Genomic DNA, 42163 nt, shown 5'->3' on the forward strand with positions numbered 1-42163 from the left:
CCATGCCGCGGGCAAATTCTCTGCTACGGTGAGGGTTAGCCAGTGACACACAGAAACCTGCGTCATATAAGTCAGTGGCCAGCCGCTCGTGATAAACACCGGTTGCTTCCATAACCAAATGAACGTCCTGCGGACCGCAGTGCTGGAGCCTGAGCCAGCGAATTATGTTATCTGTTGCGCTCCGATCATTCCGGATATTGCGCGTTTTGATGCGACCTTTGATACCGTCATAAAGCATGCACAGATCAAGCGTGCTTTTGCTTACGTCTACACCCACTGGAAACATAGTTTCGCTCCTCTCACATAAACCGTCACGCCTGTTTGCCTTGTACATACGGAGTCGAGCTCCCGGTAACCGTTCAACCTGATGTGCTGGCGTGAAAGGTGAAGCGGAGGGCCTGATGCTGCTAAACAACGTTCAGTCTGTTAATGACCTTAAGGACAAGGGCGGGCTCGCTCTGCTTCAGTGGTGGTAGCTAATCACCACATAATCTTAGATACAAGGGCAAGGGATGGGAGCGGTGAAACCTATCAAAACGGAACCGGCTTCGCCGTGCTACCGGCGCCATGCAGCTCTTGTGCAATATGTGGCTGCTTCTGGCGCCTCTATGCCGCTAAAGCGGCATTCAGGGGCAGGCTGCGCACTGCTCGCCCGCCTCAAGGAAATAACGTCAGGAAAATTTACTCACAGCTCAGCCTTTTCTGTAGCGATCTCTGGCATTGTGGCGGTCTCCTGCTGCCAGTCGTGCTGCATATTCTGACTGCAGTAATCGCAGTAATTCTGGGATAAGAGCAGGCGTCACAGGCCACGGAAGGCTAAAATCTACGTCAAGAAGCTGATAAAGGAAGGATAAATGGCATTTCAGAACCCGGCGCAGAACTATGAGGAAAAGCGGCTCAACCTTGGTGATATGGTCAGCCTTTCCACACACTCAATCTACCTGATGCGCAGCGCCAGCGATTATCCGGAAGTTGGGGTTGATCGAATATCACATATGATTAGCGTATTTATTGACCATGCCCCTGACACCTTCAGTCTTACAAGTCCGGCAATGTAATATGATTTGGGTGATTCTTATTGCACAAATTCTTTCTGGAGTAATTGCCCGCATCGTATGACTTGTACCGGATACGACTTCAACCTTCCCAAAAATAGTGCAAAAAGCTTACTTATTAAAAGCAACTCGTCCGTAAAACGTTATATGGAGGAAGTGCCTATGACAAGTGATGAAAAGACGATAATTGAGAGATATATACAGAAACTGAATGTAGCCATAAAAAAGGATCCATAATGCATTAGTTATCTTCTTATTGAAAAACCTTATTAACAATCAAGTCAAAGTAGAATTAAACCTCTAAATAAATAATAAAAAATCATTAACACTGTCTTTCATACTACTGGTCAGATAGAAAAAGAAGGCCCGCCACAGTCAGACGGGCCGGCTGAACTCAGCCAGAAAGTTTTAACAACCATATGATTAATGAGGGTAAATCACACAACATCCGGGACACAATTGAAAGCTCATGAGAACCAAAGGCACTCCTGTATAACAGGGTGATGAAAGCTATTGTCCCTGCTGCAGCATTTTGCGATGCATATCAATAATGCTCTGGTGTGCCGGAGAATTTGCATTGTTCATAGTTTCATGTGCAATAATTGCCTGCTCATGTTCATTCACAGACGTGGACTTAGACATTGACATGCAATTCATACTGGCACATTCACCGTTTTTTTCCGGCACCTGATTCGCCCATGCCGATGTAACAGTCAGCATGGTTACGGCTGTAACAAGGATAAATTTTTTCATTTAAGACTCCTTCGCATTCAATAATAAAAACCAGCTTTTAGCCAGGTGGTGTATCACTGCTTCAGTGGTTTCTATCGTAGAGTAAAAATGAAAGCGCAGGTTAAATATGACAGAAATGTAATTTAAATCAGCTTCTTTCAACATGACAGGATTGTAATCATCTGCTCAGCCTGGCTGTGATAGTTTGCAGTTATTCATATAAACATTCTTTCACAGACAGTACTGGCACATCAGAATCAGGATGTTTTTCTGACTGAAGTACCTATTTCGGAGCACAGTCATGCCGCTAAATAGTTCACGCCGCGACTTTATAAAAGGGATTACAGTTGCCGGGATTGTCGGAGGAGTTGGCCTGCGATCCTTTGATGCGTTTTCAGCAGTGAGTCTGATGAGCGCACGCACCATGACCGGAACTGAATTTGATTTATTTATCGCAGAAACTCCGCTCAATATCACGGGTAACCCCCGTTATGCCAAAACAATTAATGCCGGTTTACCGGGCCCGCTGCTGCGCTGGAAAGAAGGAGATACCGTTACGCTGCGCGTCAGAAACCGACTCGATGAACCTACCTCCATACACTGGCACGGCATTATCCTGCCTGCCAACATGGATGGCGTCCCGGGTCTCAGCTTCCACGGCATAGAGCCGGATAACACCTACGTCTACTCCTTCCGTGTAAAGCAAAATGGAACCTACTGGTATCACAGTCATTCCGGTCTGCAGGAGCAGGAAGGTGTGTACGGACCAATCATTATTGATGCTGCAGATCCGGAACCGTTTACATATGACCGGGAGCATGTGGTCATGCTGACGGACTGGTCTGATGAAAATGCGTCTGCCATTCTCGCAAAGCTTAAAAAACAGTCTGATTATTACAACTTTGCCAAACCTACCGCACGTGAGTTCTTCAGGGATGCCCGGGAAAAAGGCCTCAGCAATACGCTGGCGGACCGCAAGATGTGGGCTGAAATGAAAATGAACCCGACCGACCTCGCCGACGTCAGTGGAGCTACGTACACCTACCTGATGAACGGTCAGGGGCCAGCAAAAAACTGGACTGGTCTTTTCCGTAAGGGTGAAAAAATTCGCCTGCGCTTTATTAACGGCTCTGCCATGACTTACTTCGACGTGCGGATCCCCGGCCTGAAGATGACCGTGGTTGCCGCTGATGGTCAGTATGTCAACCCTGTCGCCGTAGATGAATTCCGCATTGCTGTTGCTGAAACTTATGATGTCATCGTTGAACCGGCTCAGGATGCCTATACCATTTTCGCACAGTCGATGGACCGAAGCGGTTATGCACGGGGGACGCTCGCCTCACGTGAGGGGCTTTCAGCCCCCGTCCCCTCTGTCGACGCCCGGCCCTGGCTGACCATGGATGATATGGGCATGGGAGGCATGGATCATGGAAGCATGGGCGCAATGGATCACAGCAGCATGGCTGATGCAGGGCAGATGCAGGGCATGGATGGCGGTGAAATGCAGGGCATGGATGGCAACAGCATGCCTGCCGCTGCAGCCGGCAGCATGGCGGGCATGGATCACAGCAGTATGGCTGGAATGAGTGACATGCAAAAGCATCCGGCTTCTGAAACCGGTAATCCTCTGGTCGATATGCAGGCCATGATGCCCACTCCTAAACTCAGCGATCCGGGTATCGGGCTGCGTAATAACGGACGTAAGGTCCTGACATATGCCGATCTGAAAAGCACGTTCGAAGACCCGGACGGGCGAGAGCCGTCACGTACCATCGAACTTCACCTCACCGGGCACATGGAAAAATTTGCCTGGTCTTTTAACGGCATAAAATTTTCTGATTCAGAGCCCGTCACACTCCGGTACGGCGAGCGAGTCCGTATCGTACTCGTTAATGACACCATGATGACTCACCCGATTCATCTTCATGGCATGTGGAGCGATCTGGAAGATGAGGAGGGTAATTTCCTTGTCCGTAAGCACACCATTGATATGCCACCGGGAACCCGCCGCAGTTATCGGGTTACCGCTGATGCGCTGGGCCGCTGGGCTTATCACTGTCACCTGCTGTTTCATATGGAAACCGGCATGTTCCGCGAAGTCCGGGTAATTGAGTGAGGTACTTCTGATGTCAGTTTCTGAACGCATTAACAAGAAAAAAATCATTTCCTGCCCTGCAGCCAGCCTGCTGATTTTATCAGCATTTTCTGGCAGTTATATATCCACAGCACGGGCCGCAGATTCTGCATCGATGCCCAGTATGCAGGGGCACGACATGAAAGGCATGGACCATTCAAAAATGAGTGGCATGGATCATTCTGGTATGGAAAACATGACCGGGATGGATCACTCCGGAATGGGAAACATGGCGGGTATGGAAAGTATGTCCGGAATGGATGGCATGGAGTCTATGCAGCCAGCCGCCCCGACTGAGAGCCGCACACCGATTCCGGCATTGACCGATGCCGATCGGCGGGCAGCATTTCCGGATGTACACGGGCATAAAGTGCACGACAGCAGCATTAACTGGTATGTGCTGGCCGACCAGCTGGAGTGGCAAAAAAACAATGATTCCGGCGGGTTCAGCTGGGATGTCAGCGGCTGGGTTGGTGGCGATATAGATCGCCTCTGGTTACGCAGTGAAGGTGAAACCAGCAAAGGAAAAACGGAAAGCGCCGAAGTTCAGGCTCTCTGGGGACACGCAGTCTCACCGTGGTGGGACGTCGTCGCCGGTGCGCGTCAGGATTTCAGGCCCGGCCGGCAGCAGACCTGGCTTGCTGCCGGTTTTCAGGGGATGCCGCTTTATAACCTGGAAACCGAGCTGACCGCGTTTGCCGGTGAAAGGGGTCGGACGGCTTTGCGTTTTGAGACTGAATATGACGTGTTGCTGACCAACAGGCTGATCCTGCAGCCATCACTGGAGGCGAATGTCTTCAGCAAAGATGATAAAGACCGGGAGATCGGAAAAGGGCTGTCTAATACCGAACTCTCGCTGCGGCTTCGTTATGAAGTGAGGCGTGAATTTGCGCCCTATATCGGAGTTTCATGGAATCAGCTGTACGGCAATACCGCCGACATGGCCGCCCGCGAGGGAGAAAAGGATAACGAAGTACGTTTCCTGCTCGGAGCCCGCGTGTGGTTCTGAAGTAGTTAATCTTAATAAACAACAAGACAGGTATGACTATGAAATATTCTTTTGCTACTTACGCCATCGCTGTTGCTGCTTCTTTTGCCGCATTCACTGCACAGGCACACCCGGAGCTGGCCTCCTCTGTTCCTGCAGACAAGTCGCAGGTATCCGCTCCTGCGAAAGTTGAACTGCACTTTACAGAAAACCTGGTTACGAAATTTTCAGGTGCCCGCCTGGTCATGACGGCAATGCCGGGCATGTCCTCTCATTCACCCATGCCTGTAGCCGCGAAAGTAGCAGCAGGCAGCGATCCAAAAACGATGGTGATTACACCAGCTAAGCCTCTTGGCGCCGGTACCTATAAAGTGGAATGGCGCGCTGTCTCTTCCGATACGCATCCGCGCACCGGTAACTACAGTTTTGATGTGAAGTAATATCATGAACGATCAGACCTTTATTGTTATCCGTTTTTTTCTTTATCTGGACCTGATGGTTTTATTTGGTCTGCCCTTATTTGAACTGTATGCCGTCAGGGGAAAACTTAAAAAATCGGTGTCACTTTTCAGCGTCTGGTCGTTCTACTTCCTGTTGATTTCGGCAGGCATTGTTTTATCGCTGGCTAATATGCTGCTTGTCGCTAAGGCAATGAGCGGCATGACTGATGTCGGCGAAATTACGCTTCACATTATGGAGATGGTAATCGGGGAAACAGCCGTCGGCCTGAGCTGGGTTATACGCCTGATTGCGCTGTTAATCGCTTTTATGGGGCTGGGGTTACGTCTGCGCAATGCCCGCATATCCCATTATGTACTGACTCTGTCAGGAGGCGTTGCACTGTCTACGCTTGCCTGGGGTGGCCATGCTGCAATGAATGACGGGCCTGATTACTGGCTTCACCTTTTGAGTGATATAGTTCATTTGTCGGCAGCGGGAGCATGGGTTGGAGCCCTGGCGGCATTCAGTATCCTGCTGTGCCTGAAAAAAGTTGAAAATGCCGGTCACGCTCGTCAGCTTTCTGATGCGCTGACAGGATTTGGCAGAACAGGGTCTGTGATTGTTGTCAGCATCGTTCTGACCGCCGGGATTAATTTTTTCTATATTGTTGACGATCCCTTCCGGACGCTGCCGGGCAGTCATTACGGGTTACTATTGCTTACCAAAACCGCACTTTTCTTTGTGATGCTGTTGCTGGCGGCCGCTAACCGCTTCAGGCTGGCTCCCAGACTGGAAACCGCCCTGAGTCAGGGCAGGTATAAGACAGGAATTGCACTGATGCGCAGAAGTATTATCACAGAGTTCAGTGTATCCATCCTGATCCTCGCAACCGTAGCATGGCTTGGCACCCTGTCGCCCGGCTCGGGTATGGAGTAATCATTAAGCTGAAACGGGATATGTCGCCATGAGCTCAATTCTTATCGTTGAGGACGAACTTAAAACAGGAACTTACCTCAGACAAGGCCTCCAGGAGGCGGGCTACAACGTGACCCTGGTCAATGACGGCCTGCAGGGGCTTGAGCACATACTGAAGCAGCGTTATGACCTTATCATTCTGGATATTATGCTGCCCTCCATGGACGGATGGGATATCCTGCGGCAGATGAGAATGGCCCGTCATGAAGAACCCGTGCTGTTTCTTACCGCAAAAGACAATATCAGCGAAAAAATCAGAGGCCTCGATCTGGGGGCCGATGACTATCTGCTCAAGCCCTTCGACTTTGCTGAGCTGCTGGCCCGCATCCGGACGCAGCTGAGGCGTAACCGCTCACAGACGGGCGGTATACTTACCATTGCAGACCTGACTATAGATGTCGCCCGCCGGAGTGTCAGCAGATCCGGGAAACGAATCCATCTTTCATCCAAAGAGTTTTCTCTCCTGGAGCTGTTGCTGCAGCGTCGTGGAGAAGTTCTGCCCCGAAACCTGCTTTCTTCGCTGGTGTGGAATATAAATTTTGAAAGTGACACGAATGTTATTGATGTGGCTGTCCGACGCCTGCGTAGCAAAATTGACGACGACTTCAGCCCAAAGCTTATTCATACCGTACGGGGAATCGGCTACGTACTGGAGATCCGTGAAGAGTGAAGCGTAACTGGTCCCTGACGTCCAGGCTGAGCATTGTGTTTGCAGGCGTCATGATGTCTGTATGGCTGCTTTCGAGCGCCTTACTGGTGACCGCGCTGGACAGCTATTTCCGTAATCAGGATCTGACGCTGCTTAACGGAAAGCTTGAGCTGGCAACCGAGCTGCTTGAAGGAGAGTTTCATAGCGGTCGCCTGAACAACGCCGGACTGGCACGTAAGTTAGCCGACGCGATGGTAGGCCATAGTGGACTTTATCTGTCCGTCAGAACTGCGGACAACCGGATACTGACCGACTATGTTTCTCCGGGGTTTCCGGTTCCGGAACAGCGCTTTGCCGTTAATATACATCAGCCCGGTGTCCTTCAGACGACTGAAGATAACGGGTGGCGCTATAACGTTATCGTCAGAAAAGTGAGTGTGCCGGATGCCAGCGGGCAGCGCGATATGCTGATAACCGCTGCCTATGATACGAGCCTTCACGACGCCTTTATTGCCCAGCTAAAGAAGTGGCTGATCTGGTTTAACGGGGGCCTGATTTTTATATCGATACTGCTGGGCTGGATTGTCACCAGAATAGGGCTGCGGCCGCTTAACGAAATTAACCGCCTGGCCTCGGCAGTAACCGTTAATAACCTCGGCGAGCGCCTGCCGGCGCACCGGCTACCCGCTGAGCTCCTGCCTACGGTTGCAGAGTTCAACAGCATGCTGGAGAGGCTCGAAAGCTCCTTCCGGCGTCTGTCCGAATTTTCATCGGATATTGCTCACGAGCTTCGCACCCCTGTCAGCAATCTGATGATGCAGACGCAGGTCGCGTTGTCACGGGAGCGTGATGCTGACAGTTACAGGGAGATCCTTTTTTCCAATCTAGAAGAGCTGGGCAGGCTTGCCAGAATGAGCAGCGATATGCTTTTCCTGGCTAAGTCAGATAATGGCCTTCTCTCCCTCAAAAAGGAGACAATCATGGCACATACTGAAATTACCGAGCTGATTGAGTATTTTGAACCCCTGGCAGCTGAAAATGGAAAATCCCTTAATCTTGAGGGCGATGCCTGCTTTGCCGGTGACCGGCTGATGATTCGGCGGGCGCTGAGTAACCTCATAACAAATGCAATAAAATATTCTTTAGAGGGCGATGAGATCCTGATTTGCGCAGAGCAGGGGGAAACGCTGGCTTATATACACGTATCGAACCGCACCCGTGTCATCACTGATAAAAATATTACAAGACTTTTCGACCGGTTTTACCGGGCAGATACGTCACGTCAGCATAATACGGACGGTGCAGGGCTCGGTCTCTCAATCACGCGATCCATTCTGCAGGCACACAATGGTTCGTTACAGGCTGTGATGAACGGCGAGTTAATAACCTTTACGGTGGAATTGCCAGCAGCCTGACTTTGCGCTTATGCTTTTTTGTTCCAGACTTATACCTGTAACGACAACTCTCTGATCTGCATCAGTAGACTCTTCCGAAAAGAGTGGAGGGATAATTGATGACGATCTGAAACCCTGATTTTATCTGATGCTGAGAAGGAACGAATCATGAAGAAATTTTCTCTGACACTGGCTGCGTTGATGCTTGCCCTGCCGGCAGCCGTTATGGCCCAGAAGCCGGATATGAAAATGTCGCATGACATGAACATGTCCCCGGCGTCAAAGGACTACATGTCTGGTATGCAGCAGATGCATGACGGCATGATGAACGCGGTAAAAGACAAGGATGCCGACAGGGCCTTTGCAAAAGGCATGATTGAGCATCACAAGGGGGCGATCGCTATGGCTGAAACAGAACTCAAATATGGCAAAGACCCTGAGATGAAAAAAATGGCTGAAAATATTATCAGTGCTCAGAAAGAAGAGATAAAGCAGATGGAAAACTGGCTTAAAAAGTAACATTTCACCGTCAGTATATGCGCCGTATAAGTTACCTTCCTGTCTTTCAGTGGCTCGCCCTGGCGAGTCATTGCTTTTTTTGTTCTCACATACCTCAGAATCAGAACCTGATCGTTTACCCTGCAGGGTATGCAAGACACCGCCGGGCCTTGCGTACATTTGCCCCACTTGCTTATGGTGTGTGAATGTTCAGCGCCAAAAAGAAATAAAGCGGTCACCCTTCATACAGATGAGCAGGTTAAATGCCTGCAGCCGTTTCGCTCTGCTTGCCAGATAAAACTGCCTCATTAATGCTGTGCGCATAAACAGTATAATTAAGAGGAGGATTTCTATGGTCTGTTCAAACGCAATTACCGTTATACGGCAGTACATCCGGGGGCCGGGATTATGAACCGGGCCGTTATGCACAGGGCCTGACCTTACTCTGGCCACCGGTCTTCACACCGCCTGTCCGCGTAGCGCTCTATGCGGAGCCCTGCGCAGCTGGCTTCCCCTCCCCTGCTCAGGATTACGTGGAGAAAGAACTCGATCTCAATGAGCTTTGCATACGCCGACGAGCATCAACGTTCTTCGTACGTGCCAGCGGACACAGTATGCGCGATCTGGGATTGTGTGATGGCGACGTCATGGTGGTTGATCGCGCAGAGGAAGCCACCCACGGGGATATCGTTATTGCTGAGGTAAATGGTGAGTTCACAGTCAAACGTCTTCAGCTGTTCCCGCGGCTCGCACTTCTGCCAATGAATCCGTCTTATTCCATTATCTATCCTGAAGAGCTGCAGCTGCTCAGCGTGGTCACATGGTTTTTTAACAGCACGCGCGCACGCCGGAGGTAGCTATGCCTGTGTTTGGCCTTGCCGACGTAAATTCGTTTTATGCCAGCTGTGAAGCCTTATTCCGCCCCGACCTGAGGGGGAAGCCTGTGGTGGTGCTGAGTAACAATGATGGATGCGTGCTCGCCCGCAGCGCTGGCGCAAAAGCGCTGGGAATAAAAATGGGCACCACATGGTTCCAGATTAAGACGCAGAATTTTCAGGAACGGGTTTACGTGTTCAGCTCAAATTACGGGCTTTATCACAGCCTCAGCCAGCGCGTAATGATGGCGCTGGAAGAAATATCCCCCCCGGATCAGCAGTAAAAGATAAGCCCAGTAGCCGACCAGATGTGAGCAGTGCTAACGTAAAAGCACAAATGCCGCGAGCTCGACTACTGCAACCTCGGCATAAGTGGTACTTTCATAACGGTCTCCTTCTGTCAGCAAATGCGCACTAATTAATGCCCTTCTTTGCCGAGCCTGATACTTCTCAGACGTAACGCATTAACGATAACACTGACGGAAGAAAGGGCCATAGCCGCTGCCGCAATTACCGGCGAGAGCAATATGCCATACGCCGGATAAAGCAGACCTGCGGCCACGGGCACTCCGATGGCATTGTAGATAAAGGCAAAAAACAGATTCTGCCGGATATTTTTCATGGTGATCTCGGACAGATGGCGAGCCCTGTTCAGCATCATCAGGTCACCTTTAAGAAGCGTGATGCCGGCGCTCTCTATTGCCACGTCAGTCCCCGTACCCATCGCAATCCCCACGTCAGCAGCCGCGAGTGCAGGTGCATCGTTCACGCCGTCACCCGCCATCGCCACCACATGGCCTGTTGCTTTCAGCCGACTAATCACTGCTTTTTTACCATCAGGTAAAACCCCGGCTTCGACCTCTTCTATTCCGAGCTTATGCGCCACGGCTTCAGCAGTAAGCTGGTTATCCCCTGTCAGCATGACAATACGGATACCCGCCCCACGTAAGGCCTTAAGTGCCTCGGGCGTGGTTGCTTTAAGGGGATCCGAAATAGCGATCAGGCCGGCAAGCTGCCCGTCTTTCGCCACATAGATAACGGTTGCGCCTTCCCTGCGCAAGGCATCCGCAGTGGTCTTCTGGTTATCAATAACGATACTGTTATCCTGCATGGCCAGCTCATTACCAATAATAACCCGTTGCCCTTCAACATGCCCTGAGACCCCTTTACCTGACGGGGCATTAAAATCACTGACTGTCGGTACCGTGATCCCTTTTTCACGTGCGGCGTTGACCACTGCCATACCCAGCGGATGCTGTGATCCTTTTTCTACGGCGGCCGTCACTCGTAACAGAGCCTCTTCGCCGCCCGGTATCAGGCTGATTATACCAGTCACCGAGGGCGCACCTTCCGTGAGCGTGCCGGTTTTATCGACAACCAGAGTGTTCACTTTTTCAAGGCGTTCCAGGGATTCAGCGCTTTTGATTAAAACCCCTGACTGGGCCCCTTTGCCCACCCCCACCATTATCGACATGGGTGTGGCCAGTCCCAGCGCACAGGGACAAGCGATAATCAGGACCGAAACCGCGGCTATCAGACCGTGCGCTACCCTGGGTTCAGGCCCCCAGACAGCCCAGACCACAAACGTGACGGCTGCAATGAGTATTACCAGGGGAGCAAACCATCCCGAGACACTGTCAGCCATTCTCTGAATGGGCGCGCGTGAGCGTTGCGCATCAGCGACCATCTTTACAATACGGGACAGCATTGTTTCATCACCGACTTTCTCCGCCTGCATGATGAGGCTACCGGTCTGATTTATGGTCCCTCCGATAACGCGGTCATTTTCCGTTTTGGTAACCGGCATTGATTCCCCGGTTACCATCGATTCATCCACGGTGGTACGGCCTTCGAGCACGATGCCATCAACCGGAACACTCTCTCCAGGCCTGATACGGAGTTTATCGCCAGGCAGGACGTCTTCTGCTTTGATATCCGTCTCATGGCCATCAGGATCCAGACGTCTGGCTGTTTTGGGGGCGAGGTTCAGCAACGCGGTAATGGCGCCTGACGTTTGTTCCCTTGCCCGTAATTCAAGAACCTGCCCCAGCAGGACCAGCACCGTGATAACGGAGGCCGCTTCAAAGTACACGGCAACCTGGCCATTCATGATCCTGAAGGACGCAGGAAAAAGAGAGGGAAAGATCGTGGCGATGACGCTGTACACCCAGGCTACTCCCGTGCCCATTGCAACGAGAGTAAACATGTTCAGCGAGCGGTTACGTAGCGAGGCTCCGGCACGCGAGAAGAATGTCCATCCGCACCACAACACCACCGGAGTGGCCAGAAGCAACTGCAGCCAGACGTTGTACTGTGGCTGCAGTAATTGCATCATTCGCGGAAACAAATGGGATCCCATTTCGAGCACCAGAACCGGTAACGTCAACAGCAATCCCAGCCAGAAGCGTCTGGTCATGTCGCGAAGTTCATCACCCTGGCCCGTGGATGCTGTGGCAACAAGCGGTTCCAGCGCCATTCCACAAACGGGGCAACTTCCGGGACCACTGCGACGTATCTCCGGATGCATCGGACATGTCCACACGCCGTCAGACATCGTTTTCTCACTCTGCCGGTATGACGGTTTTACCCTTTCAGGGCTAGCTTCATGATGATGGGAGGCTTCATTGGCGTTTCCGCTCAGATAATGATCGGGATGGGCTGAAAATTTGCTCTCGCAGCTGGCAGAGCAGAAGTAAAACTGATGGTCATGGAATCTGATGCTGCTGTGCGCCTTTTCCGGCAGGATGGACATTCTGCACACGGGGTCCCTTACCTTACGCACTGACTGACTGGCGTCTGCGGATCGCGTCTGTTCAGAAGCAGGCTGGTGATCGTGTGTCACTGCATTATCATTTTTCACAGTAATTTTCCTTATGCACACCTGAGCGTCTCATATCTACAGAGTATGTCACGGATGCGATTACCACGAATAATGCCGGCATCAGACCGGATGATGCCGGCGTCCCGTTATCAGCGTCTATTCGATTCTCTGGAAGACGTTCTGACTTCCATCCGGGGCAAAGGCCATAACATTGTAAGCCTCTTTTCGGTCGCCCATCTCCATTCCCGGACTGCCTGCGGGCATGCCGGGTGTGGCGAGACCGTAAATGCCCGAACCTGACTGCATTGCCTGATGTATCGTCGTCGCCGGGACATGGCCTTCGATGACCAGCTTGCCTGCAACCGCTGTATGACAGCTGCGTAGTCCTGCCGGAACAGAATACTTTTCTTTCAGGGCTGACAGCGCCTGATCGTTCATGACGTGCGTTCGCACTTTAAACCCGTCTTTTTCCATCGCCTTGCCCCATAAGAAACAGCACCCACAGTGTTCTGACTTGTACATATCTATGACTTTTTCACTTGCGATTGCCGGCAGTGACAGGCCGAGAGCCAGAGCCACTAACACCACTTTATTCATACTCACCTCGGTAAATTAGCGATATAAATCGTGTCGTTCACACGAATTTGTTCAGAAGGGAACCCACCCGGGGTGCCCTTTCAGGATTAAGACACGTTTTTTTTATGTCTGCGCAGCCAGATTAATTTGTAGGCGGCAGGAATAATGAACAGTGACAGCAGGGGAGCAGTGATCATCCCGCCAATCATCGGCGCCGCAATACGGCTCATGACCTCTGAACCGGCGCCGGTTCCCCAGAGTATGGGCAGAAGACCCGCAATTATCACCGCCACGGTCATGGCTTTCGGCCGGACACGCAGCACGGCACCGTGATAAAGGGCTTCATCAAGGCCTTCCGGTGTAAACGCCTCCTTACGGGACAATTCCGGATGCGCTTCGATGGCATGACGCAGGTACATCAGCATGACCACGCCAAACTCCGCCGCCACCCCGGCCAGGGCGATAAACCCGGTGCCGGTGGCCACAGACATATGGAAGCCCTGCCAGTAGAGGAACCATATTCCACCGACGAGTGCGAACGGCAGACTCATCAGAATGAGTAAGGTCTCATCAACGCGACGGAACGCCAGGTATAACAGAATGAAAATGATCATCACCGTCATCGGTACCATCAGTTTCAGCTTTTTATTGGCATGCTCCAGTAATTCAAACTGCCCTGAAAAGGATACACTGGTACCCGGTCTCAGTTTCACCTTCTGGCTGATGGCCGTCTTGATGTCGTTTACCACTGACACCATGTCCCGGTCGCGGGCATCAATATAGATCCAGCTGGCGGGTCGGGCATTTTCCGTTTTCAGCATCGTCGGTCCGGAAACCACCCTCACATCAGCGACATCCCCCAGGGTGATTTGCTGCTTCATCGGTGTCAGGATCGGCATCTGCCTCAGGGCCTGCGGACTGTTCCGGTAATCCTGCGGATAGCGGATATTAATCGGGTAGCGGGCCACGCCTTCCACCGTTTCGCCTACCGTCGCGCCGCCGATGGCTGAGGAAACGAACATCTGGACATCGCCCACCGTCATCCCGTAACGGGATGCTTTTTCCCGGTTGATATCAACATCAATGTAGCGGCCGCCTTCCAGACGCTCTGCCAGAGCAGACACCACTCCCGGCACGGTTTTGGCTACTGCTTCAATTCTCTGTGCTGTCGCATCGATATCGGACAGAACGGTTCCGGAAACCTTGATACCGATCGGGCTTTTAATCCCGGTCGAGAGCATATCGATACGGTTACGGATAGGGGGAACCCACAGGTTTGCCAGACCCGGTAAACGGACCGTCTTATCCAGTTCGTCAACAATCTTGTCAATCGTCATGCCCGGTCGCCACTGATCTTCAGGTTTCAGCTGAATGGTTGTTTCCACCATTTCCAGTGGAGCGGAATCCGTTGCGGTCTCTGCCTTACCGGTTTTGCCAAAAACAGACGCCACTTCAGGCACGGATTTGATTAACTTGTCCGTGGTCTGCAGGAGTGCCGCAGCCTCAGCTGGGGATACACCTGGCAGCGTTGACGGCATGTAGAGCAGGTCTCCCTCATTGATCTTCGGCAGAAACTCACCGCCCACCTGACTCATTGGCCAGATCACCGTGAAAATGGATAAGGCCGCAACCAGCAGGGTTGTTTTTGGCCAGTGAAGTACCCTGAGCAGTAAGGGGTGATACCCCTTAATCAGCCACCGGTTGAGTGGATTACTGGTCTCAGCGGGTATTTTTCCCCGGATCCAGAATCCCATCAGGATCGGAATGACGATGATGGCCAGCGCGGCCGCTCCTGCCATGGAATACGTTTTCGTGAAGGCCAGCGGCCCAAACAGGCGTCCTTCCTGCCCTTCAAGGGTAAAAATAGGAATGAACGACAGGGTGATGATCAGCAGGCTGATAAACAGCGCTGGCCCTACTTCCACGGAGGCATCGGTGATGACCTTCCAGCGGGTGGCGTTATCTATCTCCTCACCGGGATGCTGATGGTCCCACTCTTCCAGCCGTTTATGCGCGTTTTCAATCATGACAATGGCCGCATCCACCATCGCCCCGACGGCAATCGCGATCCCCCCCAGCGACATAATATTGGCGTTCAGTCCCTGGAAGTGCATGATAATAAAGGCGATACACAGGCCAAGAGGCAGAGAAATAATCGCCACCAGTGCTGAACGGACATGCCAGAGGAACAGCGCACAGACAATGGCAACAACAATAAACTCTTCAAGGAGTTTATAACTGAGGTTGTCAATGGCCCGGTCAATTAACTGGCTGCGATCGTAGGTGGTGACGATCTCGACTCCTTCAGGCAGGCTTGCCTTCAGCGTATCCAGCTTATCCTTAACGGCAGTAATGACCTCGCGCGCATTTTTACCCGAACGCAAAATTACAACGCCGCCTGCCACTTCACCCTGGCCGTTAAGCTCGGCAATACCGCGACGCATTTCCGGCCCGGTCTGTACGCGGGCAACATCACGCAGATAAACCGGAATCCCGTTCTCTCCGGTTTTCAGAACGATGTTATTGAAATCATCGATGGTCTGAAGGTAGCCGCTGGCCCTGACCATGTACTCCGCTTCCGCGATTTCAACGGATGAGCCTCCGGCCTCCTGGTTAGAGGATTCAAGTGCCTGCTTAACTTCGGGCAGGCTGATGCCGTACTGAACCAGTTTTTCCGGATTTACCTGGATCTGATACTGCTTCACTACGCCGCCCACCGACGCCACTTCTGCAACATTCGGAATGGTTTTCAGTTCAAATTTCAGGAACCAGTCCTGCAGGGAGCGCAGTTCAGAAAGGTCGTGTTTTCCGCTGCGATCGACCAGGGCATATTCAAATATCCAGCCCACACCGGTGGCATCAGGGCCTATTTCAGAACTGACACCGGCAGGCAGCTTGCCCTGAACCTGGTTCAGGTATTCCAAAACGCGTGACCGGGCCCAGTACAGATCGGTACCATCTTCAAAAATGATGTACACGTAGGAGTCACCGAACTGAGAAAAACCGCGCACGGTCTTTGCGCCCGGTACCGACAGCATGGTGGTGGTGAGCGGATAGGTGACCTGGTTTTCGACAATCTGCGGAGCCTGGCCGGGATAGCTGGTTTTGATAATCACCTGCACATCAGACAGGTCGGGCAGCGCATCCACGGGGGTATTGATGATAGTCCAGGCTCCCCAGATGCTGAGAAACAGGGCTGCTATCATTATAAGGAAACGGTTGGCGACCGATCGCCGGATAATCCATTCAATCATCGTCGTCTCCTCAGTGTCCTGAATGCATATTTTCAGGCTGGCCAAGCATTGCCGGCATTGTGTCGTCCGACTTTTCTGGATGACGCATGCGCTCCAGCGCCCCGGTAATATTGGCCTCTGAGTCAATCAGGAAGAGGCCGCTGACCACCACGGTGTCGCCTTCATTCAGCCCACTACCAATACCAGACTGTTGCTGTGATTCGTGCAGAACGTGAATTTGTTTCGGTACAAACCGGCCCTCTTCATCAACGGTGATCACACGCTGTTCTTTACCGGTATCAATCACGGCCTGGCTTGGTATCAGCAGCATTTCCTGACTTTGGGTATTCAGTTTCAGATACGCATTCATACCCGGCTTAAGCAGCTCGTCCTTGTTCGTAACCTGCAGACGTACCTGCAGCGTACGGGTTGTCTGATCTGCACTCGGGAGAATGTTCCATTTTTCAACATGGAATGTTTTGTCCGGATAAGCCGGTACCGATATTTCAAACTGTGAGGTATCTTTCAGCAGATAGGCAATGGATTCCGGGACTGCCGCACTGATCCATACAGGATCCATCCCCTGAATCTGGGCCACCACTTTATCTTTTGAAATGTTCATACCCGTACGCAGGTCAAACGCAGTAATGACACCATCGATAGGTGCCTTAATGGTAAACCGGGTCTGAATACTGCGGGTGGAACGCAGTCTCTGAATATCCTCTTCCGGCATGCCTGCCAGGCGAAGCCGTTCCAGGACGCCTTTCAGTTGCGTGGGCGTTCCTCCGGTACCGGACAGCAGGAGGAACTCACTCTGCGCCTCCACCCATTCCGGAATGGTGATATCGATAAGCGGCGTCCCTTTCTTCACATGATCGCCTGTTGTCAGGGGATAGACTTTTTCAACGAAGCCGTCAGAACGCGCCTGAACAATAACAAACTGATATTCGTTATAACTGACGTTGGCCGGGATTGTCTGAGAATAATTCAGCATCCCTCGGGAAATTTTTTGTGTTTTTAATCCCAGATTCTGCACCTGAGTCGGGTCAATACGGATCCCTCTGCCGCTTTTATCTTCGTTTTCATCAGCATATTTAGGCACCAGATCCATATCCATGAAGGGGGATTTACCGGGTTTGTCAAATTTGGTTTCCGGCTTCATTGGGTCATACCAGAAAAGCACCTTGCGTTCCTTTTCGGTATGTTCTGTTTTTCCTGTTTCCTGTGCGGAATTTACAAACTGCCAGGCAGTGACAGATATCAGCCCTCCCGCTATAAGGCTGCTGATAATTATTGCAGCATATTTTATCTTTGAAGAAGCCATACAATTTTCCGATAAAAAATCAAAACCCCTGGCATATACGCCTGATAATTAATTAACAGGCGCACAGGTTGTATTCACTCCGGACTGTCAATCAGGATTGCGTATCGTTGATGCTTTTGAGTAAAGAGATATTGCTCTGCTGAACAAACGTAAAGTCAACGTGAGTGCCCGCTTTCAGGGCCGTAATACTGTCGTCTGCATTCACAAAGGTGAAACGCATGGTCATAGCAGGCCAGCCAACCGCCGGGATGGCTTCGTGAGAAATCGTGATTTTCTTACTGCTGAGATCAATGTCTTTGACAATACCCTTTCCTTTAATTATCTGCTGTGCTGAGGCATTACCGGCAGCATTCATTTCGCCGTGCTGATGGGTTTCTGCATGCAGCCCCGCTGAAAACATTACGGAAAGAGCACTAAATACAACCGCTTTAAGTGAATTACGCATTTTATTTTTCCTGACTATTTAAATAGATTTACTCTGCCCAACCGCCTCCCAGCGCAGTGAACAGATTAATTTCATTGACCTGACGGGAATAGGTAAGATCCAGGATGGCTTGCTGCGTGGTGAACAAAGATCGTTCTGCATCAAGTACTTCGATATAACTGACGGCGCCACTGGAATATAATCCTCTGGCACGCTGAAGGGTAATCTGTAATGAGTCAAGATAACGCTGTTGCGCCTCAAGTTGCTGATTAATGCTGTCCCGCAGCGCAAGCGTGTCGGCAACCTCTTTAAATGCTGCCTGAATTTTTTGTTCGTAATTAACTACTGACTGCTGCTGACGAATTTCAGCGAGTTTCAAATTGGATTTGTTTCTGCCGGCATTAAAAATCGGGATGTCAATTATCGGAATAAAATTCCACATTCCGCTCGCCGGTGTGAAGAGGTTGGACAATTCCGTGCTGCTTGCCGAAAGCCCGCTGGTCAGCGTGATGGACGGGAAAAAGGCGGCACGCGCTGCGCCGATATTGGCATCAGCGGCTTTCAGCTGATATTCCGCTTCCATAATATCCGGTCGCTGCAGCAAAATTTGCGATGACAGGTTTGGTGGCAGTTTTACTGGATTTATCACACTGCCTTTCATCTTTTTTTCCGATGGAAACGCATGATACGTTCCCAGTACCAGCTGCAGGGCATTATTGGCCTGAGCCAGGTCGCCTTCTCGCTTGGCGATCTCTGCATGGGTACTTTCTATCTGCCCGCGAGCCTGCTCCAGTGCCAGAACGTTTGTACTGCCGGTCACCAGCTGTTTCTCAACGAACGCATAGGACTGTTCGTAATTCTTCAGCGTCTCCCGGGCGATACGAAGTTGTTCATAAGCCAGCTGCTGACTGAAATAGCTCTGGGAAACATTTGAGACCAGCAGGATATGTACGGCACGACGGGCTTCTTCGCTGGCGAAATAGTTCTGCCTGTCAGACTCGCTCATATTTTTGAGTTTGCCGAAAAAATCGAGCTCGTAACTGAGCGTCAGACCCGCGTCGTATTCCCGGGGGGGCGTTTTATCTCCTTTCAGTCCACCACTGTAAGTGATACCTGAGGAAGCATTTAACTGAGGATAACGGTCTGCATCCGTGACGTTGTACTGAGCCCGGGCCTCTTCCACTTTGAGGGCGGCCATTCTGAGATCGCGGTTATTCGTCAGGGCTTCAGTGATCAGTCTGGTAACCTCGGGATCGGCAAAAAAGTTACTCCATCCGGTGTCCTGGTATCCCGCCACCGTCGGCTCCAGGCTGTTGCGGGACAGGGAGAACTGCTGGGGTACCGGTGCCGCCGGCCGCTGATATTCGGGCGCCAGAGAGACACAGCCTGCCAGGATGAATATCGTGCTGATGCTAAGTAGTTTTAATTTGAACATAACGCTTCTCGTCCAGGCCGACCTGGTAAAGGGTTCAAATGAAGTCCGGAATATTGATAGGGGTACTTTACAGAACGCTCTCTGTTTGCCGGGTGACAGAATAATGACAATGTTGTCATTATTCTGACATTCGTTGATAACGGTCGCGGGCGCAATAGAATGACATTAGCTGCCCGTCGGAGAGAAAGATGAAAATACTGATCGTTGAAGACGAAATGAAAACAGGTGAATACCTCAGCAAGGGGCTGACTGAAGCAGGATTCGTGGTCGATCATGCTGATAATGGCCTGACCGGCTATCATCTCGCCATGACTGCCGAGTATGATTTGGTGATCCTGGATATCATGCTGCCTGATGTGAACGGCTGGGATATCATCCGTATGCTGCGCAATGCCGGCAAAGGGATGCCGGTATTATTACTGACAGCCCTCGGCACGATTGAACACCGCGTAAAAGGGCTTGAGCTTGGCGCAGATGATTACCTGGTAAAACCCTTCGCGTTTGCTGAGCTTCTCGCCCGGGTACGAACACTGCTGCGACGGGGTAATACGGTGATCACGGAGAGCCAGTTTCAGGTGGCCGACCTTACGATTGATCTTGTATCAAGAAAGGTAAGTCGCGCCGGGAACCGCATTTTATTGACCAGTAAGGAGTTCAGTCTGCTGGAGTTTTTCCTTCGTCACCAGGGGGAAGTTCTCCCGCGCTCTCTGATTGCCTCCCAGGTATGGGACATGAATTTTGACAGTGACACGAACGCCATTGACGTCGCGGTAAAGCGGCTTCGCGCTAAGATAGACAATGATTACGAGCCGAAGCTTATCCAGACGGTTCGGGGCGTGGGCTACATGCTTGAGGTTCCTGATGCGTAAAATGCTCTCCAGGCGCCCTTTCTCTCTTGCCCTGCGGCTGACCTTTTTTATCAGCCTGTCCACGATACTGGCATTTATCGCCTTTACATGGTTTATGCTGCATTCCGTAGAGAATCATTTTGCCGAACAGGATGTCAGCGATCTGCAACAAATCAGCACGACAATGCACGGCATACTGCAGTCGCCGGCCGATCCCGATGAGAAAAAGATAAGCAAAATAAAGGAGTCGATTGCCAGTTACCGTAACGTTGCCGTTCTGCTGATGGATCCGCAGGGAAATATCCTGTTCAGTTCGGCACAGGGAGCGGCATTACGCCCGGCGATGAAGACGGCTGACTTCAGCTCACACTGTCGCGCGAAGGATGTTTTTCTCTGGACGGTGGAAGATCCGGTCAGACCCGTGCACGGCGGGCCAGGCATGAAGATGGAAACATACCGGATTATCGCCTCTTCAGGAACCGCAACACTGCAGGGAAAAAGCCAGAACTATGTCCTGCTGACGGGCCTCTCCATCAACTTTCATCTTCACTATCTCGACGCACTGAAAAAGAATCTGATTGCAATTGCTGTGGCGATAAGTCTGCTGATTGTGCTCATCATCCGCATTGCTGTTCGTCAGGGACACCTGCCCCTGCGTAACGTCAGTAATGCCATTAAAAATATCACCTCGGAAAATCTTGATGCGCGGCTGGAACCCTCACGTGTTCCTATTGAGCTGGAGCAGTTGGTCGTCTCTTTCAATCACATGATTGAGAAAATCGAGGATGTTTTTACCCGACAGGCCAATTTTTCTGCCGATATTGCACACGAGATCAGAACTCCGATTACTAATCTCGTGACGCAAACTGAAATTGCACTGAGTCAGGACCGGACGCAGAAGGAGCTTGAGGATGTCCTCTACTCCAGTCTTGAGGAGTATAACCGGATGACCAAGATGGTCAGCGATATGCTTTTCCTGGCGCAGGCGGATAATAATCAGCTGAGCCCGAACTGGGTCATGTTTGACCTGAGTGCGGAGATCATCAAAGTCTTCGATTTCTTCGACGCCTGGGCGGAGGAACGGAACATCACATTGAAATTCAACGGGATGCATTGCCTTATCGAAGGTGATCCCCAGATGTTCAGACGCGCCATCAACAATCTGCTCTCTAATGCCCTGCGCTATACGCCGGAAGGTAATGCGGTAACCGTATCGATAAAGGAACAGGAAAATTATTTCGAACTCATGATTGAAAATCCCGGGAAACCAATTCCTGAAGAACATTTATCAAGGCTTTTTGACCGCTTTTATCGTGTGGATCCTTCCAGGCAACGGAAAGATGAAGGCAGTGGAATAGGGCTTGCTATTGTAAAGTCAATCGTGGAAGCGCATCACGGCAGGGTCCATGTGGAATCGGATATACGCTCGACACGTTTCATATTATCAGTGCCAAGGCTTGAAAAAATAATGAATGCCACCCCACAATCGTAATTTAAAGGAATAAATGACAAAGTTGTCATCAGCCTGTCACGTGGCAAACAGAAGTCATTCGATATAGTTAGTGCAACTTCTCAGGAAGGCTGTATTACTTGTCAGGAAATATTCCCGTTATGAATATACAGCCGGCCACCCGGTAAACAGGTTCAGCGAAACAATATTCTGTTTGTCACTGGATGCGCTGACTTCAGTAACCGGACATCACTAATTCAGGAATGGAGAATTATCATGAAAAAAATTGTACTTGCAACTTTTTTAGGTTTTGGCGTGGTATCTGCGTCATGGGCCGCTCAAACTGTGAATATTCACGATCGTTTCAACAATACCCAGGCTTCGGCTCACCAGATACAGTCAGCTTCTGTCCCATCTGCTATCCAGGGGGAGCCCTCCCGGATGACCGGAATGAATCAGCATGAAAAGGCCATAATTGCTCATAAAACCATGAATAATGGCTCTGCGGAAGCCCACCAGAAAATGGCTGAAAACCATCAAAAGATGATGGGAAACATTGCCGTCAACGATACCCACCCGTCAGCCTCGCTCGCAGCGATGAATGAACATGAAAGAGCAGCCGTTGCCCATGAAACCATGAATAACGGCCAGTCCGGGGCACACCAGGCGATGGCTGAAGCGCATCGCCGCATGATCAACGCTGGCTGAGTGCCATTGTAGTATGGGTGCTGTTACCCTTTCCTTAATAGTTATTCCCTTAACCGGACATGCTGCTGCATTTCGCCCCCGCACGGGGGCTTTTTATTCCTCTCAGCTACAATTATCCTTTATCAACCTGAATAAGGATTAATTGCATGAAAATCAAAACATCCCTCCTGGTTATTTTAATGTTACCCATGCCTGCTAATTCTGCTGAAAATTCTGAAATGAAGATGCGTCACACGGGGTAATCTGCATGTCGATATCTCGTAAATTTTCGCACAGTCATAGAGGCGGCTGCATTCTAAATATTCTGGAGCCATAAGGATGCAGTGTGTTTATCTGCCACATTTTCTTCAACGGTTTTTCGCTCGGCCCTGAGCTCAGCCATGTTCATCCCCAATTAATTTCTCAGGAGTTTCTGCGCAAGATGCAGACAGCGGATGCAGGTCTGTTCCGATTTACCTGTAGTTGTGGCTTTAAAGGATTCTACGATCGTGAAATTAACGTCTTTATTGAAAAGGTGTTCAGCAGCAAGTATTGTCTGCACGCGTTCGTCGATAAAAACAAACTCCGGCAGATCATCAAACTCACATGCGATTTAAAACGGGTCGCAGCCTCCCTCATGCTGAAGCAGTTCATGTCATTTCGGTCAGCCTTAATCCTTTCCGCTTAAAAATATCCACAGCTTCAAAAATTGCGTATTTACCGAAGTCAGTGCGCCGGATAACAGTGATCATTTCCTCATCAATTTTTTATTTCCGCTTTATTTATTTTCCTACTAAAATTTTTTATTTTTGAGTAGCACAGACAGTCCTGCTGTGATGACCCAAGTGAATATGAGCAGATAACGAGCAGGTGTCGCTACATGAAATCTGAGAAAGTCGCAGGGGTTAAAACCTCGCCAGATTCCGCTAAGCTCACGGTTGTTGTCTTCTTTATTTTCCTAATGCCTTACCTACCAGGCATGTAGCCAAGAGTGCCTGGTACGATCCCGCCGGCGCCGTTTTTTCTCTATTCCCTTACCCGGCAGACACTTACCCTCTTTTCCACGCCCGAAACGCGCCGGGGCCCACGCCTTTTTATTTCCGGACATCCAGGTTATTCTCCGCATACGGGAGAAAAGCCGAAAAACCGATCCGAAACGGATCCAGACCAGATCGATTTATTCCCGTGGTTTTCGCTGGACAGACAGGGGAAAATACGTTCCATGACGCCAGGCAACGGAGAATGAAAATTTGAGTACTTTACCCCGAGAGGTCGTGCAGATTTCACGTAGCGACGTCACTGGTCAGAACGTGACCGGATCCGGCGCCGCACGCTACTTTGACTATGAGAGCGCCGTGGCCCTGCGTAACCTGGCCGCTGCCTACGGCACCGACATGCCGCGCTACCTGCTCGCCCCCGAGGTGGCCGTGCTGCTCTCGAAGGTGCCCGACCTGAAAAAGCGCCTCTTTATTGACGCGCTCTGGAACACCGGCGGGCGGCTGAATGAAATTCTGCCGCTGACGAAGGAAGATTTTGTGCTGGACGATTCGCTGACCGGCGCGCCGCTTTCTTCGCCGTTCGTGGTGCTGCGCACCCTCAAGCAGCGCCGGCTGGAAGAGGCCGCGCGCAGCCGTAGCCGCCGGCGCGGCCGCCCGACGAAGGAGGAGCAGCGGGCGGAGCGCGAAACAGAGGCGGAAATTCGTGACAACCCGCCGCGCGCGGTGCCGCTCACCGATCCGGGCTTCGTGCAGCGCTTAAGGGAGTGGTTTGCGACGGCGCAGCTGGCACCGGGCGCCCGACTCTGGGATATCCGGAGCGAGGACACCGCGCGCAGCTGGATAAGCCAGGCCGTGACGGCCGCGGCGCGTGACGGTGTGACGTTTTCCATCCGGCCGGTGACGCCCAAGACGTTCCGGGACTCGTTTGCGATGCACCTCGTGCAGCACCAGGTGCCGCAGAAGGTCATTCAGACGCTGATGGGCCATAAGGACGCGAAGTCCACCGAGTGGTACACGCGGGTGTTCGCGCTGGACGTCACCCGCCAGCTCGGCGTCCGGTTCTCCATGGATCCGGACGAAGCCGGCCGGCTCCTGCTGCCCGGTCAGCCCTCATTTCGTTGATCCCTTGTCCATGGCCGGGGGCTGTTTTCCTGAAAGCAGCACGGCGGATCCGGGTCCGTCCGGGGTTGTTTTACAATTAGCGGAGTCAGGATCTGTCGAGCTTTATCGCGCTTCAGATCGGCCAGAATTCGTGGATGCGGAATGTTCCCGGGCCGGCCTGCAGCAGGCGGCTGTCACTCTTTCCCTTCGAGTGCCGTCATCTGGTCGCTCAGATTTTTGCCCTGTCTTTCAAGCAGGCTGATTTTTTCCTGCAAAGCCCGGACCTGTGATTCCTGCATTGAAGCCTGCTCGCAGATGTTTGAATAAACATTTGTACTTTCCTTTCCACACGCTGCTCTGTCGTAGCCGGCGCTGGCGCTGGTCTCATAGAGCAGTTTCTGAACCTCAGCAATCTGTCGGTTGTTCAGCGCAAGGGCGGCGCTCAGTTTGCTGATCCGGGCTTCCTTGCGTTCCATCTCCTGCCGGCGTTCTCCGCTGCTCAGCGCACTGAGCGTGCTTTTCAGATCAGCATTCTCCAGCATGAGCTTTTCATTCCGCTCCTCAAGGCTTTTAACGTTCTCCCGATAGCCGGCTGACAGCTCGGCGACCCGCTTACTGATAGTCTCTTCACGGCTTGCCTGCGCCGCATCGTAGCGACTCTGCGCAGTCCGGTTCTCTTCACGTAAGTATGCAATATCTGAAGTCAGCCCTTCGTTGCGTACCTTCATTTCAGCCAATGTAGTGTTATTCAGCACCTCTGAAGTGATAATGGTCGAAACGGTGGCCAGAGCAGCGCTCCAGACAATCCATGTTATGACAGGGTGGTTTCTGATTGTTAGGGGGATCCATCCGAACAGGTTGAACATTGGGTCGGGGGCCTTAATTCACTGAAATAAAATTAATATAACAGATATAAAACGCGCTTAGCACCTTCCCTCTGCCGCGTCACCGTGACCACAAAATCCGCGCCCGGGGCGAAGGCCAGCGCGGTGACGCGTTCTGGTGAATTCTGCAGGGGAATGGAGGCTGTTCATGCGTTAATTTTCACGTAGCGTTGTCTGTGCATTTATCCGGCTATTCTCCCGCACCGGCGCGGCCGGAGCCAGATCAATAAATCGCGCAGACTGGATCCGAAATTTGGTTTTACCCGCAATATAGAGGGTTATCCAAACCACGTAAAGGATCCTTTTTCTGCGTAAAACCGCGCAAACCCGCGCGGCGCAAGGCTTGCGGGCCCGATCCCGCCGTTTGGTATAATTGGGGTAATGCCAAGGTAACGAAGAAGTGATGTCAAAGTGTTCAGCGCAGCGTTAAGATGAAGGATACAGATTAATCCTAATGCATCAGGGATGGTTCAGATGGCAGTCAAGCGCGCCTATTACGGTAATGATAACGACCTGGACTACTTCGAGCGGGTCTTCCAGTCAGCCAACATCAACTTTCTTATCGGGTCCGGGGCATCGCTTCCGGCGATTTCAGTGCTGGGAAATATCGAAAACGAATTGCAGGAGCTCATCAATAAAGATGATGAAGAAAATTATTTTAATAAAGCTGCAGAATTTTTAGGTACAGTGTGGCGTCCGCATGAATACCTGCTTGGGCGGAAAGGGAAAGTAATAGTCACTCCAGAATTTGAACAGAACATCAGCACCACCCGGGGGAATTACGATAAGTTTATTTCTTCGCTTGAGAAAATACTGACCCGCAGGCGAACCGGGCTCTTGCCAAGACGTATTAATATCTTCACAACGAATTATGACCTGTTCATCGAGGATGCCTCGATAAGGAACAGTAATGTTGTGCTGAATGATGGTTTCAGTAAGCGCGCGGATTTATGGGGGGGATGCTCATTTGATGGCGGGAGTTTTTATCACACAATAAACGCAACAGGCAATCTGTACAATTACAAGGTCGAGCTCCCGACTATTAATCTGATAAAAATGCACGGCTCTTTATCTTGGCTAAATGAAAACAACAAAATCATTTATGAACTCCCGCCTTTTGAACCACTGGCTTTCAAAAATGAAGAAGCGAAAAAGGCCTGGGTACTGTCTCATAAATTAATTTTACCCCGAAAAGAAAAATTTAAAGAAACGCTGTTAGAAAACGTTTATTACGATTTATTGAGAACCTATTCAAACGAGCTGGATAAAGAAGCTACTTTGCTGGCTGTATTTGGTTTTTCCTTTGCAGACGAGCATCTTGAAACGCTCACCAGGAAAGCCCTGCGTAATGCGACGCTCAAGCTGTTAATCTTTGCTTTTAATGAGGCCAGTACCGAGGGGTTCATGGAAAAATTCCGTGATTATTCCAATGTCGAAGTTATTTACCGTCCCGGTGGAAACCTGGATTTCCCGGCAATGAATAACATTATTACCTGCTATCTGGGAGGGGCAAGATGAGCGGACATTTTACCGATGAGGAAGCAGTATTGCGCATCGGCGAAGTCTGCGAGGTCTCCGGACGCGCAGTTACTATTCTGGTGGATAAAAATAAAAATCTCAGCGACCTGTTTTATCAGGGAAAAGTCCTGAGGAACGTGTCAGTAGGCAGCTTCATTGAGATTAAAAAAGGCTTTATGAGCCTGATTGGTAAAGTGGAAGCAGAAAAGATAATCGAGGAAAAGCACCCCTCTGGCAGCGGCAGCGATACCTGGCGATACCGGCGTTACCTGACGGCAACGCTCACGGGATACATTGATCGCGGGGGGAGGTTCACCGGCGGTTCGCGTGAGCTTCCTCTTATCGGCAACGAGGCCTTTGTGGTGACGGAGGAAATGATACAGACCGTTCATCAGATAGCAGACGCAGATGAAACGGTGATGTTATTCACCCGCACGGATCTTGAAGATATCGAGATCGCGCTGCCGGTCAACGGGTTGATTAACTCGCATATTGCCATTTTCGGTAACACCGGCAGCGGAAAATCCAACACGTTGGCCGCAATTTATAAAGCCGGAACGGCTCAGATAAAGCGCATGCTTGGCGAGCGTTATAAAGAAAGATGTAAATTTATCCTATTTGACTTTAACGGAGAATATACCGCTCCGGACTGTATCACAGCTGAGAAGATGGTGTATAATCTGAATACGCATCATGCAAACGGCGATAAGCTTCCTCTTCCCAGAGAGGTATTGCTGGAACATGACATGCTTTCCGTTCTGACCGATGCGACGGATAAAACACAGAAGCCATTTCTGAAACGGGTTATTGATTTTCGCCATAAAGTGATGAGCAGCGAGGATCCACTTCAGTTTATTCGAAATATTCTTAAGAAAAAAGTCAGACAAAATCTCTTTAGTGGTGATAAGGCAAAATGTGATATTGTCAATCAGCTTTTTGGGCCTATTTTTAAAGATGACCAAGAACTGATAGCTGACCTGGAGTTTCATTCCGTTGCCTGTAAGTGGAGATTGATAGGCGGAAACATATTTAATGCTGAAGTCGATACCGAGCGATCGTATATCTTCAGATTGGCTTGCGATTTTCAATTCAAGGTTGATATGATTGAAGATCTTCTTGACTTTATGTATCTCCAGCTAATACAGGAATACTTATCTAACAAGTCTAATCCTGAGCATATATCTCCCGTCATAAACAGAATGAATGCAAACCGGAAAGATATTGCAAAGATATTTGACACGTCGGGAAAACGGGATTTCTGGAACGAGAAGAACTTTTCCGTCGTAAATCTTAACATGGTAAATATAACCATGAAAAAAACATTACCGCTCCTTCTGGCAAAATGGGCTTATAATTTAAAAAAACTATCCTTGATCCCCTCTACCCTCCACCTCATTATTGATGAAGCTCATAATATATTGTCTAACACCTCCTTCCGCGAAACTGAGAGCTGGAAAGACTACCGGCTCGAAACTTTCGAAGAAATAATTAAAGAAGGACGCAAGTTCGGAGTATTTGTCACTATCTCCAGCCAGCGGCCTAATGACATTTCATCCACCATTATTTCACAGGCGCACAACTACTTTATTCATCGTCTCATTAACCAGAACGATCTTTATGCCATCGAAAAGTCCGTCTCATACATAGACCGACTGACAGAAGAGTCCATCCCTACCCTTTCCACAGGGACATGTATATTCAGTGGCATCGTAAGTCCCATGCCGTTGAAACTCAGGGTTGCTGAACTTCCACCAGAACAGAAACCCAGAAGTCATACCATTTCCTTTAAGGATTTGATGGAGCCCGAACCAGAGGCGAATGACGGCGGGGGGCTTAAATTCTGACTGCTGGACAGGCAGTCCCACGCTGACAGGTTTTGCGAAAAGCACTTACGGCGCCATGAATGTCATATTCCTATCCCGGCACGATTACCTCCGGTAAGTTATCTTTCCCGGCCGACTGGGATTGAAAATTGGGGACCTGGCGGCTCCCCCCTAATGATGCACGCACACGCTGATGGCCCCAAAAGCGGCAGTGAGTTGCATAGACACATGAAATTCAGTTAAAACGGACGGCATTCACATAATCATTGCAGGCCTCATCAGGACAGGAACGGGACAGTGGGATTAGTCATTCATGGAACACACGTAGTTGTTGATCATGCCTGTAAAGACTGGCTCGTGACGGAACCGGCAGGTAATCCTACCGAAGAATGGGTGGGGGAATTGAGGATCTGGTCCGTATTCAGAAGACGACTGGCTTCTGCGAAGCTCCAGCGCGATCGCCGGCTGAAAATGCTGGGTGATAACTGCCCTATTATTTATGCTCTCAAAGGCAAGCAGGGATTAACGACCGATCTTGCCAGTATCCTGCACCTCAGCAGGAGCTTTGACGTTATTCTTGACGACATTGCGAACCGGGACACTGACGGTTACGACGCGGTGATCTCAATGCCCTCTTCCCATCCCCTGAGTGCGATGGTCGCAACACGATTTGCGCGTAAATTTTCAGCTCCACACCTGGGAAACGTCTTCAGGAAAATTACGGTGGAGGAAGCACTCACCATGCTGGATCGGGCTGACATTGATGTGGCGGATCATAAGCGTCTCGCTTTCAGGATCGGTAAACAGCTGCAGTCTGCAGGTTTCCACGGTGCATTTTCCCTGAAAGATATTCCCGTCGTGTTCCGGCACGTTTTCACCCCACTCAAAATCAATGCGGGTGCGTTAAGCCTTACTACATTACGTGTACTGCTTGTCGATGACCTCCTGGCAACCGGCACAACCATGGTCACGGCTGCTGAGCTAATCCGGCAGACCATTCCCCGTGCCAGTATCTGCGGTGCCTGTCTGTTCGGATCTGCCGGACGCTGAATAATAAGTTGCTCAAAAAAGAGCAAGGGCGTATATTTATATACAGAGTGTGCTTGAGGCCCCCCGCTCTTTAAATCCAGATGGGTCCCGCGTAGGCACCCGCAGAGGTCGGTTCGTAAAGAACGAGTATCTGCAGATTAGGCAGCGGCTAATCCTTCGGTTATACATTTGTGTATAACTGTCGTAACGAAGGGAGAGCTTTTGCTCTCCCTTTTGCATTTCTAAGAACACATATTTGTCAGCTAACCGTCTTTCAATCAATTTTCGTATTAGCCCAGTAAAGCCTGTGACTTTTTTCCTGTCATGAGGTTGCAATAACCCGGGCAAGAGTAGTCAGCGACTTACGAGCTTTGCGAGTATAAGAGCCCCGGATAAGCTCTTTTCCTTATACCTGATGATCTGCTACATACTTGTTTAGCGCGATCCCCTCTCCCTGACGAACTTCGAAGTAGTAGGTGCATTGCCGAGCCGTAAGTTCGCGAAGGAGTTCATTGATCAGAGCATGATTCGGCCCCTTACCTTTCGATGCACTGACAACGCCAACAGGTGTCGACGTTACCAGCACTACATGATGCGGAGCGTCAAGTTGCAGTACGCCGTCAATGAGTCCCTGAATGATGCAGCGGTTCACCGTAGTGTCGCTGTAATTAAACTTCTGCAGCCTCTTTTCACTACCCTGTTCTGTCAGCACCATAGCCGATCCCTCACGCGTTTGTGCATTGCAGCTGCCGGTGACATAGATAAAAACGCTCTGCATTGTATCCTTCCTCAGTTCTGTCTGTTCTGGCGATGATACGTCACATGTTCCATCTGTTCTTTTCAATTTCCATACTTTAACTAACGGAGAGCTGTTTTCCCGGTTAAACGAGCACAGACAAACTCGGCAGAGCGCCATATTTAAAGCATGCGCTTTTTTCTGGCCAGCCCCGGAAACGGGTTGCCAGTACGCTTCCCGGCCGCAGACAAAAACCACCTTACGGGTTCTGAAGCAGATGCATGTGTGCTGGCGGGTATGGCATGAACTTACGACGACTGGATGAATGCGGATAAGTTAAGGCGCTGGTAAGTATTACCTGATGTGTGCTGAAGGGAATAAGAGGAGCTTAAAATCGCATTACGATGTGCGCTGTGGGGGAAACCCAGCTTTCGGATACTCTGAGTGTGCACTGGTGGGTAAGAGCCTGTATTAAGATGTGTGCTGGCGGGTAGTACTCTCATGAAAATGTGTGCTGGCGGGAAGTCAAAGGTGTATTACCTCGCAGCACACATTCCTTGCGGGACTGAAACAAAAGATAAGCCGTTCCAGACATAGCTTTTGATGCTGTTAATGCCTTCATCCCGCCAGCGCACATATCATCGGCACCGGATTCCTGTCAGCACACATTTATAAGCCTGGTGGCTTGAGCTTGGGGTTCCGCTTGTGAATGATTAAGTAATTCTCACGTTCTTTTCTCACCAGTGAAAATTCCAGGTAACCAATCTTTTGAAGCTGTTCAAGCGCTTTTTTGATTGTGCGGTTTTGTTCACTTACTGAGCTGGCGAGGGAAAGACGCTCGCGCAGGCGTGAAAAACCCACGGGAACAGGATTGGCGGGGAGGCTTTCAATAAAGGTATAGATCGCCTGAGCAGCTTCCTTTTTAGGAAGGGCTTTAATCGCGTGCTGCTGCAGCAGTACACGATAGTCCAGTTGAAAGAGCTCCCACAGTTTTTCGTCTGCTTCAAGCTGAACTATGTCTTTATCTGCATCAAAATAACCGGTTTTAAGCAGGCCAGTCTGATAACTACCGCGTACATCAGCACCGCGCTTAAACGAAACAGACTTGTTACGCAGCTTGCCTAAAGATTCATGGATTGAGCTACGCAGGCGGGCATCGATACGCTTGGAAGCGAAACCGCAGCCTTTAGCGAATTCAGTAAATTTTAATTCGATCTTGTTGGAGTTCAGCCCGTATTTGCTGAAAGCATAGATAACGCCGATCCATACTTTGAAGTCACAGTCCATATCGAGGCGCGGCCCGGAGATATTGATATTGTCATACCCCTCGGCTTTCGCTATCTCCAGCTGAGAAAACAGCTCAGATGCATCTACGATATTATTTTCGCCCTGTGATTTTGATGGCTTTGGGACAAAAACGCCAAGCCGCATCAGAGCAACAGGCTGAACGGTATTATTGGAATTAACGGTGAGTTGTTTTTCCTTTGTGATCATATCGCTGTACAGCGCGTCAGAAATAAATGACTTATCCGTCATAGAGTTATCTCACAGTTTAATCGTCAGTATGAAATGTGAATTAAATAGGTTTCTGTCCCGCCAGCACACACGATACATCCCTCCAGCGCACATTACCATCCCACCAGCGCACATTAAATTCCCGCCAGCACACATACTCTTCCCGTCAGCACACATCGTGATCAGGCCCTAGGCCAGACGTGGCGTGGCCTGCGAGCTACCGGGATCTTTCTGGTACTATTAGGATCTGATTGGATGATCTATTGGATCGAGACTGTGGATTTGTGGATAAATGCAATTTAGGCAGCAGTCAGGCTGCATGAAGCAACTAACGCGCCTGCGGCTTGTTCAACGGCTCAGAGAACCACAAAAATTTGCGGCTCTCTGAGCCGTTCCCGTAAAACCCCAGCAAGGCTTTCAAATGTTATTTAATTGTGGAGTAACAAATGGCATTTCAGAACCCGGCACAGAACTTTGCTGAACAGCGGCTCAGCCTGGGCGATCTGGTCACGCTGTCTCCTCATTCCACTTTTCTGGTACGTAGCGACAACAGTTATCCGGAGGCAGGAATTATGCAGGGCTCAGTTCTGGCCATCGATCGCGCGATCATCCCTCAACACAGGCACATCATTGTCGCTGAAGTAGAAGGCGAATTAGTACTGCGCAGGCTCCTTATAACCCCTGTACCAGCGCTGCAAGAGCTTAGAGGCGAAGAGACCATTACTTTACTCGATGAAAGTCAGGAGCTGCCTGTTTGGGGCGTTGTAGCCTATGCACTTACAGATGTCGCAGGACTGGGTTTCAATCATCCGCCAGGTGAAAGACCCAGATAAGCTATGGTGTGTATAAGCTGTAATGAGCGAGATCAGCCGGAGTTTAAAAATGTTCGCACTGGCCGATGCCAATAATTTCTATGCGTCCTGCGAAACGGTGTTTCGACCCGATTTGCGAGGTAAACCCATATGCGTAGTGTCAAACAATGATGGCTGCGTGATTGCCCGTTCTGCAGAAGCCAAGCGCATGGGTATTAAAATGGGTGCTCCGCTTTTCAAAAATGAGCGTTACTTTCAGGAGAACGGCGTTCATATCTTCAGCTCTAACTATGCCCTATATGGCGATATGTCCGCCAGAATGATGGCTATCTTAGGTGAAATGGCGCCTGGGCAGGAAATTTATTCGATAGATGAGTCATTTCTAGATGTCAGCGGCATAGCTGCATATATGCCGCTGGAGCAATTTGGCCGGCAGATGCGCGACCGGATAAAGAAAGAGATTGGACTGACCATCGGTATAGGATTTGGTCCATCCAAGACGCTGGCCAAACTAGCTAATTTTGCTGCTAAAAAATGGACCCGGACGAATGGCATTGTTGATCTTTCTAGCCCTGTCCGGCAGCGCAAGCTGCTGGCGCTGGTTAGTGTAGATGATGTATGGGGCATTGGTAGCAGACTCAGCAAACGACTCCATGCCATGAATATCAGTACGGCACTGCAGCTTGCTGACAGTAATATCAGCGTCATCCGCAAAAGCTTCGACGTGATAGTAGAACGTACAGTGCGCGAGCTTAACGGCGAATCCTGTCTGGCGCTGGAAGATGCGCCGCCGCCGGCCAAGCAGCAGATAGTGGTAAGCCGCAGTTTCGGGCAGCGCGTCACAAGCATTGACGAGCTACAGCAGGCTGTTGTTACGTATGCCACTCGCGCGGCAGAAAAACTGCGTGAGCAAAGTTCTAAATGCCGACACATCAGTGTCTCGGTAGCAACTGGCAGATACGGAAACGAGCCCCAGTATGCTAATGCAGCAGCAATGGTTTGCGAATATCCCACCAGCGATACCCGGGATATTATCGGCTTTGCCCTGCAGGCCCTTAAGCGTATATGGCGTGACGAATACCGCTATGCAAAAGCCGGTGTCACTTTAAGTGATTTTTATCAGTCGGGCGTGGCCCAGCTTGATATGTTCAGCCAGCAGCTGCCCCGAGCTAATGCTGATGCACTTATGTCTGCTGTGGATCAAATTAACAGGTCCGGGCTGGGTAAAGTCTGGTTCGCAGGTCAGGGCACGGATAATGCCTGGCAAATGAAACGTGAAATGCTGTCTCCACGCTATACAACCTGTCTTGCTGAAATAATGACCTTAAAATAACGTTTGTTGTTTTTTGGTTGATCGGCAGACAAAAGCAATATATGACCCAATTGGGCCTCAATGGGCTCACTTTCAACGCTCTTTGTTCCTTTTTTATCCTTGTCTGAATGGTTCTAAGTACATCATATCCCTTAGTAACTTAACAGGTTATTAGCTTGTTAATATGTTAATTACTTCATTGTGGACGCACTATATTTTCAGGCACCATCATGATAGGTATAAACTGAAAGATTAGTTTTAATATTTGAGATATATCAATACTTTGTGTTGAATTAATAAGCAGGCGTTTACAGGCATATTGACTAGCCAAAACGAGCAAAATAATAGTTAACACATCTTAATATCTTACTAAGATACTAAGATACTAAGATGGTGTGTTTTGTAATAGTTATTGCAGCTTGGCCTTCTGAATAAGTTCAGATCTCTCATGCTGGTTAAGACTCTCGAAGGCCATAACTGCTGCCCGAACCACATCTGAACGATTTACACGATGACCTGTATTGTTCATTTCATCACGGATGCAGTTATCAATCGATTTCAGGTTTGTGTCTGCGAAAGAAATACTTACCGGCTTAGCTTTGGATTTAACTGTGCTGACTTTTTCCGGCACGGCATTGAGGCCAGCCGTACCACCATTGATAAATGCATTTTCATCTTTTGGTGGAGTATTTGCTCGATTTCTCACAGGATCACCTCTTTTACCAGAGCTGCTACTTCTTCGCGAGCTTTATCATTCTGGGTTTCGAATATTGTTAAAGATTCTGCCCAAGCGTCCCTGTGAGCTTTACGATCGCAGATTCGCGACTGAGCCAGTTGCATCTGTGGATAGTCAGCAAGTACTTCTGCAGCCTGATGAGCTTCATTCACAAACATGTTAGTCGGAGCCATGTTCAGAACCAGGTACCCTTTAACATTTTCATTAAAGTCTTTGGCTGCGGTAAAAACTTCACAGGTATGAGGCACAACGTCCAAATCCATTTGTGAGGGGCGCAGAGGAGAGATAAAGACATCTGCTGACATCAAACCGCTGCGCATTTCAGCACTGTCTCGTCCGGCGCAGTCGGCAATGACATAATCATAGGATTTCGCATGCTCTTTGAGCATTGCCTTGATGTTACCTGTCGCGCCTGTCACTGGAATGTGAGGTAAAGATTCAGGTCGGTTGTTGTACCAGGTAAGCACCGATTTTTGGTCATCGGCATCGACAATGATGACCGATTTACCGGTTGATTTCAGACAGGCAGCAATCGAAACCGCTAGTGTGCTTTTACCTACACCGCCTTTCTGACTACCCAAAACGATGATCATAACAACCTCGCTAGTTAATAAGTTATCCCCTTATGATAATAGCAATATGTTATCTTAACAAGATAATTTTTATTGTTTAACTGTCTGTTTAATGAGGGGTTGATAACATATTAATTTGTTATGTTATTGCTTTTTTGACTGCGTGATACTGGAAGCAATACTTTACTTTAACATGCAGGTCGTTGTCTGAATGGCTTTTGCTTCTTTCTATCAATAGATATCTTCCGGTGATGAATGGAGGTCTGAAGCAACCTGAAACCCGCAAGAAGACAATCAATTCTGATAATGTGAAATCCAGAACCTGTGTATGAGTTGAAATATTAAGATAATATCTTATTAACTTGTTGGGTATAATTCAGCTGAATCTGCAAGCCTTTCTTATTAAGATAATATCTTGTTAATTTATCAATTCAACTTGTTGTCAACTCTCATGAGTGCTCAGCAAACGGTGGCTATCGGTATGTCATCCCAGCTCGTAGTCCAGGCAGGGGAAAGTAGCTCCCGCTTCATCTTCCAGTCCGGATCGATACCTTTACCTGCAAAGCCGATGCTGTAACGCCCGGAGCGGTTCATTGAATCCATCAGACTCATGAGCGCCTCACTGCCGGCGCGCGGCACTTCATCGTCAAACAGATTGAGCTGGGCCACACCGTTCGGACGAAGCTCGCTCAGCATGATGCCGGCTTTCGCATAGCGATAGCCCGGGCGCCAGATGGTATCCAGTGATTTCACTGCTGCCTCGATGATGTTCCGCGTGTCCTGCGTGCCAACGCGCAGCTTCACAAACGCCGTGTTGCCGTAGCCTGGCTGTCCGGTGTCGAAAGGTGAGGTGCGGATAAACACAGAGATGTGGTGGCAGAACTGCCTGTCCTCGCGAAGCTTTTCTGCAACGCGTTCGGCATACGCGCAGACCGACTGTCGCATGGCGTCGTATTCCGTGATGCGCTCGCCGAAGCTGCGGCTTACGACTATCTGCTGTTTGGGCGGGGGCGCATCCTCCATCGGGATGCAGGATTCGCCGTTAAGCTCACGTACCGTGCGCTCCAGTACCACCCCGAAATTCTTGCGGATGAAAGAAGGGGAGGCGCGTGCCAGATCGAGCGCCGTTGTCACGCCGAGCAGCTGCAGGCGTTTTTCAAGCCTGGAACCCACGCCCCAGAGTTCACCTACGGGCTGACGAGACAGCAGCTTTTCGGTCCGCCCCGGATTGCCTGGCGTGAGCGCCAGCACCCCACCAAACTGGGGCCATTCCTTACCGGCCCACTGTGCTGACTTCGCCAGGGTCTTCGTTGGCCCAAGCCCGACGCCGACCGTCAGGCCTGTGCAGGTCCTGACGTGCGCCCGGATCATGCGGCCAAAGTCCTCATATGGCATAGCCATTTCCATACCCGTGCAGTCACAGAACCCTTCGTCAACCGAATACACCTCCAGCCGGGGCACCATCTCCTCGATGCAGGACATTACCCGCGTGCTCATCGAGTGGTATAAGGCATAATTGCTTGAAAATATATGTATTTTCTCAGGGAAGTGCTGATTCTTTATCTTGAACCACGGATCGCCCATTTTCACGTATTTTTTGGCTTCCTTACTGCGCGCGATAACGCAGCCGTCGTTGTTCGACAGGATGGCCACCGGCGCATTTTTCAGGTCGGGCCGGAATACCTTCTCCGCGCTGGCGTAAAAGCTGTTCACGTCAATCAGGCCAAACATGTCAGTTCCTTTTGCGAGGGGTATGCACGAAGTGCACCACTACGCCGAAGATCTCAAGCGTGTCCGGGTCCGGAATAATAACGGGATAAGCGGGATTCATGGGCTGCAGAACGGGTCCCTTCGGCGTAAGCAAAAGGCGCTTCACCGTGAATTCGCCATAAAGCTCGGCGATAACCACGTCATTGTGCTCCGGCGTCAGGGAGCGATCGACAATAAGCAGGTCGCCGTCATACAGGCCAATGTCCTGCATGCTGTTGCCCTGCGCGCGCAGGAAAAAGGTGCTTGCCCGGTGGGCTATAAGATATTCGTTGAGATCGAGCTCCTGCTCCGCATAGTCCTGACAGGGTGAGGGAAACCCGCAGGGCACACGTTCCAGGAAAAGAGGCCTGAAGCTGGGCGGCGGATTGTCCGCCGGGTGCATCAACTCAAAGGCGTTAAACATAGCGAAAATCCCTGTTAAAGCGCTGTATGTATTTACAGTATTATTAGCTGGCTTCCTGTTACGCGCAAGAAGTCGCTTGATCCTCACCGTCGGGAAGAAAACACAGCCATTGATTTATAAAGATTTACAGCGAAACGACAGCTCATAAATTAACCGTTTGTTTGCATGCACCATCGGCAAAGGGCTGCAAATGTTTATCCACAGCTTTGCGCGCGGGATGTGCAGGGAAGATGTGGATAAGGGCCCCCTTCGGCTCCCCTGATCGGGTCGTCAGCCCCATTCAGCTAACCGGCAGAGCCAGCAAGCTTCACCGGACCGCGCCACGCGTTCCGGGCCTGTCGGCTGGGGTCTGAGGGCTAAAGGCAAGGCGTGCTGGCGGTCATCTGAAAAGATCATTGCAGGGTTTTTAAGCGAAGCCTGATGTGTATGATTACTGTTCATTTTCAGGGAGCTGTCGCATAAGGAGTATGTCTTGAAACCCTTCCAATCCGCTTTTCTCATTCTCATCTGTATTTGCCCGTCGCGCGTGCGCCGGGAGGCTGCCGGCTGAACTGTTGCCGGCAGTGCCGCATAAAACCCGGACCAGACACATACACGGCAGGGCAAGGGCTGCAGCCAGCCCACAGGCTGGCGCGAACCGCGACGGCCTGAATCCGCCGTCGCTCTGAGGCGCAACGCCGTTTCGCTGCCGCTCAGCCGCCGTTGCCGCTGCATCGTGCTGTGCTTTTCCGCCGGGCTTCACCGGTTTAAGTCCTTTCGCCGGGGCTGAGACAAGCACAGGCGCCGTGGTCCTCCAGGGTGAAGTGAACGCCGGGAAAATTTATTTCCGGCCACTGCGTCAGACCAGAAATAAATTTCCCCGTCGCCCTGGACGCCTGCCGTCACCCGCGCTGGTTTACGCCCTCGCGGCGAAGGATCTCAAACGGGTGAAGTGAATACCGGAGGAAAAAACCAGCCGATTTCCACAAAACGTCAACACCGCGGCTCCCGAAACTCAACGGGTGACGTGTTTAAACCCCCAACTGCATGAGGAGAACGAACATGGCTTCACGAGGCGTCAATAAGGTCATCCTGGTCGGCAATCTGGGACAGGACCCGGAGGTGCGCTACATGCCAAACGGCGGCGCGGTCGCAAACATCATGCTGGCGACGTCGGAAAGCTGGTGCGACAGGCAGACCGGTGAGAACAAAGAAATCACGGAGTGGCACCGCGTGGTGCTGTTTGGAAAGCTGGCAGAGGTGGCGGGGGAGTACCTGCGCAAGGGCTCACAGGTTTACATCGAGGGCCAGCTGCGCACGCGTAAATGGCAGGGCTCGGATGGACAGGACAAGTACACCACCGAAGTCGTGGTGAACGTTGGCGGCACCATGCAGATGCTGGGCGGGCGCGGCAATGGCGCCGGCGGGCAGACCGGACAGCAGTTCAGCGGGCAGCAAAACGCTCAGCCGGCACAGCCAGCTGCAGGTAACGGCGGCAAAGGCGGTAAGGCAGGTAAGGGAAGTCGCGGCGCGGCTCAGCCGCAGCCGGAACCCCAGGCTCCGCCGCAGGGTAATTATCCGCCAGCAGATTTTGACGACGACATCCCGTTCTGAATGACGCGGCTTTGCTTACGCGAGGCTGCGACAGAGGTGAAAACAGAAGGTAAATGAAGCTGGAAGGCGGCCGGAACGGCCGGGATGGTTGCCCTGGCGGAGCTGGCACTCCGCGCAGGGCATGACAATCAAATTATGAGGAATCCGATATGTCAGCGACTCAGTCTAAAGAAAAAATTCGTCACGGCAAGACCCCCGCGTATTACGGCCGCCGGCGCGGCGGCTACCGCAGCTGCTGCGGCAGCGAGCTGACCCGCGATGAGAGCGTGACACTGCAACGTCTTAAGGCATTCACGCCGGGCGACTTTGAGGCCTACAGCGCGCGCGGCGAGGAGTTTCGCCGGCGCCTGTGCGGGACCGTACTGAACGCCCTGCAGCTCAGCAAAGCCTGGCTTACCGACTGCGAGTGCCGGGGAGAGTGGGGCGGGGTGTTCCCGGTTCATCTCCGCCTGACGCACCGAAAAAATCCGCTCGTCACGCTCGACATCCTGAGCCCGGGCAGCGAGTCGCCGTTCTGGCACGGGCTTATCTGGATAAATCCCGATCACACCGGGCTGTACGTTCTGAATACCGAACAGTTTGAGCCGGAAACCATCGGCCGGCTGCTGACGCGTATTGAAGAGATGGTGTCAGCAGGCATTACGCCAGCGGAAATCGTGGCGGTACTGGGCCGAAAGGGAGGGCGCGCATGAACACGATCATGATGATGCCGGCAGCGACGCCACGTTTTTATGTGCAGCGGCAGAGGGCCTGCAGGCTGCACAACATAGCTTCATGCTCTGCAGTGATTTCAGCACCGGTAGCGAGGGAACAAACAAAGATCAGGGCGTATCCTCGGGTGCCCACGTTGCAGAACCTGACTGATATTATCGGGCGGTCCGCTCCGGCAGCGTCAGAACGAACGCCCCAGGCGATGATGTACATAGCTGAGGCGCAGGAAAAGCTTATCTGTGAGGCCGAAACTGCACTGGCCAGCCAGTCTGTTCGCACATACCGGCGGTGGTACTCGTACTGGCGGCGTCGGGGCGTACAGGTGAACGACCTGCTGGATATGACGTGGGTATGGCGCCAGCGTGCCCGGACTGAATGACGAGAGACAAAATACTCTAACCGGTCAGACCTGTTAATGTTTCAGATCGTGGCGCCGATAGTATTCAGGTCCTTCACCAGGGATAAACATTGATGGCAAATTCGTTTAGACGATGCTTCGCGGCATCGTCTTTTTTTTATCTTTCAAAAAGAACCCGCCGTAGCGGGTTTTAAATACACACGTCTGTTCCCGGGGACGGGATGAGGGAGAAAAGAATATTGTCTCCCTGTGAGGGTCGGCGACATCTTAGTCGGATTAATGTTTTGTGTCCTGAGCTAAATCCATCTGAAGAGACAAATGAGATAAATACGCACGGCCTGTGATGCTCAGCATGGATCTGATAGCAGTGCGCCAAGAAAAACTCCGCTGGCGTTAAATCGCATTCGGGGAAATCCGCCTGTACCGGAGTTTTACCGAATGGCGCAGCCAGTTAATCGGCGCGGCCTGCCCCGGCGCTGAGGGCCGGACTACTATATCTGGTATGGTTCCAAGCTGAGAAAGGCACAACATATAGTATTGCGCGCCGCAGCGTGTGCAGTTCGGTCTTATGGGCGTTTTACCGAATGCCGCAAAAAAGACGTAAAAAAACCGCCTGGCGGCGGCTTACCGGACGGTTCAGAACCAAAACACATTAAGTTAAGCTGGGTGTAATCCGGCAAAAAATTTCTGAGGCAATATGAACAAACCGCGCAGGAACAGAACCAAAACCGTACAGTTCACATTTAAACAACATTACCTAGGCCGACAGTTCCTGAAACTATTTTCAAAGGATGCAAATAAAGTTTATGTGAAAATAGTAGATAAGAATGGGGTGGTAAAACAAAAATCAGTTAACGACCAAGTTTTTTATTCCAAAAAAGTATGGGATGAATCCACAGAAGCACTTATGAAAGGCATAGAGGATGCTTTCAAAAAAGAAATCGATAAAGCATTAAATAGTAATACAGATTTCAACTTTGGAAAAATAACGGATTATTACCTGATGTGGAACATCAGGGGGAGGTTAGCCAATGATCGCCCAGAGAGCGTCAATTTTCGTATAATTGGAAGCAGGTTATCCTTTAAGGAACAAGATACATTAGAGCAGAAAGGGTATTATTTCATGAAGCCAGATGGAACTATGCATGATGATATGTTTCGTGGCTTAACGTTCAAAATGGAATTGAATAAATTAAATATTATATTTAAGGATAGGACGTGGGGTTTAGTTAAATCGCCGAAAGAGAACTTTATCCTGCCTGACTTCTGGAACGTTAATCTCTGGGAAAAAGAGCTGACTTGGATAATTCCAATTACAAGAAACATGGCATTTGTGGCTGAACACGAAAACGGGGTAGTAACGCAACAAAACGCTTCCCGTATTAATGATTTTTCAATGACTCACTGTAATAAATTTTGTGTTATATATTCATAAAGTGAAAGCTGAAAGAATCAGGTAATCCATCTGTGTAATACATCTGCATTACACAGGTGTATGTTAAAATTATTTTGTATCCGTTATCCCTGTCAGGTATCTCACAAGCAGAAAATCATCAGGTGCTTCAACATTCAGGTAGCCGTCACTTTCCCTATAGCACAGAGCAGTTCTGTCATGCCGCAGCGTGTTAGGTGGTAATGGGTGATCGGCAAAAGGATTATGCAAAACATAAAGACCATCAAGAAGATGCTCGTGATAAGTGCTTTTTAGCGCTGTATGCACCTTTGGATAAAGAGACTCCGGGTCTGGAGTGAA

General features: G+C 50.6%; 35 protein-coding genes and 5 pseudogenes (1 of these 40 running past the window's edge). 22 read left to right on the plus strand and 18 right to left on the minus strand.

All coding sequences use genetic code 11. The annotated features are described in order from the left end of the window. Nucleotides 1-286, minus strand: the 5' portion of a protein-coding gene (locus HA46_RS10755) for an IS110 family RNA-guided transposase (RefSeq protein ID WP_048781208.1). The gene continues 710 nt to the left of window position 1, outside the view; only the first 286 of its 996 coding nucleotides appear in the window; the start codon lies at nt 284-286; its stop codon lies off the left edge, out of view. Nucleotides 287-854: 568 nt separating this feature from the next. Here HA46_RS10755 and HA46_RS21625 point away from each other — a divergent pair. Further along, a pseudogene (locus HA46_RS21625) lies at nt 855-1292 on the plus strand (site-specific recombinase). A gap of 273 nt (nt 1293-1565) precedes the next feature. On the opposite strand, the gene HA46_RS10765 reads toward HA46_RS21625, so the two are convergent. Next, nucleotides 1566-1808, minus strand: a complete 243-nt coding sequence (locus HA46_RS10765) for a hypothetical protein (protein WP_048785345.1) — start codon at nt 1806-1808, stop codon at nt 1566-1568. A gap of 280 nt (nt 1809-2088) precedes the next feature. Between HA46_RS10765 and HA46_RS10770 the strand changes: the two genes are divergently transcribed. From HA46_RS10770 to HA46_RS10815, 9 genes and pseudogenes are all read left to right on the plus strand, one after another. Continuing rightward, nucleotides 2089-3903 carry a copper resistance system multicopper oxidase gene (locus HA46_RS10770; RefSeq protein ID WP_048785343.1) on the plus strand — a complete coding sequence of 605 codons (1815 nt, stop codon included), beginning with the start codon at nt 2089-2091 and terminating at the stop codon, nt 3901-3903. A gap of 223 nt (nt 3904-4126) precedes the next feature. Beyond that, nucleotides 4127-4930: a copper resistance protein B gene (locus HA46_RS10775; RefSeq protein WP_311779046.1), complete on the plus strand. Its 804-nt coding sequence runs from the start codon at nt 4127-4129 to the stop codon at nt 4928-4930. Nucleotides 4931-4968: 38 nt separating this feature from the next. Then, entirely contained in the window at nt 4969-5349 is a 381-nt protein-coding gene (copC, locus tag HA46_RS10780; protein WP_075203224.1) for a copper homeostasis periplasmic binding protein CopC, read from the plus strand. Between the two features lie 4 nt (nt 5350-5353). Further along, entirely contained in the window at nt 5354-6286 is a 933-nt protein-coding gene (gene copD / locus HA46_RS10785; protein WP_048785340.1) for a copper homeostasis membrane protein CopD, read from the plus strand. A 28-nt stretch (nt 6287-6314) separates the two neighbouring features. Continuing rightward, on the plus strand, nt 6315-6995 hold the full coding sequence (locus HA46_RS10790) for a heavy metal response regulator transcription factor (RefSeq protein ID WP_048785337.1): 681 nt from the start codon (nt 6315-6317) through the stop codon (nt 6993-6995). After that, complete coding sequence (locus HA46_RS10795; protein WP_048785335.1) at nt 6992-8389, plus strand: heavy metal sensor histidine kinase; 1398 nt, start codon at nt 6992-6994, stop codon at nt 8387-8389. Before HA46_RS10790 ends, HA46_RS10795 begins: the two co-directional genes overlap by 4 nt. A gap of 147 nt (nt 8390-8536) precedes the next feature. Next, entirely contained in the window at nt 8537-8887 is a 351-nt protein-coding gene (copM, locus tag HA46_RS10800; protein ID WP_048785333.1) for a CopM family metallochaperone, read from the plus strand. 413 nt (nt 8888-9300) lie between these two features. Continuing rightward, complete coding sequence (gene umuD, locus HA46_RS10810; protein ID WP_048785327.1) at nt 9301-9723, plus strand: translesion error-prone DNA polymerase V autoproteolytic subunit; 423 nt, start codon at nt 9301-9303, stop codon at nt 9721-9723. 8 nt (nt 9724-9731) lie between these two features. Then, a pseudogene (locus tag HA46_RS10815) lies at nt 9732-10022 on the plus strand (Y-family DNA polymerase); the annotation flags it as partial. 137 nt (nt 10023-10159) lie between these two features. Here HA46_RS10815 and silP read toward each other — a convergent pair. The 6 genes from silP to HA46_RS10845 all read right to left on the minus strand — a co-directional run bounded on the left by silP (nt 10160) and on the right by HA46_RS10845 (nt 19554). Then, nucleotides 10160-12601, minus strand: coding sequence for an Ag(+)-translocating P-type ATPase SilP (silP, locus tag HA46_RS10820; protein WP_084884205.1), 2442 nt, complete (start codon nt 12599-12601; stop codon nt 10160-10162). Nucleotides 12602-12718: 117 nt separating this feature from the next. Then, on the minus strand, nt 12719-13159 hold the full coding sequence (locus HA46_RS10825; protein ID WP_048785320.1) for a DUF411 domain-containing protein: 441 nt from the start codon (nt 13157-13159) through the stop codon (nt 12719-12721). A gap of 86 nt (nt 13160-13245) precedes the next feature. Next, nucleotides 13246-16392 (minus strand): Cu(+)/Ag(+) efflux RND transporter permease subunit SilA, encoded by a 3147-nt coding sequence (gene silA / locus HA46_RS10830; RefSeq protein WP_084884208.1) that lies wholly within the window; start codon nt 16390-16392, stop codon nt 13246-13248. A 10-nt stretch (nt 16393-16402) separates the two neighbouring features. After that, on the minus strand, nt 16403-17695 hold the full coding sequence (locus HA46_RS10835) for an efflux RND transporter periplasmic adaptor subunit (protein WP_048783337.1): 1293 nt from the start codon (nt 17693-17695) through the stop codon (nt 16403-16405). Nucleotides 17696-17786: 91 nt separating this feature from the next. Continuing rightward, nucleotides 17787-18140 (minus strand): cation efflux system protein CusF, encoded by a 354-nt coding sequence (cusF, locus tag HA46_RS10840; protein ID WP_048783335.1) that lies wholly within the window; start codon nt 18138-18140, stop codon nt 17787-17789. Nucleotides 18141-18168: 28 nt separating this feature from the next. Continuing rightward, the gene (locus HA46_RS10845) at nt 18169-19554 is read right to left on the minus strand and encodes an efflux transporter outer membrane subunit (RefSeq protein WP_048783333.1); all 1386 of its coding nucleotides are present in this window, start codon (nt 19552-19554) and stop codon (nt 18169-18171) included. A 188-nt stretch (nt 19555-19742) separates the two neighbouring features. Between HA46_RS10845 and silR the strand changes: the two genes are divergently transcribed. The 3 genes from silR to silE all read left to right on the plus strand — a co-directional run bounded on the left by silR (nt 19743) and on the right by silE (nt 22560). Then, on the plus strand, nt 19743-20423 hold the full coding sequence (silR, locus tag HA46_RS10850; RefSeq protein ID WP_084884211.1) for a copper/silver response regulator transcription factor SilR: 681 nt from the start codon (nt 19743-19745) through the stop codon (nt 20421-20423). Then, on the plus strand, nt 20416-21894 hold the full coding sequence (locus HA46_RS10855; protein ID WP_048785848.1) for a Cu(+)/Ag(+) sensor histidine kinase: 1479 nt from the start codon (nt 20416-20418) through the stop codon (nt 21892-21894). The genes silR and HA46_RS10855 overlap by 8 nt, the downstream gene beginning before the upstream one ends. 234 nt (nt 21895-22128) lie before the next feature. Then, on the plus strand, nt 22129-22560 hold the full coding sequence (gene silE / locus HA46_RS10860) for a silver-binding protein SilE (protein ID WP_048785845.1): 432 nt from the start codon (nt 22129-22131) through the stop codon (nt 22558-22560). Nucleotides 22561-22858: 298 nt separating this feature from the next. On the opposite strand, the pseudogene HA46_RS21320 reads toward silE, so the two are convergent. Continuing rightward, a pseudogene (locus tag HA46_RS21320) lies at nt 22859-23361 on the minus strand (OLD family endonuclease); the annotation flags it as partial. Between the two features lie 428 nt (nt 23362-23789). On the opposite strand from HA46_RS21320, the gene HA46_RS10870 reads away from it, so the two are divergent. Further along, complete coding sequence (locus tag HA46_RS10870) at nt 23790-24659, plus strand: tyrosine-type recombinase/integrase (RefSeq protein ID WP_084884214.1); 870 nt, start codon at nt 23790-23792, stop codon at nt 24657-24659. 173 nt (nt 24660-24832) lie between these two features. Here HA46_RS10870 and HA46_RS10875 read toward each other — a convergent pair whose 3' ends face one another. Further along, the gene (locus tag HA46_RS10875; protein WP_048785778.1) at nt 24833-25504 is read right to left on the minus strand and encodes a hypothetical protein; all 672 of its coding nucleotides are present in this window, start codon (nt 25502-25504) and stop codon (nt 24833-24835) included. A 68-nt stretch (nt 25505-25572) separates the two neighbouring features. Continuing rightward, nucleotides 25573-25672: pseudogene (locus HA46_RS21540) on the minus strand (tyrosine-type recombinase/integrase); the annotation flags it as partial. A 324-nt stretch (nt 25673-25996) separates the two neighbouring features. On the opposite strand from HA46_RS21540, the gene HA46_RS10880 reads away from it, so the two are divergent. The 3 genes from HA46_RS10880 (at nt 25997) to HA46_RS10890 (ending at nt 29913) form a co-directional block, all read left to right on the plus strand. After that, on the plus strand, nt 25997-27040 hold the full coding sequence (locus HA46_RS10880; protein ID WP_048785789.1) for an SIR2 family protein: 1044 nt from the start codon (nt 25997-25999) through the stop codon (nt 27038-27040). Continuing rightward, on the plus strand, nt 27037-28884 hold the full coding sequence (locus tag HA46_RS10885; protein ID WP_048785780.1) for an ATP-binding protein: 1848 nt from the start codon (nt 27037-27039) through the stop codon (nt 28882-28884). The genes HA46_RS10880 and HA46_RS10885 overlap by 4 nt, the downstream gene beginning before the upstream one ends. Before the next feature lie 372 nt (nt 28885-29256). Then, nucleotides 29257-29913 carry a hypothetical protein gene (locus tag HA46_RS10890; RefSeq protein WP_082170603.1) on the plus strand — a complete coding sequence of 219 codons (657 nt, stop codon included), beginning with the start codon at nt 29257-29259 and terminating at the stop codon, nt 29911-29913. A gap of 385 nt (nt 29914-30298) precedes the next feature. On the opposite strand, the gene HA46_RS10895 is transcribed toward HA46_RS10890, so the two are convergent. Both HA46_RS10895 and HA46_RS10900 read right to left on the minus strand, forming a co-directional pair. Beyond that, nucleotides 30299-30670: a hypothetical protein gene (locus tag HA46_RS10895; protein ID WP_084884216.1), complete on the minus strand. Its 372-nt coding sequence runs from the start codon at nt 30668-30670 to the stop codon at nt 30299-30301. A 627-nt stretch (nt 30671-31297) separates the two neighbouring features. Beyond that, complete coding sequence (locus HA46_RS10900) at nt 31298-32164, minus strand: RepB family plasmid replication initiator protein (protein WP_048785784.1); 867 nt, start codon at nt 32162-32164, stop codon at nt 31298-31300. A gap of 425 nt (nt 32165-32589) precedes the next feature. Between HA46_RS10900 and HA46_RS10905 the strand changes: the two genes are divergently transcribed. Both HA46_RS10905 and umuC (HA46_RS10910) read left to right on the plus strand, forming a co-directional pair. After that, nucleotides 32590-32976, plus strand: coding sequence for a peptidase (locus HA46_RS10905; protein WP_048785787.1), 387 nt, complete (start codon nt 32590-32592; stop codon nt 32974-32976). Nucleotides 32977-33025: 49 nt separating this feature from the next. Next, nucleotides 33026-34288, plus strand: a complete 1263-nt coding sequence (gene umuC, locus HA46_RS10910) for a translesion error-prone DNA polymerase V subunit UmuC (RefSeq protein ID WP_084884219.1) — start codon at nt 33026-33028, stop codon at nt 34286-34288. Nucleotides 34289-34676: 388 nt separating this feature from the next. Here the strand turns inward: umuC (HA46_RS10910) and HA46_RS10915 are convergent, their stop codons facing one another. The 4 genes from HA46_RS10915 to umuD (HA46_RS10930) form a co-directional block, all read right to left on the minus strand. After that, the gene (locus tag HA46_RS10915) at nt 34677-34973 is read right to left on the minus strand and encodes a hypothetical protein (protein WP_075203199.1); all 297 of its coding nucleotides are present in this window, start codon (nt 34971-34973) and stop codon (nt 34677-34679) included. Further along, nucleotides 34970-35596, minus strand: a complete 627-nt coding sequence (locus HA46_RS10920; RefSeq protein ID WP_040126210.1) for a ParA family plasmid-partitioning AAA ATPase — start codon at nt 35594-35596, stop codon at nt 34970-34972. The genes HA46_RS10915 and HA46_RS10920 overlap by 4 nt, the downstream gene beginning before the upstream one ends. A 438-nt stretch (nt 35597-36034) precedes the next feature. Further along, the gene (gene umuC / locus HA46_RS10925) at nt 36035-37306 is read right to left on the minus strand and encodes a translesion error-prone DNA polymerase V subunit UmuC (RefSeq protein WP_084884221.1); all 1272 of its coding nucleotides are present in this window, start codon (nt 37304-37306) and stop codon (nt 36035-36037) included. A gap of 1 nt (nt 37307) precedes the next feature. Further along, nucleotides 37308-37748, minus strand: coding sequence for a translesion error-prone DNA polymerase V autoproteolytic subunit (gene umuD, locus HA46_RS10930; RefSeq protein ID WP_071199882.1), 441 nt, complete (start codon nt 37746-37748; stop codon nt 37308-37310). Nucleotides 37749-38789: 1041 nt separating this feature from the next. Here umuD (HA46_RS10930) and HA46_RS10935 point away from each other — a divergent pair. The 3 genes from HA46_RS10935 to HA46_RS10950 all read left to right on the plus strand — a co-directional run bounded on the left by HA46_RS10935 (nt 38790) and on the right by HA46_RS10950 (nt 41845). Next, on the plus strand, nt 38790-39341 hold the full coding sequence (locus HA46_RS10935) for a single-stranded DNA-binding protein (protein WP_084884223.1): 552 nt from the start codon (nt 38790-38792) through the stop codon (nt 39339-39341). A gap of 149 nt (nt 39342-39490) precedes the next feature. Beyond that, on the plus strand, nt 39491-40033 hold the full coding sequence (locus HA46_RS10940) for a conjugation system SOS inhibitor PsiB family protein (RefSeq protein ID WP_084884226.1): 543 nt from the start codon (nt 39491-39493) through the stop codon (nt 40031-40033). Between the two features lie 1074 nt (nt 40034-41107). Then, nucleotides 41108-41845: a hypothetical protein gene (locus tag HA46_RS10950; RefSeq protein WP_048784224.1), complete on the plus strand. Its 738-nt coding sequence runs from the start codon at nt 41108-41110 to the stop codon at nt 41843-41845. 69 nt (nt 41846-41914) lie between these two features. Here HA46_RS10950 and HA46_RS21205 read toward each other — a convergent pair. Further along, nucleotides 41915-42163: pseudogene (locus HA46_RS21205) on the minus strand (glycosaminoglycan attachment site); the annotation flags it as partial.

The organism is Pantoea septica (genome assembly GCF_002095575.1).
In the GTDB taxonomy this organism is placed as follows: Bacteria; Pseudomonadota; Gammaproteobacteria; order Enterobacterales; family Enterobacteriaceae; genus Pantoea; species Pantoea septica.

Bases quoted from the DNA above. Each gene is read 5' to 3' on its own strand.
- silR (WP_084884211.1), top strand. From the start codon at position 19,743: ATGAAAATACTGATCGTTGAAGACGAAATGAAAACAGGTGAATACCTC.
- HA46_RS10905 (WP_048785787.1), top strand. From the start codon at position 32,590: ATGGCATTTCAGAACCCGGCACAGAACTTTGCTGAACAGCGGCTCAGC.
- HA46_RS10835 (WP_048783337.1), bottom strand. From the start codon at position 17,695: ATGGCTTCTTCAAAGATAAAATATGCTGCAATAATTATCAGCAGCCTT.
- umuC (WP_084884219.1), top strand. From the start codon at position 33,026: ATGTTCGCACTGGCCGATGCCAATAATTTCTATGCGTCCTGCGAAACG.
- umuD (WP_071199882.1), bottom strand. From the start codon at position 37,748: ATGTTTAACGCCTTTGAGTTGATGCACCCGGCGGACAATCCGCCGCCC.
- HA46_RS10825 (WP_048785320.1), bottom strand. From the start codon at position 13,159: ATGAATAAAGTGGTGTTAGTGGCTCTGGCTCTCGGCCTGTCACTGCCG.
- HA46_RS10935 (WP_084884223.1), top strand. From the start codon at position 38,790: ATGGCTTCACGAGGCGTCAATAAGGTCATCCTGGTCGGCAATCTGGGA.
- umuC (WP_084884221.1), bottom strand. From the start codon at position 37,306: ATGTTTGGCCTGATTGACGTGAACAGCTTTTACGCCAGCGCGGAGAAG.
- HA46_RS10940 (WP_084884226.1), top strand. From the start codon at position 39,491: ATGTCAGCGACTCAGTCTAAAGAAAAAATTCGTCACGGCAAGACCCCC.
- HA46_RS10855 (WP_048785848.1), top strand. From the start codon at position 20,416: ATGCGTAAAATGCTCTCCAGGCGCCCTTTCTCTCTTGCCCTGCGGCTG.
- HA46_RS10765 (WP_048785345.1), bottom strand. From the start codon at position 1,808: ATGAAAAAATTTATCCTTGTTACAGCCGTAACCATGCTGACTGTTACA.
- copD (WP_048785340.1), top strand. From the start codon at position 5,354: ATGAACGATCAGACCTTTATTGTTATCCGTTTTTTTCTTTATCTGGAC.
- copM (WP_048785333.1), top strand. From the start codon at position 8,537: ATGAAGAAATTTTCTCTGACACTGGCTGCGTTGATGCTTGCCCTGCCG.
- HA46_RS10875 (WP_048785778.1), bottom strand. From the start codon at position 25,504: ATGTTCAACCTGTTCGGATGGATCCCCCTAACAATCAGAAACCACCCT.
- copC (WP_075203224.1), top strand. From the start codon at position 4,969: ATGAAATATTCTTTTGCTACTTACGCCATCGCTGTTGCTGCTTCTTTT.
- HA46_RS10900 (WP_048785784.1), bottom strand. From the start codon at position 32,164: ATGACGGATAAGTCATTTATTTCTGACGCGCTGTACAGCGATATGATC.
- HA46_RS10775 (WP_311779046.1), top strand. From the start codon at position 4,127: ATGGATCACTCCGGAATGGGAAACATGGCGGGTATGGAAAGTATGTCC.
- silE (WP_048785845.1), top strand. From the start codon at position 22,129: ATGAAAAAAATTGTACTTGCAACTTTTTTAGGTTTTGGCGTGGTATCT.
- HA46_RS10845 (WP_048783333.1), bottom strand. From the start codon at position 19,554: ATGTTCAAATTAAAACTACTTAGCATCAGCACGATATTCATCCTGGCA.
- HA46_RS10880 (WP_048785789.1), top strand. From the start codon at position 25,997: ATGGCAGTCAAGCGCGCCTATTACGGTAATGATAACGACCTGGACTAC.
- silA (WP_084884208.1), bottom strand. From the start codon at position 16,392: ATGATTGAATGGATTATCCGGCGATCGGTCGCCAACCGTTTCCTTATA.
- HA46_RS10770 (WP_048785343.1), top strand. From the start codon at position 2,089: ATGCCGCTAAATAGTTCACGCCGCGACTTTATAAAAGGGATTACAGTT.
- HA46_RS10885 (WP_048785780.1), top strand. From the start codon at position 27,037: ATGAGCGGACATTTTACCGATGAGGAAGCAGTATTGCGCATCGGCGAA.
- cusF (WP_048783335.1), bottom strand. From the start codon at position 18,140: ATGCGTAATTCACTTAAAGCGGTTGTATTTAGTGCTCTTTCCGTAATG.
- HA46_RS10950 (WP_048784224.1), top strand. From the start codon at position 41,108: ATGAACAAACCGCGCAGGAACAGAACCAAAACCGTACAGTTCACATTT.
- HA46_RS10790 (WP_048785337.1), top strand. From the start codon at position 6,315: ATGAGCTCAATTCTTATCGTTGAGGACGAACTTAAAACAGGAACTTAC.
- HA46_RS10920 (WP_040126210.1), bottom strand. From the start codon at position 35,596: ATGATCATCGTTTTGGGTAGTCAGAAAGGCGGTGTAGGTAAAAGCACA.
- HA46_RS10895 (WP_084884216.1), bottom strand. From the start codon at position 30,670: ATGCAGAGCGTTTTTATCTATGTCACCGGCAGCTGCAATGCACAAACG.